Source organism: Aurantiacibacter hainanensis (genome assembly GCF_036321025.1).
In the GTDB taxonomy this organism is placed as follows: Bacteria; Pseudomonadota; Alphaproteobacteria; order Sphingomonadales; family Sphingomonadaceae; genus Alteraurantiacibacter; species Alteraurantiacibacter hainanensis.
In genome coordinates this window covers 1,115,491-1,172,317 of record NZ_JAZAPB010000002.1, presented here as the reverse complement: position 1 = coordinate 1,172,317, position 56,827 = coordinate 1,115,491, and the positions used below count along the sequence as shown (strand labels likewise).

Annotated in this window: 53 protein-coding genes and 1 riboswitch (2 of these 54 running past the window's edge); of the genes, 28 read left to right on the top strand and 25 right to left on the bottom strand. The window is 64.9% G+C overall.

What is annotated here, in order from left to right; all coding sequences use genetic code 11:
• The 8 genes from AAA989_RS13055 to dapA all read right to left on the bottom strand — a co-directional run.
• Window positions 1-1,558, bottom strand: partial view of a DUF4139 domain-containing protein gene (locus AAA989_RS13055; protein ID WP_338244253.1) — the 5' portion only. The gene continues 107 nt to the left of window position 1, outside the view; 1,558 of the gene's 1,665 nt are visible here — the first part of the coding sequence; the start codon lies at window positions 1,556-1,558; its stop codon lies off the left edge, out of view.
• An 11-nt stretch (window positions 1,559-1,569) separates the two neighbouring features.
• Entirely contained in the window at window positions 1,570-3,069 is a 1,500-nt protein-coding gene (locus AAA989_RS13050) for a DUF4139 domain-containing protein (RefSeq protein WP_338244251.1), read from the bottom strand.
• Between the two features lie 102 nt (window positions 3,070-3,171).
• Window positions 3,172-5,637 carry a response regulator gene (locus AAA989_RS13045; protein ID WP_338244249.1) on the bottom strand — a complete coding sequence of 822 codons (2,466 nt, stop codon included), beginning with the start codon at window positions 5,635-5,637 and terminating at the stop codon, window positions 3,172-3,174.
• Window positions 5,638-5,704: 67 nt separating this feature from the next.
• Entirely contained in the window at window positions 5,705-6,226 is a 522-nt protein-coding gene (locus tag AAA989_RS13040) for a DUF2062 domain-containing protein (protein WP_338244247.1), read from the bottom strand.
• Window positions 6,227-6,404: 178 nt separating this feature from the next.
• Entirely contained in the window at window positions 6,405-6,887 is a 483-nt protein-coding gene (gene smpB / locus AAA989_RS13035; protein ID WP_338244245.1) for an SsrA-binding protein SmpB, read from the bottom strand.
• A 61-nt stretch (window positions 6,888-6,948) separates the two neighbouring features.
• Entirely contained in the window at window positions 6,949-7,410 is a 462-nt protein-coding gene (locus AAA989_RS13030) for a hypothetical protein (RefSeq protein ID WP_338244243.1), read from the bottom strand.
• Window positions 7,411-7,524: 114 nt separating this feature from the next.
• Window positions 7,525-8,826: a hypothetical protein gene (locus AAA989_RS13025; protein ID WP_338244241.1), complete on the bottom strand. Its 1,302-nt coding sequence runs from the start codon at window positions 8,824-8,826 to the stop codon at window positions 7,525-7,527.
• On the bottom strand, window positions 8,823-9,707 hold the full coding sequence (gene dapA, locus AAA989_RS13020) for a 4-hydroxy-tetrahydrodipicolinate synthase (RefSeq protein WP_338244239.1): 885 nt from the start codon (window positions 9,705-9,707) through the stop codon (window positions 8,823-8,825). The genes AAA989_RS13025 and dapA overlap by 4 nt, the downstream gene beginning before the upstream one ends.
• 133 nt (window positions 9,708-9,840) lie before the next feature.
• On the opposite strand from dapA, the gene AAA989_RS13015 reads away from it, so the two are divergent.
• The 3 genes from AAA989_RS13015 to greB are packed head-to-tail and all read left to right on the top strand — an operon-like array spanning window position 9,841 to window position 13,201.
• Window positions 9,841-11,793: a lytic transglycosylase domain-containing protein gene (locus AAA989_RS13015; RefSeq protein ID WP_338244236.1), complete on the top strand. Its 1,953-nt coding sequence runs from the start codon at window positions 9,841-9,843 to the stop codon at window positions 11,791-11,793.
• A gap of 50 nt (window positions 11,794-11,843) precedes the next feature.
• Window positions 11,844-12,716 carry a hypothetical protein gene (locus AAA989_RS13010; RefSeq protein WP_338244234.1) on the top strand — a complete coding sequence of 291 codons (873 nt, stop codon included), beginning with the start codon at window positions 11,844-11,846 and terminating at the stop codon, window positions 12,714-12,716.
• Window positions 12,713-13,201, top strand: a complete 489-nt coding sequence (gene greB / locus AAA989_RS13005; RefSeq protein WP_338244232.1) for a transcription elongation factor GreB — start codon at window positions 12,713-12,715, stop codon at window positions 13,199-13,201. The genes AAA989_RS13010 and greB overlap by 4 nt, the downstream gene beginning before the upstream one ends.
• 95 nt (window positions 13,202-13,296) lie before the next feature.
• On the opposite strand, the gene AAA989_RS13000 is transcribed toward greB, so the two are convergent.
• The gene (locus AAA989_RS13000) at window positions 13,297-15,036 is read right to left on the bottom strand and encodes a flotillin family protein (protein WP_338244230.1); all 1,740 of its coding nucleotides are present in this window, start codon (window positions 15,034-15,036) and stop codon (window positions 13,297-13,299) included.
• 26 nt (window positions 15,037-15,062) lie between these two features.
• Window positions 15,063-15,725: an OB-fold-containig protein gene (locus tag AAA989_RS12995; RefSeq protein WP_338244228.1), complete on the bottom strand. Its 663-nt coding sequence runs from the start codon at window positions 15,723-15,725 to the stop codon at window positions 15,063-15,065.
• Window positions 15,726-15,901: 176 nt separating this feature from the next.
• Between AAA989_RS12995 and AAA989_RS12990 the strand changes: the two genes are divergently transcribed.
• Entirely contained in the window at window positions 15,902-16,387 is a 486-nt protein-coding gene (locus tag AAA989_RS12990) for a hypothetical protein (RefSeq protein WP_338244227.1), read from the top strand.
• Between the two features lie 63 nt (window positions 16,388-16,450).
• Here AAA989_RS12990 and AAA989_RS12985 read toward each other — a convergent pair whose 3' ends face one another.
• On the bottom strand, window positions 16,451-17,137 hold the full coding sequence (locus tag AAA989_RS12985) for an outer membrane protein (RefSeq protein WP_338244225.1): 687 nt from the start codon (window positions 17,135-17,137) through the stop codon (window positions 16,451-16,453).
• 368 nt (window positions 17,138-17,505) lie between these two features.
• On the opposite strand from AAA989_RS12985, the gene rlmN reads away from it, so the two are divergent.
• A complete protein-coding gene (rlmN, locus tag AAA989_RS12980) occupies window positions 17,506-18,750 on the top strand; it encodes a dual-specificity RNA methyltransferase RlmN (RefSeq protein ID WP_338244223.1) in 1,245 nt (414 codons plus the stop codon).
• Here the strand turns inward: rlmN and AAA989_RS12975 are convergent.
• Both AAA989_RS12975 and AAA989_RS12970 read right to left on the bottom strand, forming a co-directional pair.
• A complete protein-coding gene (locus tag AAA989_RS12975; protein ID WP_338244221.1) occupies window positions 18,738-19,790 on the bottom strand; it encodes a DUF418 domain-containing protein in 1,053 nt (350 codons plus the stop codon). The genes rlmN and AAA989_RS12975 overlap by 13 nt on opposite strands.
• A 57-nt stretch (window positions 19,791-19,847) precedes the next feature.
• Entirely contained in the window at window positions 19,848-19,970 is a 123-nt protein-coding gene (locus AAA989_RS12970; protein WP_338244219.1) for a hypothetical protein, read from the bottom strand.
• Window positions 19,971-20,038: 68 nt separating this feature from the next.
• Here AAA989_RS12970 and AAA989_RS12965 point away from each other — a divergent pair, with 68 nt between their 5' ends.
• Both AAA989_RS12965 and AAA989_RS12960 read left to right on the top strand, forming a co-directional pair.
• The gene (locus tag AAA989_RS12965; protein WP_338244218.1) at window positions 20,039-20,632 is read left to right on the top strand and encodes a class I SAM-dependent methyltransferase; all 594 of its coding nucleotides are present in this window, start codon (window positions 20,039-20,041) and stop codon (window positions 20,630-20,632) included.
• A 194-nt stretch (window positions 20,633-20,826) separates the two neighbouring features.
• Complete coding sequence (locus AAA989_RS12960) at window positions 20,827-21,315, top strand: glycine zipper 2TM domain-containing protein (protein ID WP_338244215.1); 489 nt, start codon at window positions 20,827-20,829, stop codon at window positions 21,313-21,315.
• Window positions 21,316-21,389: 74 nt separating this feature from the next.
• Here the strand turns inward: AAA989_RS12960 and AAA989_RS12955 are convergent, their stop codons facing one another.
• Window positions 21,390-22,616, bottom strand: coding sequence for an APC family permease (locus AAA989_RS12955; protein ID WP_338244214.1), 1,227 nt, complete (start codon window positions 22,614-22,616; stop codon window positions 21,390-21,392).
• A 121-nt stretch (window positions 22,617-22,737) separates the two neighbouring features.
• On the opposite strand from AAA989_RS12955, the gene AAA989_RS12950 reads away from it, so the two are divergent.
• Window positions 22,738-23,253, top strand: a complete 516-nt coding sequence (locus AAA989_RS12950) for a CinA family protein (protein WP_338244212.1) — start codon at window positions 22,738-22,740, stop codon at window positions 23,251-23,253.
• Window positions 23,250-25,307, top strand: a complete 2,058-nt coding sequence (locus AAA989_RS12945; protein WP_338244210.1) for an NAD(+) synthase — start codon at window positions 23,250-23,252, stop codon at window positions 25,305-25,307. The genes AAA989_RS12950 and AAA989_RS12945 overlap by 4 nt, the downstream gene beginning before the upstream one ends.
• Window positions 25,308-25,354: 47 nt before the next feature.
• Here AAA989_RS12945 and AAA989_RS12940 read toward each other — a convergent pair whose 3' ends face one another.
• Complete coding sequence (locus AAA989_RS12940; RefSeq protein WP_338244209.1) at window positions 25,355-26,602, bottom strand: PQQ-dependent sugar dehydrogenase; 1,248 nt, start codon at window positions 26,600-26,602, stop codon at window positions 25,355-25,357.
• A 98-nt stretch (window positions 26,603-26,700) separates the two neighbouring features.
• Here AAA989_RS12940 and AAA989_RS12935 point away from each other — a divergent pair, with 98 nt between their 5' ends.
• The 3 genes from AAA989_RS12935 to AAA989_RS12925 are packed head-to-tail and all read left to right on the top strand — an operon-like array spanning window position 26,701 to window position 28,873.
• Window positions 26,701-27,459 (top strand): SDR family oxidoreductase, encoded by a 759-nt coding sequence (locus AAA989_RS12935; RefSeq protein WP_338244207.1) that lies wholly within the window; start codon window positions 26,701-26,703, stop codon window positions 27,457-27,459.
• Window positions 27,459-28,133 (top strand): cytochrome b/b6 domain-containing protein, encoded by a 675-nt coding sequence (locus tag AAA989_RS12930; RefSeq protein WP_338244206.1) that lies wholly within the window; start codon window positions 27,459-27,461, stop codon window positions 28,131-28,133. Before AAA989_RS12935 ends, AAA989_RS12930 begins: the two co-directional genes overlap by 1 nt.
• Window positions 28,133-28,873 carry a molybdopterin-binding protein gene (locus AAA989_RS12925; RefSeq protein ID WP_434781455.1) on the top strand — a complete coding sequence of 247 codons (741 nt, stop codon included), beginning with the start codon at window positions 28,133-28,135 and terminating at the stop codon, window positions 28,871-28,873. The genes AAA989_RS12930 and AAA989_RS12925 overlap by 1 nt, the downstream gene beginning before the upstream one ends.
• Here the strand turns inward: AAA989_RS12925 and AAA989_RS12920 are convergent, their stop codons facing one another.
• Window positions 28,874-29,314, bottom strand: a complete 441-nt coding sequence (locus AAA989_RS12920; RefSeq protein WP_338244202.1) for a DUF1801 domain-containing protein — start codon at window positions 29,312-29,314, stop codon at window positions 28,874-28,876.
• Window positions 29,315-29,403: 89 nt separating this feature from the next.
• Between AAA989_RS12920 and AAA989_RS12915 the strand changes: the two genes are divergently transcribed.
• The 7 genes from AAA989_RS12915 to AAA989_RS12885 all read left to right on the top strand — a co-directional run bounded on the left by AAA989_RS12915 (window position 29,404) and on the right by AAA989_RS12885 (window position 37,888).
• Entirely contained in the window at window positions 29,404-30,717 is a 1,314-nt protein-coding gene (locus AAA989_RS12915) for a class I SAM-dependent methyltransferase (RefSeq protein WP_338244200.1), read from the top strand.
• Between the two features lie 22 nt (window positions 30,718-30,739).
• Window positions 30,740-31,975: a PQQ-dependent sugar dehydrogenase gene (locus AAA989_RS12910; RefSeq protein WP_338244198.1), complete on the top strand. Its 1,236-nt coding sequence runs from the start codon at window positions 30,740-30,742 to the stop codon at window positions 31,973-31,975.
• Between the two features lie 39 nt (window positions 31,976-32,014).
• Window positions 32,015-33,262 (top strand): class I SAM-dependent methyltransferase, encoded by a 1,248-nt coding sequence (locus AAA989_RS12905; protein ID WP_338244196.1) that lies wholly within the window; start codon window positions 32,015-32,017, stop codon window positions 33,260-33,262.
• 3 nt (window positions 33,263-33,265) lie between these two features.
• Window positions 33,266-34,621: an MATE family efflux transporter gene (locus tag AAA989_RS12900; protein WP_338244194.1), complete on the top strand. Its 1,356-nt coding sequence runs from the start codon at window positions 33,266-33,268 to the stop codon at window positions 34,619-34,621.
• 71 nt (window positions 34,622-34,692) lie between these two features.
• Window positions 34,693-35,175, top strand: a complete 483-nt coding sequence (locus AAA989_RS12895; protein WP_338244192.1) for a hypothetical protein — start codon at window positions 34,693-34,695, stop codon at window positions 35,173-35,175.
• Window positions 35,176-35,253: 78 nt separating this feature from the next.
• Complete coding sequence (locus tag AAA989_RS12890) at window positions 35,254-36,471, top strand: argininosuccinate synthase (RefSeq protein WP_338244190.1); 1,218 nt, start codon at window positions 35,254-35,256, stop codon at window positions 36,469-36,471.
• Between the two features lie 826 nt (window positions 36,472-37,297).
• Window positions 37,298-37,888 (top strand): septal ring lytic transglycosylase RlpA family protein, encoded by a 591-nt coding sequence (locus AAA989_RS12885; protein ID WP_338244187.1) that lies wholly within the window; start codon window positions 37,298-37,300, stop codon window positions 37,886-37,888.
• 19 nt (window positions 37,889-37,907) lie between these two features.
• Here the strand turns inward: AAA989_RS12885 and AAA989_RS12880 are convergent, their stop codons facing one another.
• Together AAA989_RS12880 and AAA989_RS12875 are read right to left on the bottom strand one after the other, a co-directional pair.
• Window positions 37,908-38,549, bottom strand: a complete 642-nt coding sequence (locus AAA989_RS12880; protein WP_338244186.1) for a TIGR02466 family protein — start codon at window positions 38,547-38,549, stop codon at window positions 37,908-37,910.
• Between the two features lie 186 nt (window positions 38,550-38,735).
• Complete coding sequence (locus tag AAA989_RS12875) at window positions 38,736-39,503, bottom strand: hypothetical protein (protein ID WP_338244184.1); 768 nt, start codon at window positions 39,501-39,503, stop codon at window positions 38,736-38,738.
• Between the two features lie 162 nt (window positions 39,504-39,665).
• On the opposite strand from AAA989_RS12875, the gene AAA989_RS12870 reads away from it, so the two are divergent.
• Entirely contained in the window at window positions 39,666-39,920 is a 255-nt protein-coding gene (locus AAA989_RS12870; protein WP_338244182.1) for a hypothetical protein, read from the top strand.
• An 83-nt stretch (window positions 39,921-40,003) separates the two neighbouring features.
• On the opposite strand, the gene AAA989_RS12865 is transcribed toward AAA989_RS12870, so the two are convergent.
• The 3 genes from AAA989_RS12865 to uvrA all read right to left on the bottom strand — a co-directional run bounded on the left by AAA989_RS12865 (window position 40,004) and on the right by uvrA (window position 44,595).
• Window positions 40,004-40,477, bottom strand: coding sequence for a hypothetical protein (locus AAA989_RS12865; protein WP_338244180.1), 474 nt, complete (start codon window positions 40,475-40,477; stop codon window positions 40,004-40,006).
• A 1-nt stretch (window position 40,478) separates the two neighbouring features.
• Entirely contained in the window at window positions 40,479-41,579 is a 1,101-nt protein-coding gene (locus tag AAA989_RS12860) for a hypothetical protein (RefSeq protein ID WP_338244178.1), read from the bottom strand.
• Window positions 41,580-41,670: 91 nt separating this feature from the next.
• A complete protein-coding gene (gene uvrA / locus AAA989_RS12855) occupies window positions 41,671-44,595 on the bottom strand; it encodes an excinuclease ABC subunit UvrA (protein ID WP_338244176.1) in 2,925 nt (974 codons plus the stop codon).
• A 326-nt stretch (window positions 44,596-44,921) separates the two neighbouring features.
• Here uvrA and AAA989_RS12850 point away from each other — a divergent pair, with 326 nt between their 5' ends.
• The 5 genes from AAA989_RS12850 to AAA989_RS12830 all read left to right on the top strand — a co-directional run bounded on the left by AAA989_RS12850 (window position 44,922) and on the right by AAA989_RS12830 (window position 50,129).
• Entirely contained in the window at window positions 44,922-45,278 is a 357-nt protein-coding gene (locus tag AAA989_RS12850) for a UrcA family protein (protein WP_338244174.1), read from the top strand.
• Window positions 45,279-45,437: 159 nt separating this feature from the next.
• A complete protein-coding gene (thpR, locus tag AAA989_RS12845) occupies window positions 45,438-45,971 on the top strand; it encodes an RNA 2',3'-cyclic phosphodiesterase (protein WP_338244171.1) in 534 nt (177 codons plus the stop codon).
• 302 nt (window positions 45,972-46,273) lie between these two features.
• Window positions 46,274-47,062 carry a lysozyme gene (locus tag AAA989_RS12840; protein ID WP_338244169.1) on the top strand — a complete coding sequence of 263 codons (789 nt, stop codon included), beginning with the start codon at window positions 46,274-46,276 and terminating at the stop codon, window positions 47,060-47,062.
• Between the two features lie 59 nt (window positions 47,063-47,121).
• On the top strand, window positions 47,122-47,787 hold the full coding sequence (locus AAA989_RS12835; RefSeq protein WP_338244167.1) for a hypothetical protein: 666 nt from the start codon (window positions 47,122-47,124) through the stop codon (window positions 47,785-47,787).
• A 122-nt stretch (window positions 47,788-47,909) separates the two neighbouring features.
• A complete protein-coding gene (locus AAA989_RS12830) occupies window positions 47,910-50,129 on the top strand; it encodes a M3 family metallopeptidase (protein WP_338244166.1) in 2,220 nt (739 codons plus the stop codon).
• On the opposite strand, the gene AAA989_RS12825 is transcribed toward AAA989_RS12830, so the two are convergent.
• The 4 genes from AAA989_RS12825 to AAA989_RS12810 are packed head-to-tail and all read right to left on the bottom strand — an operon-like array spanning window position 50,126 to window position 54,523.
• The gene (locus tag AAA989_RS12825; RefSeq protein WP_338244164.1) at window positions 50,126-50,854 is read right to left on the bottom strand and encodes an ABC transporter ATP-binding protein; all 729 of its coding nucleotides are present in this window, start codon (window positions 50,852-50,854) and stop codon (window positions 50,126-50,128) included. The genes AAA989_RS12830 and AAA989_RS12825 overlap by 4 nt on opposite strands.
• Window positions 50,854-51,813, bottom strand: a complete 960-nt coding sequence (locus AAA989_RS12820) for a FecCD family ABC transporter permease (RefSeq protein ID WP_338244162.1) — start codon at window positions 51,811-51,813, stop codon at window positions 50,854-50,856. The genes AAA989_RS12825 and AAA989_RS12820 overlap by 1 nt, the downstream gene beginning before the upstream one ends.
• Window positions 51,810-52,616, bottom strand: coding sequence for an ABC transporter substrate-binding protein (locus AAA989_RS12815; RefSeq protein ID WP_338244160.1), 807 nt, complete (start codon window positions 52,614-52,616; stop codon window positions 51,810-51,812). Before AAA989_RS12815 ends, AAA989_RS12820 begins: the two co-directional genes overlap by 4 nt.
• Window positions 52,613-54,523: a TonB-dependent receptor plug domain-containing protein gene (locus AAA989_RS12810; RefSeq protein ID WP_338244158.1), complete on the bottom strand. Its 1,911-nt coding sequence runs from the start codon at window positions 54,521-54,523 to the stop codon at window positions 52,613-52,615. Before AAA989_RS12810 ends, AAA989_RS12815 begins: the two co-directional genes overlap by 4 nt.
• Before the next feature lie 94 nt (window positions 54,524-54,617).
• Window positions 54,618-54,802, bottom strand: a riboswitch (cobalamin riboswitch).
• Between the two features lie 114 nt (window positions 54,803-54,916).
• Here AAA989_RS12810 and AAA989_RS12805 point away from each other — a divergent pair.
• The 3 genes from AAA989_RS12805 to mdh form a co-directional block, all read left to right on the top strand.
• Complete coding sequence (locus AAA989_RS12805) at window positions 54,917-55,954, top strand: cell wall hydrolase (protein WP_338244156.1); 1,038 nt, start codon at window positions 54,917-54,919, stop codon at window positions 55,952-55,954.
• Window positions 55,955-56,138: 184 nt separating this feature from the next.
• On the top strand, window positions 56,139-56,390 hold the full coding sequence (locus AAA989_RS12800) for a hypothetical protein (protein ID WP_338244154.1): 252 nt from the start codon (window positions 56,139-56,141) through the stop codon (window positions 56,388-56,390).
• Between the two features lie 269 nt (window positions 56,391-56,659).
• Window positions 56,660-56,827: the beginning of a malate dehydrogenase gene (mdh, locus tag AAA989_RS12795; protein ID WP_338244152.1), read on the top strand. The gene runs 795 nt beyond the window's last position; only the first 168 of its 963 coding nucleotides appear in the window; its start codon is at window positions 56,660-56,662; the stop codon falls past the right edge of the window.

Sequence of the window (56,827 nt, the reverse complement as noted above, 5' to 3'; positions counted from 1 at the left end):
GAAAGCGCCATTGCGACGGCGCGCCGAGTTCCAGGCGGACGGAGACGGGGAATGGATTGGCGTTGGAAAGCTCCGCCTGCATCCGGGTCCAGGCCTTGCCTCTTTCGCGCGGATCCTGTCCGCCAGGCGCGTTGCAGCCGACGAAGACCTGTGCGCTGGAGCCGATCTGGAGTTCGACGTCCTGTCCCGATGCGTAATCGCGCAGCGATTCCTCGGCCACCAGCAGCTCGCCGCCCGGCCCTCTTTCGAACACGGTCACCGAGCCGGTCGGCAGGGCGACTCCCAGTCCGTGATCGGCATCGTTCACCGTTTCCAGCACCATGCCAGCGGGCACCGTCCGGGTGTCCCCCCACATGTGCGGCAGGCAGGAACCTTCGTAGACGAGCTCGCCTTCGACACCCTCCTCGCGCAGGAAGGCCACCTGCTTCAGCCCCTGCGCGTTCACGTCCACCGGCACGGGCACGCGGTAGAGCTTGAGGTCGCCCAGATCCTCTTCCCCAGCAACGACAGGGGCCGGAGGCGGCGGCGGGGGAGGCGGAGGTGCCATGGCCATCGATTCGCGGGCTACCCTCGATCCGGTCACCACGATCGCCTGATCGGCCATCATGTCCATTTCGTAATCGTCATAGACGGGTATCGGCGACCCGGCGGCCGTGCTGCCGATGGGGTAGCAGGTGATCCGCAACGGCCTGGCTCGCGGAGGCGAGGCCAGCTGTTCCAGGTCGCTGACGATGTTGAGCGTGCCCGCAACGGCCATCAGTTCGGCATCGGCAAAGCTCTGGCCGTTATCGTTCAGGATCGTCAGCCAGCTGGTGAGATCGAAGCGAACGTCGTCGCTGTCGCGCCCTTCGTGCATGGTGGCGACATAGCTGGCTTCCCAGTCGAAGCCCCAGGCGAGATAGGACAGGGTGACGGTGTACGTGCCGCCGCTTTCGTCGCGGGTATCGATGGAGAAGATCGGCCTGGCGGACAGTCCGTCGGGTACTTCGTCGAAGGTCAGCCTTTCCGGCAGGCCGGAACATCGCACCGCCTCGTATCCGTCCTGCGTCTGCAGTACCAGGCCGCCATCGGCACGTGTGCGCACGACGGCCTGCTCGCTCTCCGCATCTCCCGTCGCGGGATTGGTCCGGGTGATGGTGACGCGGTTGCCCAGCGTGCCGTCCACCAGCGCCGCCGGGCCGAGCAGGTCGGCGTTGCGGTTTTTCTCGATCGTTCCGCCGGGCAGGCCGGTGACAATGGCCGAAACGGCCACCATGCCTTCGGCCACGCCCTCGAACCGTATGCGGGATTCTCCCGGCGGCAGGGTGACGGTGCGGGTTTCCGAGATCATCGCGAAGCCGCGTGGCCAGTTGGCGTTCATCGCCCCGCCGAAGCGACGATTGGGATCGCGGTAGACGGTGACGGCGAGGCTCTCTGGCTCCGATGCCTCCACCACGGCGCGGTCCTGCGCGGCAGCGGGCAGCGACGAACCGAGCAGACCGCCCAGCAACGTCATCGCCAGGAGGCAGAGACGACGCGCCTCGCTCCGTTCGCGATGACGACGGAAGGGAACGGCCACCGCCCTTCCCCTCAGAACCGCGTCTCATAGGTTACGGTCACCACCCGCTCTCCGTTGGCGGGCACCGTCACGCGGTAGAGCCGGCGGTCGTAGGTTTCCTGCTCGCCGGGAATGGTCTCGTCCACGATGCGGTAATCGAGCGCGTTCCAGCCCCGGTTGAGACCGCGCTGGGTGAGTTCCACCACTACCGGCTCCGGCTTTGCGTTAGTGAGGGTGTAGCGCATGGTCGTGCGGTAATAGGTCACCGCGCGATCAACCTCGATGGTGCGTGCCAGTTCGCCATCCTCATAGACGCGGTAGCGCGCGCTGTTCTCGTATTCCCCCGCGGTGATCCGCTCGCGGCTGATCAGTTCGGCTTGGGTGAAGATGTCGAAGGCATCGCCCGTCCGCAGCGACAGGGTGCTGCCCATGGGCGTATGGCCGATGCCGTTCTCGCCGATGAATTGCGGATTGCCCTGCGCGTCGCGCTGGTAGAAGCGCACCGTGCCCGCGGGCAGCGCATCGCCCAGTCCGCCATCGCGGCTGGAATTGAAGCTGATGGCCGTGGCGACGGGGCTCGGGTCCTCCTGGTTGGTCAGCCAGCTGACCTCGGCGGAATAGATCCGACGCGCCGGCACCGCCTGCACGTCGAGGAAACTCACCTGCTTCGTCTGCGCGTTAGCGATCGTGGTGCGCCCCTCGATGGGGTAGAGGTAGAAATCGCCCAGCCGCTCTCTATCGGCCGTTTCCGTGCCCGGCTGCACGAGGTCGCGGCGGGGCGCGGTGTAGCTGCCGTTGTAGCCGCCCATGTTGGGGTTGCCCGCCACCAGCAGCGTATCGGCCTGGTGGAACGTGGTGCCGGTGTTGTTGGTCAGCGTCACCCAGCCCTGCATGTCCACGGTGCCTTGCGCCTCGTCGAACAGGGCGACGTAGTCGGCGGTCCAGCCAAGACCGGGGGTGAGATAGCGGATCGAGGCATCGCGCGTGCCGCTGCGACTGGATTCGAGCATGACCGACAGCGTCGGCCGGGCGCGCAGGTTGGGCGGCACCTCGTCGAATACCACGCGCACCGGCAGGCCGTCATCGCGCAGCACCTCGATCCGGTCGCCGATGCGCACGACGACGCCGCCGGCGGTCGAGAGCACCTCGGCCCGCTCGCGCGTCTCGGTGCCGGTGGCGGGGTTGGTGCGGATCAGGGTGACGGTGCGGCCGATGGCCTTTTCCATCAGCTTCGACGGCGTGAGCAGGTCGAAATCGAAGTTCTGTTCGACGATGGCGGTATCGGGCGCGTTGAAGCTGAGCGTGGCGGGGCGGATCTGCGCGGATACGTCGGGAAATTCGATACGGCTGGTGCCGCGCCGGATATCCAGCCGCCGCACGTCCTGCACAAGGGACTGGCCGTTCTGATAGATCGTGACGGCAACGTCGCCCTGCGCGGTTTCCGCATCCGGCAAGCCGGTCTGCTGCGCCATGGCGGGCAGCGCCAGCGCTCCCGTGGCCAGCAGCGTCGCGGCAATTCTTGCAATAGTCATGATAGGCTTCCCTCCCCCCAACGGCGGTGAACCGGGTGTTCCAATGTTATAAAGTATCACGACCTGTATCGGTGATGAATGTCCCCCAACCTGTCTGGCAGGTTAAATGCCCTTGCGTGGATTCGCCAGCACTTCGCCAACCTTGTCAGCAATTTGCCTCACGCTGAACGGCTTGGGAATGAAATGCATCGCCTCGATATCGATCTCGCTGCGTAGCTGGCTTTCGGCATAGCCGGACATGAAAAGCACCGGCAGGTCGGCGTGGATCTTGCGGATCTCGCGGGCCATGGCCGGTCCGTCCATGCTGGGCATCACCACGTCGGACACCACGAGGTCGAACTCGTGCTTTCCGCTCTTCACGATCTCCAGCCCCTCGTCCCCGTCGCTGGCGGTGACGATGGTGTAGCCCTGCCGCGCGAGCGCGCGTTCGGCCACGGCGCGGACCATGTCCTCGTCCTCCACCAGCAGGATGCAGCCGCCGCCCGACCATTCGCGGCCCTTCTCCTCAACCTCGGCGCGGGCCAGTTCCCCTTCGCTCACCTCGTGCACCGGCAGGTAGATGGTGAAGCGCGCGCCCTTCACGCTGCCGTCCGGCGCCTTGGCGTTGCCCGCGAAGATGAAGCCGCCCGACTGCTTGATGATGCCGTAGACGGTGGAGAGGCCGAGGCCGGTGCCCTTGCCCTGTTCCTTGGTGGTGAAGAACGGTTCGAAGATCTTGCCCAGCACGCTGGCCGGAATGCCGCCGCCGGTGTCCTCTGCCAGCAGCACGGTATAGGCGCCCGCGGGGATGATCTCGCTGCCCATGCGGCGGATATCCTTGGCCTCCACCCGGCGGGTGGCGAAAGTCAGCGTGCCCGAGGCGCCCTCCCCGCCGCCGTGCGACTGGATCGCGTCGCGCGCGTTGACGGCGAGGTTGATGATGACCTGTTCCAGCTGCCGCGGGTCGGCGCGGACGGGGCCGAGGTTGCGGTCGTGCCGCACCTTCAGGGTGATCTTGGCGCCCAGCAGCCGCTTCAGCAGCTGGCTGACCTCGCTCAGCACGTCGGGCAACTGCAGCACTTCGGGCTGAAGGGTCTGCTGGCGGCTGAAGGCCAGCAACTGGCGCGTGAGGCTGGCGGCCCGGTTCGAATTGGCCTTGATCTGCTGGATGTCGTCGTAGTCGCTGTCGCCCGGCGTGTGCCGCAGCAGCATGAGGTCGCAATAGCCGATGATGGCGGTCAGCACGTTGTTGAAGTCGTGCGCCACGCCGCCCGCCAGCTGGCCCACGGCCTGCATCTTGGTGGCCTGCGCGACCTGTCGCTTCAGCCGCGCTTCCTCCGTCGTGTCGGCCAGGCTGAGAAGCACGGCCGCTTCCCCCAGCCCGCGCACACCGGCGAGGCCCAGGCTGACGGGTTCGTCCGGCTCTCCGCGCAGCCGCACGGCGATATCGCCGCTGGAGGCCGGCCCCTGGCCGTGGCGACGAACGGCATCGGACATGGCCGTCTTGTCGCGCGGCACAACCAGGTCGGACGGATAGGGCGGCAGGTCCGCGCCAATGCCGGCGGCCCGGCGAAAGGCGGGGTTGGCGAACAGGAACTTGCCGTCGCGGTTGGTCGTGGCGAGGCCCAGCGGTAGCTGCTCCAGCAGGCTTTCCAGCTGCGCGGCCTGACCCTTGCTCTCACCGCCCCAGCCGCCAAGGCCGATACCACTGTCGAGCAGCAGCATGATCGACGGCGCTTCCGCCGCCGCCTTGCCGGGCACCAGCTCCGTGGCGGCGAGGTCGGGGTCGACCAGCGGCACCTGCACCAGCGTCTGCGGCGATCCCTTCTGGCCCTCGCGGGCGAAGAAGATCCGCTCGCGATCATCGGACCGCAGCAGGCGGACGAATTCCTGGCCCGACATGCTGGCGTTCTCGTCCCCGAGCGCGCGCCGTGCCAGGGCGGGATTGGCAGCGCGAACCATGCCGTCGGGAGATACGAGCGCGACCGCAATTCCCGCCGCGCCCAGCACGCGGCCGAACACGCCGGTGATGTAGCTGCCGATCCCGGCCAGCGGATTGCTGCGCGCGACGGGCGTGAACCGCCAGACGAGAAAGTCGTCGCTGCCGCCTGCGCGCACGGCGTCGGCCTGCCAGGCCTTGTCCTCGTCGGCGATGGTCACCGCTTCGCCGCCCTGCCCGTCGCGCCAGGCGGCACGGGCCAGGCGCGTAAGCTTTTCGGCGCTGGCGCCATCCACCGGCAGGCGGGGCGGCGCATTGCTGGATCCGAACCACAGTTCGAAGGTCGCGTTGGCGCAGACGAGCCGGTTGGCGCGGTCGGTGATGGCCACGGCCTGATCGGCCCGCTCGATCGCCGCCACGGTTACGGACCAGTCGGGCAGTTCGGGCTCCACCCGGTTTTCCGAGCCGGCGCGCGTGCGCCCTGCGGCAAAGGCGATCAGGCCCAGCACCACCAGCCCGCCGGCATAGGCGAGCGTGGCGGTGGAACTATCGGTGGCAAATTGCACAAGCGCTATGCTGGCGAGCACGGCGGCTGCCACGGCAATTCCATCGATCAGTCGAGGGGATTCCTGCGCTCTTACGATCTTCATCGGCGGGGCTTTAGCATCGGGCGAACACGCGCCCTAGATGGCAAATCGGGCAAATGCCCGAAACATTTCACTCTGCCGGCTGCGGCGTCTTGATCTTGGCCGGACGGCGCAGCCACCTGCGCGCGACCACGAATCGCCAGAAGAAACTGGCGACGAGGTAGCCGACGGCAGCGCCGACCACCGCAAGCACCACGAACCCGAAGGCGGCGACCCCGGCAATCTCGGCCCACTGGGCAAATTCCTGGAACCAGGTGCTCTGCACGTGCTCGGTGGCGGCACCCGTGGTGGCCGCGTCTATCTTGAGCACGAACTGGCCAAGCCGGTGCGCTGCCACGGCCCAGAAGGCGACTGTGAAGGGGTTGGTGATCAGCGTGGTGACGGCTGCCAGCGGAAGGTTGGCCCGCATCGGCAGGGCCAGCAGCACGGCAATGAAGGTCTGCCCCAGCGGAATGATGAAGGCGGCGAACACGCCCAGTGCAATGCCCCGCGGCACGCTGCGGCGGTTGAATCGCCAGAGTTCGGATCGCATGATGGTACCGGCGACCGGCGCGAGCCAGCGATTCTGCGCCATCTCGTCGCGCTTCGGCATTCTCGGCATCTGTGCCGCGAGCCACCGTTTCGCTTTCTCCATCATGGAATGCGGAATACTCCTTTGCGTCGCCTTTCATAGATGGTTTTAGCCGAAGCGAAGACAACCATCGCTTAACGGCAAAATGAAATATTCTGGATGGCCCGGTCCGTGCGATCGAGCGGGCACGCCGCGCGTGTCAGGATCGCTCCCGCAGCAGCCTGGCCTTGTCGCGTTTCCAGTCGCGATCCTTGATCGTCTGGCGCTTGTCGTGCGCCTGCTTGCCCTTGGCCAGCGCCAGTTCCACTTTGGCCCGACCCCGGCCGTTGAAGTAGACCGAAAGCGGCACCAGCGTCATGCCCTTGCGCTCCACGGCACCGAACAGGCGGTTGATCTCACGCTGGTGGAGCAGCAGCTTGCGCGGGCGCTTGGGCTCGTGATTGTTGCGGTTGCCGTGGCTGAATTCGGGAATGTTGGCATTGATCAGCCAGACCTGCCCGTCCTTCACCTCGGCATAGCTTTCCGCGATGGAGCCCTCCCCGCCGCGCAGCGCCTTCACCTCGGTACCCTGGAGCGCGAGGCCCGCCTCGAAGGTTTCCTCGATATGATAGTTGAACCGCGCCTTGCGATTCTCGGCGACGACCTTCTGCTTGTCGAACGTGGCGGGTTTGGGGCGAGCCATAAGGTGGCGGCATGTAGGCCGTGATGACCGGGATTGCAAAGGGCCACAGCGCGCACGCGCTTCAGAAATGCGCCTTGTCGCTCCGCTCGAGACAGGTGCCGAGAAACTTCAGGCTGCACGCGATGATCTCGCGTTCCGGCAGGCCGTTGGTAATCGCGTCTTCCCAGTGCCTGCCGCAATCGTTGGCGACCGCAAGGAACGTGGAGCCAAAGCGCAGCGCGCCGGTCGGCCCGACCACGCATAGTGCAATCGCCGCGCCGGTTTCGCGCAAGGCATGACGGGCGATCGGCAGGGCCAGCTGGGACGCATCGAGCGGGCTCTTCGGTCCATCGCCGACGATCCTTGCGATCGCCTCCTCGCAATTCAGGATAAAGGCGCCCGCGAACTGGCTGCGGCGGCGTTCGACCGAGGCGAGCTTGCCGGCAATCGAGCCGCCGAGGAAGCATTCCGCGCAGGCCACCTTCATGTCCAGGTTGTAGGCCCGCTCCATAACCTCCTGGGCGAGCATGGCCGGGTCATGCATTCCAGGGTCCAGAAGACTTGGTTCGTGCAACATCCCTCGCATCGCTCCTCAGGTGAACGACGCATCAGGCGGGACCTAGTTCCCTGATTACAAAGGGAAGTCGTCCTTCATATGTTAGCGCAAGTCCCGTGGCAGCGGCGGGTTGCCTAGAATATCGCTGAATCGCTGCCAGCGCGTGGCCATGTCCGCATCGCCCGCCTCTACCGCCGCACCGACGATTTCCTGTCCCAGGCCGTAATTTATCACGTAGCTGCGATAGGTATCCATGAAGCGAAGGCTCTGCTCGGCACGCTCACGGCTCAGAAGACGGTAGCGCATGGAAGCCTCGATCGTCTCCTCGCGGGTCATGGTGCCGTCGAGATAGCCGGCCGCAATCGTGTAGTACGCGCCAGAGAGGTCGTCCAAGGCTTCGCGCAGTTCGTAATACTGCTCGATATCGCTGGCATCGATCCCCGCCAGCGGGGCGAGCACGTCACGCTCGTATTCCATCTGGCTGTCGCCCGGAAAGGCCAGTTTCACACCGTATTCGGCGCTTCCTTCGGCAATGATCGCAAGGGGGGAATAGAGCGGCAGCAGGGTGAATTCGATCTGGCCCAGTGCGTTCACCCGGTCGCGCTCGATCAAGGTCGAATAGACGTGGTGTCCCGGATAGGCTTCGTGACAGCCGACATCCACCGCGCGGTCCAGCCGCGTGGGAAGGTCGGTGTTCACCTCGATCACCGAATGGTAGTCGCCCTGGTAGTAGTTGTACCCGCCCCACGGCTTGTCGGTGACCAGGGAAAGGTCGAAGCTTTCCCCTTCGGGCAACGCGATATGCGGAATGGTTCGGCGGCGGCATTCGTCCACCGCGGCATCGATCACCGCGCGGAGGCGATCGTTGGGAATGACGAAACGATCCTGGTAGGCATTGAGGCGCTCGTTCAGCGGACCGTCCGCCGGATCGCCCGGCACGAGTTCCTCGATCCGCGCCAGCACGGGATCGAGCGGGGAAAGGTCGATCAGTTCGGGGCGCACGCCGAACAGACCTTCGGCTTCGTCCTGGAAGGGGATCTTCTCGCCGCGCAGCATCCTCAGCCGCACCTTGGCCGAGTTGAGCATGGCGCGCAGGTAACGCACCCTCTCGGCCTCCACGGTGCCGGGTTCGGTTTCGACCAGCCGCAGCGTGGCATCCAGCGCCGTGACGCGCGCCTGCAATTCGGCAAGCGTCGTCTGCCCGTCGCGCGCCGCTGCCCGCTCGGCCAGTTCGGGCGGTCCGTAGTAGGCATCGACATAGCCGGGGTCTTTCTCCCCGATGGCCAGTTGCAGGGCGAGGTAGTCGCGCGCCAGCACGTCGAGCGCAGGCGGCTGGATGCCGGGCACGGTGGAACAGGAGCTGAGCGCGAGCGCGCTGGCAGCGGCGAGGAAGAGGCGGTTCACGCGGACACTCCGGCCAGCTCCATCGCCTCGTCCACAGCCTTCTTCGCCGCTACGGAGCACGGCGCGATGGGGAGGCGGGTGTCGGGCGCGAACCAGTCGAACAGCTTGCTCAGCGCATACTTGGCCGGTGCGGGCGAGGCGTCGGCGAACATCGCCCGGTGCAGCGGATACAGCCGCTCGTTCAGTTCGCGCGCGGTGGCGAAATCGCCCCTGGCGGCAGCGGCGTGGAAGTCGGCGCACAGCTTTGGCGCGACGTTGGCGGTCACCGAGATGCAGCCAACCTGCCCCAGCGCGTAGCCTGCCAGCACCAGCGGATCGTCGCCCGACAGCTGGCAGAAATCCGGCCCTGCACCCATGCGGTGAGTGACCACGCGGGAAAGGTCGCCGCTCGCGTCCTTGATCGCCACGATCTTCTCGGGAAAGCGCCGGTGCAGTTCGATCACCGTTTCGGGCGCGATGTCGGTCACCGTACGCCCGGGCACGTTGTAGAGCACGATGGGCAGTTCGGCCCGCTCCGCCAGGTAGCTGAAGTGGGCCAGCAGCCCTTCCTGGCTGGGACGGTTGTAATAGGGCGCCACCAGCAGCAGCGCGTCTGCGCCTGCCGCCTGGGCTTCCCTGATATGCCACAGCGCGGTTTGCGTATCGTTCGACCCTGCACCGGCGATCACCGGCACGCGGCCCTTCGCCACGTCTGCGCAGACCGCGATGACCTTGTGATGCTCGTCGTTGTCCAGCGTGGCGCTTTCGCCGGTCGTGCCGCATGGCACCAGTCCGGTCGATCCGCTTTCGATCTGCCAGTCGATGAATCGGCGATAGGCCTGCTCGTCGAAATGCTCGCCTGCAAAGGGCGTTGCCAGCGCCGGTATCGATCCTGAGAACATTTTTCGCCTCTCATGCGTTGGTGTGACACGATAAACCGAGGGAAATCCGCGAGAAAACCGCATGGTTTCCCGATAGCCTTACCCGTTCGGAGGGATTATGTATTCAGCGCCTGATAAGGATGCGCCCCATATAATGTCCAGCATGGTTCGATTGCCCTTTATAGCCCTCGTCGCGGCCCTCGCCGCTCCTGCCCTCACCTCCACCGGCGCGCTGGCGCAGGATGCGAGCGAATGGGACCGCAACCGCGCCCAGCTCGTCGCCCAGCAGCCCGGGCCGATGGCGGCCGAGATCGCCCGCTGGGAGCGCCTGTGGGAAGACCGGCAGGCCCAGCGGCCTTTCAACGAATACGCCAGCTTCCTGCTCGCCAATCCCGGTTTCCCCGACGAGACGACGCTGCGCGCCCGCGCCGAACAGCGCCTGCGCGAGGAGTTCGTCGAACCCGGCCAGGTCCTGCGCTTCTTCGAGAACCAGGAACCCGTCACCAACTACGCCAAGGCGCACTATGCCCTGGCGCTGATGGGCCAGGATCGCGCCGCTTCCGAGCGCTGGGCGCTGGATGCCTGGCGCGGCGGCGAGATGAGCCCCACGGCAGAGGCCGCGCTCTTCTCGATGTACGGCAGCGACCTGACCCAGGCCGATCACGACGCACGGATGAATGCGCTGCTGTGGCAGCGTGACGCCGAAGGCGCGGCCCGGCAGCTGGACCGCGTATCGCCGAACAAGCGCCGCATATTCGCCGCACGCCTTGCCATCCTGCAGGGCGGCGACGGGGCGACCGATGCTGCCGGCGCAATGGCCGATCCCGGCTATCTCTACAACCGCAGCCGCGAGCTGCGCCAGGAAGGCCGCGCCTCGCAGGCCGTGCGCAATATCGTCGACGGGCCGGAGCTTGCCTCCATCCCCTTCGACCAGACCGCCTGGATCACCGAACTGCTGGAAGTCGCCCGTGTCGCCAACACACGCGATTCCGTCAAAGTGGCGGAGCGCGCGATCGAGGCGTTCGAGCCGGGCTATGACATCTCCGGCGGCGAATATCGCCTGCGCGACGACTACACCTCGCTGATGTGGCTGGGTGGCACCAATGCCCTGTGGCAGCTGGGCGACGGCGCCAGCGCCGCACCGCTGTTCTACCAGTACGGCGCAGCGGCACGCACGCCGCAGACCCGCTCCAAGGGATTCTTCTGGGCAGCCGAGGCCTATCGCCAGGCCGGCAACGTTGCCGAGGCGGAGCGGCACTACGAATTGGCCGCCCAGTATGCCGACAAGTTCTATGGCTTGCTGGCTCTCGACCGCCTGGGCCGCGACGTTCCCTCTTTCGATGCGGATCCCGATGGCGAGCCGACCCTGGCCGAACGTCAGGAATTCCTCGCCGCGCCCATCACGCGCGCGGTGGCCGAAGTGGCCCGCGATGCACCGTGGAGCACCGGCATCCGGTTCTACCGCTCCATCGCCGACCAGGCCGAAACCGTTGGCGAGCACGTGCTGGTCGCAGACCTTGCGCGCGAAATCGGGCGCCGCGACCTGGCCGTGAACCTGGCGGACGCCGCCATGGCCGACGGGCACGAGGGCTTCACCCGCATCGGCTATCCCACGCTGGATACGCCGGCAGGCACCAACTGGACGATGATCCACGCCATCGCGCGGCAGGAGAGCCAGTTTGCCGAAAACGCGATCAGCCACGCCGGCGCGCGCGGCCTGATGCAGTTCATGCCCGCAACCGCGCGCGAGGAAGCGCGCCGGGCACGTGTGGAATTTTCCGCCAGCCGTCTGATCGACGACCCCGACTACGCGATGCAGCTGGGTTCGAACCACATCGAACGGCTGATTTCCTACTACGATGGCAGCTATCCGCTGGCCATCGCCGCCTACAACGCCGGACCGGGGAACGTGAACCGCTGGCTGCGCGAGAACGGCGATCCGCGAACCGGTCAGGTGGACTGGCTGCGCTGGATCGAGGAAATCGGATATTTCGAGACGAAGAACTACGTCCAGCGCGTGATCGAGAACGCTGCGGTCTACGAGCATCTCTATCCCGACCGCGCCAGTGCGGTGCGCCCGCGCCACGTGGGGGATTTCCTTCGCTAGACGCGCAGGCGGCCTTGCGGCTCAGCCCCGCAAGGCCCTAACGCCGGGTCATGAGGCAAAGGCTCGTCTATATCGCCGGGGCAGGACACAGCGGCTCCACGCTGCTGGAAATGTTCGTCAGCGGTGCGCCCGCTCATGTCGGGCTTGGCGAGGTCTTCCAGCTGGTCGACTGGCGCAACCCCATCATCGACAACCTCGACGGCCACAGGTGCTCGTGTGGAGAGCCTGTGGCGCAGTGTCCGTACTGGTCGCCGGTCATCGCCGCCCTGCGCGACATTCCGCGTGACGACGAGGCCGTGCGCTACCGCGCAATAGGCGATGGCTTCCGGCAGCACTTCGGCGACGATGCAGTGATGCTCGACAGTTCCAAGACGGCCGAGGGCCTTGGCGCAGCAGTCGCCAGCGAAGCCTTCGACATCCGCGTGCTTCACCTGGCGCGCGACGTGCGCAGCTGGCTGGTTTCGCAGCAGAAGTCCTACGTCCGCAACGGCGTTGCGACCTGGAGCGCCAATCGCAGGCGAGACGGATTCGTGAAAGGCACGGCAAAGTTCGTCGCGCGCATGCCCCTGGTGGATGCCCGGCGCTGGCAATCGGCCAACAGCGCGGTAGAAAGGATCGTGGCCGAAACCGCCCTCCCCTCGCTGCCGGTGAGTTACGAGCGGCTCTGCTTCGATACCGATGCCGTCAGGCGAGAGATCGAGAGCTTTCTCGGCACCGAAATCGCAAGCTACGGCGACGGTGCGGCGCGCGCCGACAACCATTCCATATTCGGCAACCGCATGCGGTTCGAGCCGGAGAAGCTGCGCGAAATCCGTTACGACAACGGCTGGATGCGCGACAATACGTGGCTGCTGCCGTGGACGATGCTGCCATCGTTGCGCCGCCAGAATGCGCGCCTGCAACGGCGGGGGAGCGAGCGATGAGCACCGACAGGACCAATCCGATCACGCCCGCGGGCCTCTCCGCCTTGAAAGCACGCTACGACCACCTGCTGGGCACTGAACGGCCGGAAATCGTGGAAATCGTCAACTGGGCCGCCGGCAACGGCGACCGGTCGGAGAACGGCGACTACATCTACGGCCGCAAGCGCATGCGCGAGATCGACCGTGAACTGGCGTTCCTCGCCAAGGTGATGAAGCACGCGAAGGTGGTCGACCCGTCGCAGCAGCCAGACCGCACCCGCGTATTCTTCGGCGCGACCGTGATCATCGCCGACGAGGATGACGAGGAGCGCACCGTGACCATCGTCGGTGACAAGGAGCAGGACGCGAGCGAAGGCCGCATCGGCTGGTCCAGCCCCATCGCGCGGGCACTTCGCGGGGCGCAGGTGGGTGATCTTCGCACCGTTCGCCTGCCCGGCGGCGAGAAGGAATGGGAAGTCATGGCGATCACCTATCCCGCTGCGTGATCTTTTTTCACCCAGGGCCGTAGCTCAGCCCGAAAAGTAAAGGGGCGCGCACGGCCAGGCCATGCGCGCCCCTGATTGTCTCCGGCAAACCCGGACTATTCTGCGGCTTGCGCCTCATCGTCCTCGCCCTCGTCGTTCCCGGTATCGAACAGCGAGGGGGTGCCGTCTTCGTCGGACAGTTCAGGCATCACGTCGGCATGGCCGTTGGCCGCGCCTTCGACCAGCTTGCCGAGCGAACTGCCGTCGAGTCCGAGCTCCTTCATCAACCCGTCGAGCACCGGGGCCTGCGCCCGGTAGGCGAGCGCGGCGGCCACGGCATCGTTTGCCAGGTTGCCGCTGCCACCACCGGCGCCCGAGCCGTTCGTCGTTCCCGGCGCGCCGGACCTCTGAGTGAGGCCGTCGACCTGGACGATCTTGATCGAGTCGATCGCCTCCATGGGCTTCGCGCTTTCGCGGATGACTTCCGGCAGCACTTTCAGCAGGGCCAGCTTGGTCTGCAGGCTGATCTGCTCCATCGACAGGATGTTCGCGGCTTCGTTCACGGCGCGCTGGCCGGCGGCTTCCACCTCGAACTTCACGCGGTCGGCTTCGGCACGCAGCTTGGTGGCGTCGGCCTCACCCTTGGCCGCCATGCGTGCGGCTTCGGCGCGGTTGGTCGCCGCGTCCTTGTCGGCTTCGGCATCGACGCGGATCTTGATCGCGTCGCGCTCGGCCTGCTTGGCGGCCTCGATCAGTTCGATCTTCTTCTGACGCTCGGCGATCTCGCTCTCGCGGGCCGTAGCCACCTGTTCCTCGGCGGCGACCGCCTTGGCACGCGCGGCGTCGGCTTCCGCCTTGGCCTGGCTTTCCTCGCGGGACTTGTTCTGCACCGCGATCTGCTGTTCCTGGCGGGCGATTTCGAGCGCGCGCACCTGGTCGATGCGGGCCTCTTCCACCAGCCTGTCGGCCTCGATCTGCTGCGCGTCGACAAGCTTCTTCGCCTCGATCCGAGCGGCGTCGGCCTCCCGCTGGCGTTCTGCCTGCTGGCTGGCGATCTCGGACATCTGCGCGGCGCGACGCACCTCGACCTCACGCTCCTGCTCCAGGCGCGCGTACTCGGTGTCGCGGCTGATCTCGAAGCTCTTCTGCGCCGCCTCGAGGTTCTTCGTCTCCATCTGCACGCGAGTGTCCTGCTCGATGTCGTTGCGCAGCTTCTTGCGCGCCTCGATCTGCTCGGTCAGCTTGGTGAGACCCTCCGCGTCGAAGGCGTTGTTGGCGTTGAAGTGCTCGATGCTGGTCTGGTCGAGACCGGTCAGCGAGACCGATTCAAGCTCCAGGCCGTTCATGGCGAGGTCGTTGGACGAGACCTGCTGCACCTTCTGCACGAAGTCGGCACGCTGTTCGTGCAGTTCGTTCATGGTCATGCCCGCCGCGACGGAGCGCAGCGCGTCGACGAACTTGCCCTCGACAAGGTCCTTCAGCATTTCCGGCTGCATCGTGCGCTGGCCCAGCGTCTGCGCGGCCATGGCGATGGCTTCGCTGTCGGGCTTCACGCGAACGTAGAACTCCGCCTTCACGTCGATGCGCAGGCGGTCGAGCGTGATGAGCGCCTCGCCATCGCGGCGCACCACGCTGAGGACCAGCGTGTTCATGTTGACGGGCATCGTTTCATGGAAGATCGGGAACACCAGCGCGCCCCCGTTCATCACCACCTTCTCGCCGCCCACGCCGGTTCGCACGAAGGCAATTTCCTTCGATGCGCGGCGATACATCTTCAGCAGGAAGATGATGATGACGAAGACGACAATCGCCCCTCCCAGCAGGGTGACGAAGCCGAGATCCAGTAAACCTTCCATTTCTTCTCCTATCGTTCTCTATGTTCTCAGGACATCGGCGCCAGCTTGCGCTCGGCCAGGGGCACTCCGAAGAAGACCTGCCCCTCGCGGCGCACGAGCAATACCTCGTCCCCCTCGTGAATGGTGCTCGCATCCTCATGTGGCTCGAGCATTACGTAATGCGCGTGGCCGTATCGGTCGCGCACCTTCGTTCGTGCCGGAGAGCCTCGCTCGGCCCTTCCGGTGGTGATGGTTCCGCGCCGCCCGACAAGGCTGGATAGCCCCACGGCGCTGGTTTCGTCCTGCGGCAGCAGGCGGCCAAGCGGACGTGTGATCAACGCCGTTGCGGGCAGGCTTGCCCCTCCCGAAAACAGCGCGGCCAGCCACGGATAGAGCGGCGATCCGGCAAGATCGGCGGCAAACATCTGGATGCCCATGCCGATCACGGTGAACAGCAGCAGGAAGACCATCAGCCATACCATCAGCGGCACGCGGCCCAGGCCCAGCAAGGTCAGCAGCGCGCCGCCAATTCCGGCGGACGGCGCCTCCACGGCGTCGGCATCGAAATCGGCCGCATCGAGGTCAATCTCGAGTTCGGCGTCGCCGCCGAAATCGAAATCGCCGAGGCCGATCAATTGCAGAACCAGGGCAAGCACCATCAGCCCGAAAGCGATGGCAAATGGCAAGTTGTAATCGGCAAGCAGGCTCATCGTAACGCGCACCTCCCGGCGCAGCGCCGAGGGCGTCCTTTCCTTGTTCGGGCCAATTTTTCCGGTGTCCCATCCCGCCTTGTTCATATGCCGGAAAGGTAGGCAAAATGCCAGAAAAACACGACGAAGCGAGTTCGATTTTGACTGCGGCGACAGGTGGATTAAGGGAGGGTGCCATGCGCTCCCTTCTACCCATTTTGCTGCTCGTCCTCGCCGCGCCCCTGGCCGCGAAGGACAGCCTGGGCGTCTACGGCCAGTGGGGCGCGTTCCGCGATGCCGAGGTTCCCCGTTGCTATGCCATCGCCGCGGCGGAGGAGAGCCGCAACCGCCGCGATTTCCGGCCCTATGCCAGCGTGGGCACCTGGCCGCGCCGACAGGTGCGCGGGCAGATCCACTTTCGCCTGAGCCGCGAACTGTCCTCGAGGCCGCGCGTGCGCCTCGCCATCGGTGGCCAGCGGTTCGATCTGGCGGCAGGCGGCAGTGATGCCTGGGCCGCCGATGCAGCGGGGGACGCAGCCATTCTGGGCGCGATACGCTCCGCCAGTCGCATGAGCATCACCGCGACCGACGCATCCGGCAATCGCTTCACGGATCGCTATTCGCTGGAAGGCGCGGCAACGGCGATGGATGCGGCGCAGGTAGGCTGCGCACAGCTGCGCTAGGCACGAAAAAAGGGCCGGAAGGATTGCTCCTCCCGGCCCCCTGGTGTCGTCGGGTTTCAGATCTTAGAAACGATAACCGAAACCGATGGCGACCTGGTGACGATCGAGGTCGGCATCGAAGCGGTCGCTTTCGCCGGTGTCGTCGTCGAAGAAGTCGTCATCGTTGAAGTCGAATTCGCCTTCCGAGTAGTTGGAATAGCGGTATTCCAGCTTCACGAAGGTGTTCTCGCTCATGGCGTATTCGGCACCCGCGCCTACGCGCCAGCCGTCGAGGTCGAGATCGGTCTCGAGAGCGGTGGTGCCATCGTCCGCCAGCAGATTGTAGCGGGCGTTGGTGTAGCCACCCTTCACATAAAGCAGGGTGTTCGGGTTGGCGAGAACGCCGGCACGCGCACCGACATAGATGTCGCGTCCGGTCTCGAATTCGCCGGCGATACCGAGGTTCTCCAGGTCGCCGTCGACCACCTCGGTCTTGGCGTTGGAATCGGTCAGCTCCGCTTCGGCACCCAGCACCAGGCCGCCAACGGCGACATCGTAGCCGAGGCCCACGCCGTACATGAAGCCGTCGATCGACTCGTCGTCCTCGTCGTTGAGGTCGTTGTCGACGTCGGAACCGGCCTTGCTGATGTCATAACCGGCGATGCCTTCGATACGGGGGCCGGTGAAGGCGGAATTGTCCTGCGCTGCGGCCGGAACGGCGAGAGCCGTGGCCGATGCCGAGGCGAGAATGAGTGCGATACCCTTTTTCATTTAAGTCTCCATTCTTTTATCCTGCACGGTTTTCATCCGCGCATGGACAGCCAGAATGGTGCGGTGGGGCATCCAGTTTCATGAACGCTGCACAACAACGAAACTGTTGTTTTTTAGCAACAAATTTGCTCGACAAGGCGTTGTTGCTGATCGACAAACGGCAGGAACCAATTGCGAGAACGCGTTGCTTGCGCAGTCCGATCACGGTCCGGCGCAATCCTCGCCCGTATCGACGCCATATTGGAAGGTTTCAGCGGTTCGTCGCCGGTGATGCTCTTCTTGCCGACTTCGCGTTTCTCCGCTCGCCGCGCGGTCTGATCGGCGCCCGCTTCCCAAATGCCGCACTTGCTCCTATATGCGCGGCTCCCATGGCCGATACGACCTTGATGAGCATTCCCGGGCAAGTGGACCCGGTCCCCGTCGCGCGTGACATCACGCCGCGCGATGACGGGCGCGTGGACCTGATCGGCCTGCCGAAGAAGGACATCACCGCCCTCTTCGAAGGTGCCGGACTGGACAAGCGCCAGGCCAAGCTGCGCGGCAAGCAGGTGTTTCACTGGATCTACCACCGCGGCGTGACCGATTTCGAGGCGATGACCGACATCGCCAAGACCATGCGCCCGTGGCTGACGGAGCATTTCGTGATCGGCCGTCCTGACGTCGTGGAGGCGCAGCATTCCACCGACGGCACGCGCAAGTGGCTGTTGAAGACCACTGACGGGCACGAGTTCGAGATGGTTTTCATTCCGGACGCCGACCGGGGCACGCTGTGCGTGTCCAGCCAGGTGGGCTGCACCCTCAACTGTCGCTTCTGCCACACCGGCACGATGCGCCTGGTACGCAACCTGACCCCCGGTGAGATCGTCGGCCAGGTGATGCTGGCGCGCGATTCCCTTGGCGAATGGCCCAAGGGTCGGATGGACGAGCTCGGCGAGGAAAGCGAAAGCGCCTATACCGCCGATGGCCGCCTGCTCACCAACATCGTGATGATGGGCATGGGTGAACCGCTCTACAATTTCGACAACGTGCGCGATGCGCTGCAACTGGTGATGGATGGCGACGGACTGGCCCTGTCAAAGCGCCGCATCACGCTTTCCACCAGCGGCGTGGTGCCCGCCATGGCGCGCTGCGGCGAGGAGATCGGCGTCAACCTGGCCGTCTCGCTGCATGCCGTTTCCAAGGAAGTGCGCGACGAGATCGTGCCGATCAACAAGAAGTACGGGCTGGAGGAACTGTTGCAGGCCTGCGCCGACTATCCCGGTGCCAGCAACGCGCGGCGCATCACGTTCGAATACGTGATGCTGAAGGACAAGAACGACAGCGACGAGGACGCTCGCGAGCTCGTCCGCCTGCTGAAGGCCTACAAGCTGCCTGCGAAGGTGAACCTGATCCCGTTCAACCCCTGGCCCGGCGCTGTCTACGAATGCTCGACGCCGGAACGGATCAAGCGCTTTTCCGATATCGTGTTCGAAGGCGGCATTTCCGCCCCCGTGCGCACGCCGCGCGGCCGCGATATCGATGCCGCCTGCGGCCAGCTGAAGACCTCGGCCGAGAAGAAGAGCCGCGCCGAGCGCGACCGCGAGGAAGCGGAAGCGGCGGCTCAGGCGGGCTGAGCACGCATGGCAGGGCGCTCGCCATAGGTGAGCGTGCGCCACAGCCATTCCATCGGCCCGAAGCGATAGCGACCCAGCCACCAGTGGCTGATGCCAATCTGCAAGGCGAAGAAGCCGAAGCACAGGGCCAGGACCGCCTTCGGCTCGATCTGCCCGCTCAGGGCCAGACCGCCGTGGAAACCGTAAAGTATCGCGCCGATAAAGACCCCCTGCACGAGATAGTTGGTCAGCGCCATGCGCCCGACGGGAGCAAACATCGCGGCGATCTTTCCGAACCGGGCCGAGTGGTACAGCAGGATCATCCCCGTCACATAGCCAAGGTCCAGGATGGGCACGCCGACGACGTGCAGCGTATCGGCAACCCACGGCGGAGCCACCTCGCCATCTTCCAGCATGACCCGCAGGGTTTCCATCGCCAGACCCAAAGGCAGGGCGATGATGCATATCCGGCGCATCTGCGGCAGGAGCTCTCCCGAGCGCTGGATCCAGCCGCGCCGCGCCACATAGGCTCCGACGAGAAATCGCCCCAGAGCATAGAGAATCCACGCGACGATGAGGCCGTTGGCGATCCAGTCGTAATAAACCAGAGATGCAGTCACCTCGACCCAGTCGAAATAGGATCCGTTGATGTAGGCATCCTGCCGGACAGCGATGGCAGCCTCTCCGAAGGCCAGCTTGTCGGCCGGCTCGACGATGCCGAGCCAATCCGTCACGTGCTGGATGATCGGCTTGCCAAGCAATGCGAGTCCAAGGCCCCAGATCAGCATCGCCCTTGCCGAAAGCCCGCGAAGGGCGAACAGGATGAACCCGGTGATGGCGTACAGGTTGAGGATGTCCCACGGCCAGATCAGCAAAAGGTTGATAAGGCCGAAGCATAGAAGCACGGCCAGACGGCGCTGATAGATCCGCGCAAACTGCGCCCCGCGTGACTCCAGCCGCTGCATCTGGACCCAGAAACCGAGGCCGAAGAGGAAGGCGAAAAGGGTGTTTGCCTTGTCCGAAACGAAGACTTCTGTGAAGGCTATCGCTGCCGCGTTCACCGGGTCGGAAAGGAAGCCTTCGGTCTGGTCCGGCAGAGACGTGTTCTCGCCGAAGGATCAGAACACGAAATTGGCGATCAGCACGCCCAGCAGCGCAAATCCCCGCAGTACGTCGAGCTCACCCATGCGTTCGCTGGACGTGACCGGTGCAGCGCCGCTCGCTTCAATCGACATATTCAAATACCCCCAGGCGGAATTGCTACCCCTACTTGCACACCCTTGGAAGGGCGCGTTAGCATCCGACTGAAATGGCTGACGAAGCGACTCTCGACTTCTACAATCGTGAAGCTCCCAGCTACACGATGAGCTTCGCGCAAGGCCCGTCGCGACATCTCGACCCCTTCCTCGACCGACTCGAGCCCCGTGCCCACATCCTGGAACTGGGCTGTGGCGGCGGCAGGGATGCCGAACGCATGTTAGAGCGCGGCTTCAGTGTCGACATGACGGATGGCTCGTCCGGCATGGCGAAGAAGGCACATGAGCGGACCGGGCAGGAGGTTCGCCTGCTGCGCTTCGAGGAACTCGCGGCGGTCGAAGCCTACGACGCGGTCTGGGCGCATGCCTCGCTCCACCACCAGCCTCTGGCCGGACTTGGCGAAGTGCTGGCACGCATTCATCGCGCCACCCGACCCGGCGGAAAGTTCTTCGCCAATTACAAGCTGGGCGACGGCGACGATCGCGACAGGTTCGGACGGTTGTACAATTTCTCGCCGCGCCAGCACCTGCTCGATCTCTACGGCGAAGCCGGCTGGCACGTGGACAAGGTGGAGGATTACCGCGCCGGCGGCCTCGACAAGGTAGAGCGCGACTGGATCGCGATCACGGCTCGGAAACCGGACTAGTCGGCGAGGAAATTGCCGGGCCGGGAAAGGCCGAAGTCAAGTATGCCGCGCGATATTGAGTGCGTTCCAACCACGTTCCGCCTCCATTCGTCGCAATCTGCAAATCTGCATTTTCCGTTCAGCTTCGGTATCACTTGCATGAACGAAAAGAGGTTCTGACACCAGAGCGATGTCGAATCGGAAAGGTAAACGCCATGAACAAGACACTTCTCGCAATTGCCGCAGCCTCGCTGGCCATCCCCGCCGCGCCTGCAATGGCGCAGGGCGGGCCGCCGCCCTGGGCTCCTGCGCACGGCTATCGCGATAACGATCGCCACGACCGTTACGACCGCCATGATCGCTATGACCGCTATGACCGCTACGACGTTCGCTATGACGATGACCGTTACGAGCGTCGCCGCTACCGTGACGATCGCCGTCACCGCGTTTACGACGACCGCGGTCGCTACTACGAGCCGCGCCGCGTGCGCCGTGGAGACCGCGTGTGGCAGGGCCGTGATGGCCGCTACTACTGCGAACGCGACAACGGCACGACCGGCCTGATCATCGGTGCCGCCGGTGGCGCACTCGTCGGTCGCACGATCGACACCCGCGGCGACCGCACCGTCGGCACGCTGCTTGGTGCCGCCCTTGGTGCCGTGCTTGGCCGCGAAATCGACCGTGGCGAGGCGCGCTGCCGCTAAGCGTAAGCGCCACCTCTCCTGAGTCCCCGCAAGGCGCCGCCGCTCTCGTCCCCGGAGCGGCGGCGCTCTTCGTTTCAGCCACCCATACCGGTCGTCCACAGGATCACCTGCCCGGCGATCGTAAGCACGCAGAAGGCGAGGCCCATGATCGGCACCGCCTTCCAGAGGTTGGGCACATCGTCCGGCTGGCTGCGATTCTTGAGCCGCCAGAGCGCGGCATTGACCATCGCGAAGACGATCAGGATGGCGAGGCTGGTTCCGCTGGCCAGGGTTCCCAGCGGAATGAACAGCGCCAGGGCCAGCACGATGCCGGTCGTGATCAAGGTCGCAATGACGGGCGTGTCGGTCTTTTCGTGAACCCGCCCCATCCAGCGCGGCATTCCGCTGCGGTGGTCGCGGCCCATGTCCATGAGCAACCGGCTGGCGGCGACGACCTGCGTCAGCGCGCCGTTGACGATGACCAGCAGGCTGGCGATCACCAGCACCATCTGCAGCGTGCCCGGCGTCTGCACGGCGGCGTAGACAAGCGGCGCATCGGCCTGCGCGATGGCCGCGATATCGTCCTGCCCTCCCAGCGCCGCGGCGATGGCGATGTAGAATGCGAAGACGATGAGGATCGTGATAACGATTCCGCGTGGAAGATTCTTCCTCGGTTCATCGAGTTCTTCCGCAGTCTGCGCCATGTCGCCGAACCCGATGAAGGAATAGATGGCCAGGAAGGCCCCGGCGAGGATGCCCGTCCACGCCCCTGCTCCGGCAAAGGCGTCCCCGCTCGCCAGCCTGGCGGGCCAGGCCATCAGGCCGTCGCGCGTCAGCCAGAGTATGGCAAGCAAGGTGACAAGGCCGAGCGAGGTGGTGATCGTCATGAACCAGGCGCTCTGCTTCATGCCTGCTATCGAGATGCCGCCGACCAGCCCCACGATGCCGAGAGTGGCGATCCAGTGCGGAACTTCGATGAAACTGGCGAGATAGCTGACGAAGCCTGTGGCAATCGTGGCACCCGAAACGATGTTCGCCACGATCAGCATGATCCCGGCTGCCGAAGGGAGCTTGTGCCGGCTGCCGAAGGCCTCCTCGACATAGTCGATTGCGCCGCCTGCGGTAGGAATGCGCGCCCCGATCTCGGCGAAGGACAATGCGGTGAAAACCGCCACCAGTCCGGCGACGGCGTAGGCCAGGGGCGCTCCCGGGCCAGCCTTGCCCATGACTTCGCCGATCACCACGAAAATTCCTGCGCCCAGGATCGTACCGGCCCCGTAGAACACGAGATTGCCAAGTCCCATCGACCGCTCGAGCGCCATGAATTCTCCCCGCTGCGTCTGCGGGATCAATGGCTTGCCAAGGGCGGTGTTCCATGAATCCCGATGGAACGGTTGAGATCGCCGGTGCATTCTTTGCGCGTCAGCAGTCAGGAGAACACGGATGTCCGAAACGCTCGGCCCCGCCTTGCCGCACGAGTTGCAGGACAGGGCGCGGCGCGTACTCGCTAAGGCGCGCGATGCCGGTTGCCCAATAACCACGGCGGAGAGTTGCACCGGCGGACTGCTCGCCGCCCTGCTGACCGATATTCCGGGCTGCAGCCACATGTTCGAACGCGGGTTCGTCGTCTATTCGGACGATGCGAAATGCGATCTCCTGGGTCTGGACCGCGCCATGGTCGACGATTGCGGTGCCGTCAGCCGGGAAGTGGCGATCGCCATGGCGCACGGCGCGCTTGCTCGGGTGCCTGACGGGCTGGCCGTGTCGATCACCGGATTCGCCGGTCCTCCCGGCGAGGACGACGATGGCGAAGAAGGGCTTGTCCATTTCGGTTGTTGCCGCAAGGGTGGCGAGATGACCCACAGGGAATGTCACTTCGGCAAGCAGGGGCGCGAGGGCGTACGCATCGCCGCACTCGAAACCGCGCTCGAACTCATCGAACGGGAAATCGAAGCATGAATGCCGAATCGCATCCCTTCTACGACATGCATACCCACGGGTTCGTGCGGATCGGCACCAGTACCCCGAAGGTCCGCACGGCGGACGTGGCCTTCAACGCTAAGGGGATCGTCGAGCAGGCGCGCATTGCGCATGAACAGCATGTCGACCTGTTGCTGTATCCTGAGCTCTGCCTGTCGTCCTATGCGCTGGACGACCTGCATATCCAGGCGGCCCTGCTCGACAGCGTGGAAGCGCATGTCGAGGAAATCAGGGAAGCCAGCAAGGACCTGACGCCTGTTCTGGTGATCGGCGCGCCGCTGCGCCGCAACGGTCGCATCTACAACTGCGCCCTGGTGATCGCGCACGGAGAGATCCTGGGCGCAGTGCCGAAAAGCTACCTGCCCAATTACCGCGAGTTCTACGAAAAGCGCTGGTTCGCGCGCGGAAACAACTGCCGCGACCTCTGGATACCGCTCAACGGGGAGGAAGTGCCCTTCGGCGTGGACTTGATCTTCGCGGCGCAGAATCTGCCCGGATTCACCTTCGGCATCGAGATCTGCGAGGATTTCTGGGGCCCCATACAGCCCGGCACCCTGGCCGCGCTGGCAGGCGCGACGATCCTGCTGAACCTTTCAGCCAGCAACATCACCATCGGCAAATCGGACGAGCGGCACCTGCTCTGCCGCGCCAGTTCCAGCCGCGCGGTGTGCGCCTATGCCTATTCCGCAAGCGGTTTCGGCGAAAGCACGACCGACCTCAGCTGGGACGGCCAGGGCATGGTCTACGAACTGGGTGACCTGCTGGTGGAAAGCGTCCGCTTCGAACTCGAACCGGAACTGTGCGTGACCGACGTGGATACGCGGCGGATCCTCAACGATCGCATGCGAATGGGCACCTTCAACGACGCGGCCGAGGATGCCGGTCGCCCGGAGGACACCTTCCGCACGATCGGGTTCGAGCACGTCCACGAGCCCGGCGACATAGGATTGCGACGTCCCATCCGTCGCTTCCCCTTCGTGCCAAACCGGCAGGACAAGCTGGATCATGATGCCTACGAGGCGTTCAACATCCAGGTCGATGCCCTGATGCGCCGGATGCTGGCGACGAGGTCGGAGAGCCTGGTGATCGGCATATCCGGCGGTCTCGATTCCACCCATGCCCTGATCGTGGCGGCGAAGGCCTGCGACATGCTGGGCCTGCCGCGCTCCACCATCCGCGCCTATACCATGCCCGGTTTCGCCACCTCGGACGAAACGAAGTCGAACGCCTGGAAGCTGATGGAAGCCTTCGGCACCACGGCGGAGGAAATCGATATCAGGCCAGCCGCCCGGCAGATGCTGGAGGACATGGGGCACCCCTTCGCCGAAGGAGAGCCGCACTACGACGTCACGTTCGAGAACGTGCAGGCGGGCCTTCGCACCGATTACCTGTTCCGCCTGGCCGGCCATCACAAGGGCTTCGTGATCGGCACGGGTGACCTTTCGGAGTTGGCGCTGGGCTGGTGCACTTACGGCGTTGGCGACCAGATGAGCCACTACGCGGTCAACGCCGGCGTGCCCAAGACCCTGATCCAGTACCTTATCCGCTGGGCGATAAGCACCGGGCAGTTCGACCCCGCCTGCGACGCGGTGCTGGATGCCGTGCTGGACACCGAAATCAGCCCCGAACTGGTTCCGGCTGACGGCGATGGGCAGATCCAGAGCACCGAGAGCATCATCGGCCCCTACGAGCTCAACGATTTCTTCCTCCACCACATCATCCGCTGGGGGCAGTCACCGAGCCACGTCGCCTTCCTGTGCTGGCATGCCTGGCGCGATATCGAGGAAGGGCTGTGGCCACATGCCTTTCCCGCCGAACTCAAGAACGCCTACGACCTGGCGACCATCCGCAAGTGGCTGGAGAACTTCGTGCGCCGGTTCTTCCAGTTCAGCCAGTTCAAGCGCAGCGCCCTGCCCAACGGTCCGAAAGTCAGCGCGGGCGGCGCGCTTTCTCCGCGCGGAGACTGGCGCGCGCCAAGCGATGCGGTCGCCGACGTCTGGCTGGCCGACCTCGCCGACAACCTGCCCGACTGAGAGCAGCCTTGAGCCGCTATGGCGTGTGGTGAACGGTTGACCCGTCCCTATTCGCCCTCGCCCGCCGTTACGCGCAGCACCGCCCCTTCCACCTGATCGGTGAGGAGATAGAGGCTGCCGTCCGGCGCCTGCTGCACGTCGCGCCACCGCTGGCCCAGCTCCTTCAGCAAGCGCTCCGGCTCGCCGATCGGCATCCCTACCTGATCGGTATCGTACCGCAGCAGGCCCTGGGTGAAGCTGGCCAGCAGCAGGTCTCCGTCCCAGCCGGGCATGTCCTCGCCCTGATAGAAGGTGAGGTTGCCGGGATTGAAGCTGGGCGGGCCGTAGACCAGCACGGGATCGATGAAACCGTCCGCATTGCGGATGCGTTCGGCCTGCGTGCCGTCGTAGTGCATGCCCTGGGTCACCGTGATCCAGCCGTAGTTGCCGCCGCGAAGGATGCGGTTCACCTCGTCCCCGCCGCGCGGACCGAACTCGCTTTCCCAGATCTCGCCGGTGTCTGGATTGTAGGCAAGGCCCAGAGGATTGCGATGGCCGGTGGACCAGACGAGCGGCTCGTGACCTTCAAGTCCGATCCATGGATTGCCTTCGGGGACGCCGCCTTCATCGGTCATGCGGAAGATCTTGCCGTAGTGGGAAGCGGTGTCCTGCACCCGTTCGCCGTAGTTGCGATCTCCGCTGGTGACGAACAGGTATCCGTCCGGGTCGAAGAGGATGCGCCCGCCGTAGGAGCCGAAGGCGGGCCCCTGACCGCAGCACCGTTCCGGCAGCGGCTGCGCGCCGTACCAGCTGTCGGCGACGAAGATGTCCTCCACCTGGGTCAGTTCGTGCGAGCCGGCTTCCCAGCGCCCCCGCATCACCGCCAGCGTGGACTGGTTCTCGTTGTCCGGATCGACCTTGGAATAGGCCATGTAGACCAAGCGGTTGCTGGCGAAATCGGGATGCAGCGCGATCCCTTTCAGCCCGGCGATGCCGAAGGTGTACATGTCCGGCAGGCCGCCGATCGGTGTGGGATCGAGCGTGCCGTCGGGCCCGATGTAGCGCAGGCGCCCCACCCGCTCGGTCACCAGCATGCCGCCATCGGGGAGGAAGGCGATGCCCCACGGACGCTCCAGCTGAGCGACGCGCTCTACGTGGATCAGGCCATGTTCGGTGTGGATATCCCACGGCCCCTGGCCCAGTTCGGTGCCCTGGAACGGCGGCGGGCCTGGAGGGGGACCGTCCTGCGCCGCGACAGTTACCGTCATGCAAGCCGTCGCCGCGAGGGCGGCGGCAAAGCCAAAGCGCAGATACATTCCATTCTCCCGTACCAAAAGCCCGGTTGTCTCCCCGGCACTGCGCACTATCGTATGATCATGCGAGCGTTCTCACAATTGACTTTGTCCATTTTTCCGTGACGCGCAAGACCGTCCTCGTAACTGGTGGCGCAAAACGCGTGGGCGCGGCTATCTGTCGCCGCTTTGCCGAGGCAGGGTGGCACGTGGTGATCCACTGCAACAGTTCGCTGGAGGAAGCGCGCACGCTTGCCGGCCAGTTGGCGAGCGCCGAGGTGGTGCAGTGCGACCTGGCCGATCCGCAGAACGGCAGCGAGATGGTGCGCAAGTTGGCGAAAAAGCTGGACGACTGGCGCTGCCTGATCAATTCCGCATCGGTATTCGAAGCGGACGATGTAACCGGCCTTGATCCCGAAACGAACCGCAGGGCAATGACAGTCAACGCTGCCTCCCCCGCCCTTCTGGCCCAGACCTTCCTCGCTCATGCGACCAGCAAGGCGGGACGCCGCGTAATCCAGATAACGGACCAGAAACTGGCCAACCTGAACCCCGATTTCTTTAGCTACACGATGAGCAAGTCCGCCGCGGACGTCTCGGCGCGCATGCTGGCGATGGCTCATCAGGGAGACGACCGCGTCTACACGCTGGCACCGGGCGCGATCCTGGCCAGCCACGATCAGACCAGATCGGAAGCGCAGCGTTCGCACCGCCTCAACCTGTTGCGCCGTCATACGCAGCCCGAGGAAGTGGCCGACGGCGCGCTGTTCCTGGCGGAGGGTCCGCTGGCGAGCGGTCAGGCGCTGTATATCGATTCCGGCCAGCACCTGCTGTCGCAACCGCGCGATGTGATCTATCTTGAACGGGAAGGGGATTCCTGATGGCCAAGCCGAAAAAGCGGCACGCGCTGTCCACGCGCATCTGGCACTGGATCACCGTGGTAAGCGTGATCGTGCTGTTCATGAGTGGACTGAACATCTCCAACGCCCATCGCCGGCTGTACTGGGGATCGGACGGCTTCATGCCCGAACAGGCATGGCTGGAAGTGCCGCGCTTTCCCGGCTGGGCGACCATTCCCGACTATTACTCGCTGGCCGCAGCGCGAGACTGGCACGTGGTCTTCAGCCTGGTCTTCGGCTTCTCGCTGCTCGCCTTCATGATCCTGGCCTTCGCCAACGGTCACATGAAGCGCGACATCTTCGCCCGGAAGCGCGAATGGAGGCCTGCCAATATCCTGCACGACATTCGCGAGCACCTGAAATTCAATTTCGAGCACGGCGAAGGCAAGTACAACATCCTGCAGAAGATCTCCTATTCCGCCGTGATCCTGGTGCTGATCCCGCTGATGATCTTCACCGGCATGGTGATGAGCCCGGGCATGGAAGCCGCCTGGCCATGGCTGACAGACCTGTTCGGAGGGCGGCAGAGCGCCCGGTCGCTGCACTTCCTGGCGGCCTGGGGACTGTTCGCGTTCTTCGTGGTGCATGTCCTGCTGGTGCTGGCGTCCGGGCCCATCAAACAGGTGCGCGACATGATTACCGGAGGGAAAGAATGATGGAGCGTCGCAATTTCCTCGTCGCGGGCTTCGGCGCGTTCCTGGCCGGATGCAACGAGATCGGCAATTCCGCCTGGTTCGGAAACCTGGTGGAAGGCGCGCAGGGCTGGCACCGCGGTCTCCACCGCGCGCTGGGTGTCGGCCGCATCCCGATGGCCCCCGAATACACGCGCGCAGACCTCTCCCCCTATTTCCGCGGCAACGGCAGCCTGACGGTCGATACCGACGCCTATCGCGCCGCCGAGGCGGAAGGTTTCGCCAACTGGCGGCTGGCGGTCGGGGGCCTGGTCGACAACCCCGGCGAGCTTTCGATGGATGACATCCGTGCCCTGCCCCAGCGCACGCAGATCACACGTCACGACTGCGTGGAGGGATGGAGCGCGATCGGCGAATGGACCGGGCCGCAGCTCTCCCGGATCCTTGATGCAGCCGGCGTGCGACCGGAAGCGAATTTCATCGTTTTCCGATGTGCCGACAACCTCAATGGGGCGGACTATTACGAAAGCTGCGACATGGACGATGCCCTGCACCCGCAGACCATCATCGCCCATCAGCTCAACGGCGAGGCCCTGCCCGTTCGCAACGGCGCACCACTGCGCCTGCGGATCGAGCGGCAACTGGGATACAAGCACGCCAAGTACCTGACCGGCATCGAGGCCGTCGCCAGCCTCGACGATATCGGTGAAGGCAATGGCGGCTACTGGGAAGACCGAGGCTACCAGTGGTATGCCGGGATCTGATCAGGCTGGCGGGTAAACCTCGTTCATCGCCTGCCAGTTGACACGGATCAGTTCCTCCAGAACGTCCATGTCCACGTCGGCCAGCTTGTTGACGTAGAGGCAGCTTGCGCCCTTCGAATACTTCCCAAGTCGATCCAGCAGTTCGGCGTTCTTCGCCTTCGTCTTCTCGTCGCAATACTGGGCCATCAGGTAGAGCGAGTGCTTGGCCTTGCGCGGGCTGAAGCCCGTGCGGCACATGTCGCCCTCATGCCCGCTTTCGTACTTGTAGTGGTACTGGCCGTATCCGATGATCGAGGGGCCCCACATCACCGGATCTTCACCCGTTACCCTGCGAAAAAGGGCATCGAGAACGTGAGCTTCCTCGCGCTTGCGTTCGTGATTGACGCTGGCGATGAAGTCCGCAACCTTGGCATCCGTGGGCAGGGTCTTGTTCTCGCTCATGGGCTGACTGTCTATCGCAGAATTGACAGTTGGCCAATCGCCCCGCACACCCGCTAGCCTTAGAAACAAAAGCGGGGGACTGATCGCCTATGTGGCTGCTCGACAAGATGCTGACAAAACTGATCCGCGCGGGGAAGCTCGTGATCACGGACTACGACGGCAAGGTTTACGAGTACGGACCGGGAGGCGACGTCAACGGCGAATACGGCGAACCGATCAAGGTGCGCCTGACCGACAAGAAGGCCAGCAGCCATATCGCGCGCTATCCGCAGGTCGGCGCGGGCGAGGCCTACATGTGGGGCTGGCTGGAAGTGGAGCCGCCGCACGACATCCGCGACATGGTGCTCTACGTCACCGGCCAGGCGAAGGTGCACGGCGACCGCGCGCTGCAACCGCAGGGCACGCTGAAGCGGCTGGCGCAGAAGACTGCGGCGAAGATCGACAGCGTCAACCTGAAGACCAAGGCGCGCAAGAACGCCGAGCACACCTACAACCTGACACGGCGGCTGTACGAGCTCTTCCTCGACGAGGACCGGCAGTACACCATGGGCTACTACCGCGACACGTCGAACTCGCTGGAGAAGGCGCAACTCGACAAGAAGGCTCACATCGCCGCCAAGATGTACATGCAGCAGGCGCGCGAAATGGACCGACCCCTGCGCGTGCTCGACATCGGCTGCGGCTGGGGTGGCCTCGCGCTCTACCTGAACAAGCATTACGGCGCTGAAGTGCTGGGCGTCGCCCTCGCGCCGGACCAGATCGCCTTCTGCAAGGAGCGGGCGAAGGAAGCCGGCGTATCCGACAAGGTGAAGTTCGCGCTGATGGACTACCGCGACGTGCAAGGAACGTTCGACCGCATCAGCTCGGTCGGCCTGCTCGAACACGTGGGCACGCCGCACTACCCGCAGTTCATGAAGAAGACGCACGAACTGCTGGCGCCCAAGGGCGTGATGTTCAGCCACTGCTGCGGACGCGCAGGCCCTCCCGGTTTTACCGACGCATGGACGCGCAAGTACATCTTCCCCGGCGGCTACATCCCCGCCCTCTCGGAACTGGTGACGGAGAGCGAGAAGGCCGGCTGGCAGGTGACGGACGTGGAAGCCATGCGTTTCCACTACAGCCACACGCTGGAGGAATGGTACAACCGCACCACCATGCACCGCGAGGAACTGGTCGAACTGTACGACGAGGAATTCTTCCGCATGTGGCAGTTCTACCTCGCGGGGGCGGAACAGAGCTTCCGCCACGGAACGCTGGTGAACTGGCAGATCCAGTACGTGAAGGAGCGCGACGCCATCCCGATGACGGGCGACTACGTCTACGAGGAAAGCGCGCGCTTGCGAGGCCTGGAAGAGCCGCCGCAATGGCATCTCGATCCGGCACTGAAGGAAGCTGCGGAGTAACACCGGCAAGGGAGCACGGGGGATGAAAAGAGGATTGCTGGCAGCAGGCTGCCTGCTGGTTTCGGCGGGCACATCGGCGCAGCAGCCTCTCCCGCCCGGCATCGCCACGCCCGACCTTCCCGCAACCCCGCAGGTCTACGACACGGCAGAGCAGCACGGCATCGAAGTGACCGTGCTGGCCCGCGATTTCGCGCGGCCCTTTGCGATCGAATTCCTGCCCGGCGGCGACATGCTGATCGTGGAACGCGGCGTGGGCCTGCGCCTGTTGCGCGGTGCGACGGGAGACAGCCCGCTGCTGGAGGAGGGCCACGTCGAAGGCGTGCCCGTCGATTCCCCCGAAGTGTTCAGCTACGGCGTCATTGATATCGCGCTCCATCCCGACTTTGCCGAGAACGGCTGGATCTACTTCACCTACAATGGTTTCGCGCCGCTGCCAGAAGGCACCAGCCCCTTGCAGCGCCCCGGCTATTTCAAGGTGCTGCGCGGCACCTGGAACGATGGATCGGTCAACGAAGTGGAGACGATCCTGGAGACGCCCAACCAGGCCTATGCAGGCGGCACCCGCGTGCATGTCGCCGATGATGGCAAGGTGTGGGTGGCGACGACGGGCCCCTACGACGGAACGGCCCAGGACCTGTCCGACATCTACGGCAAGGTCCTGCGCGTGAACGAGGATGGCTCGATCCCGGCCGACAATCCATTCGTGGAGACGGAAGGGGTTCACCCGGCGATCTACAGCTATGGCCACCGGGACCAGCACGGCCTGACGGTCCACCCCGAAACGGGTCGTGCATGGACGGTGGAACATGGCCCCAACGGCGGTGACGAGGCGAACCTGATCGAGCCGGGCGGCAACTACGGCTGGCCCGATTACTCCTTCGGGCGCGAGTACGACGGCAGCGATGCGACGCCCCTGCCCTTCGGTCCGGACACGGTAGAGCCGAGGCTGGTCTGGCTACCTTCGATCGCGCCTTCCGGCTTGCTGTTCTATACCGGCGATGCCTTTCCGGCCTGGCAGGGCAACCTGTTCATCGGCAGCGCCCGGTGGGGGGAGATCAACCACACCGGCAGCCTCCAGCGGGTCGTCTTCAACGAAGACTTCGGGGAGCTGCGCCGCGAAGCCTTGCTGGCCGACCTGCACCACCGAATTCGCGACGTCGCGCAGGGGCCGGATGGCAACATCTACGTCCTCAGCGACGGGCCGACGAACGCGGTGATGCGGATCGCTCCGGCCCGGCTCGAAACATCGCCCGACTGACCCTGGAGGGCGTACGCTAACGGCAGCGCAGGAGGAACCATGAGCCAGAAACTCGTAGACCGACTGATCGGCAAGGCGATCGAACACGGCACGCTGAAGCTGACGCTGCACGATGGCCGCAGCTCGACCTATGGCACGCCCCACCCAGACTATCCCGACGTCGAGATCCGCCTGGCGGACAGCAAGGTGATCCGCGACATCGCGCTGGATACCAAGCTGGGCGTGGGCGAGGCCTACATGGACGGGCGCATCATCATCGAACGCGGCGGGATCATGGAACTGATCGAACTCGCGCGCCGCAATCGCCCGTGGGAAGCCAAGGGCCGCTTCGGCCAGATGGCCCTGCACCGCCGTATCCTCAAGCGGCTGGCCTACGTGAAGGACAGCGTGAACAACCCTTTCCGCTCCAGAGACAACGTGGCGCATCACTATGATATCGGCAACGATCTCTACAAGCTGATGCTGGATCAGGAGCACATGCAGTATTCCTGCGGGTACTGGCCCCGGGAAGACATGACCCTGGGCGAGGCGCAGGAGGCAAAGCTGGCCCACATTGCCGCCAAGCTGATGCTGGAGCCGGGCAATCACGTGCTGGACATCGGCTGCGGCTGGGGCGGCATGGCGATCTTCCTTGCCAGACGCGCAGACGTGAAGGTCACCGGCATAACGCTGAGCCAGGAGCAGTTCGCCCTTGCCCGCGAGCGTGCCGAGGCGGCGGGCGTTGCCGACAAGGTGAGGTTCGAACTGATCGACTACCGCGACCTGGCCACTCGCGGCGACACCTTCGATCGTATCGTTTCGGTCGGGATGTTCGAACACGTGGGCGTGCCGCAGTACGAAACCTTCTATCGCGACTGTGCCCGGATGCTGACGGGCGACGGCGTGATGCTTCTGCACACCATCGGTCGTTTCGGCAGCCCGGTGGCGGCAGAGGCCTTCACCCGCAAGTACATCTTCCCCGGCGGCTACATCCCCTCTCTGAGCCAGATGATGGAGGCCAGCCAGAAGGTGAGGCTGATGGCCACCGACGTGGAAGTGCTGCGGGTGCACTACGCGAAGACGCTGCGCGAATGGTATGCTCGCTGCATGGAACACCGCGAAACCATCGTGGACATGTTCGACGAGCGCTTCTTCCGCATGTGGACCTTCTACCTGGCCGCCGCGGTCTCCACTTTCGAATGGGGCGGCCTCTGCAACTTCCAGGTGCAGTACTGCCGCAATCGCTACACGCTGCCCCTGACCCGCGAATACATGGAACAAGCGGAACGCGATTTGCTTTCCAGCTAAGTCTTGACCGCCCCCGCCCCCCTCACCCGCCGTGCGATCTTCGCGCAGGCATGGCCGATCATGCTCGGCCAGGCATCGGTCCCGCTCGTCGGCATCGTCGATACGGCCGTGATCGGGCGCACGGGCGATGCCACGGCGCTGGCGGGCGTGGCTCTTGGCGCGACGATCATCACGCTGGTGTTCTGGACTTTCGGCTTCCTGCGCATGGGCATGACTGGCCTGACCGCCCAGGCGCAGGGTTCTGGCGACCGTGCCGAGGTGGAGGCTCTGCTGCTGCGCGCGCTCGCAATCGGCCTTGGCCTTGGTCTGGTGCTGCTGGCGATCAGCTGGCCCATACGCGAGGCGGCCCTGGCGGTGATGAGCGGTACGCCTGCCGTCGATGGCGAGGCCGGCGGATACATGCAGGGCCGCTTCATCGGCGCTCCTGCTGCATTGGCCGTCTATGCCATCAATGGCTGGCTGCTGGGCCTGGGCCGCACGCGAGAGGCGCTGGCGCTGCAGATCGTGATGAACCTTGCGAACATCGCGCTCGATATCTGGTTCGTCTGGGGCATGGGCTTTGGCGCCTATGGCGTGGGCCTTGGCACGGCCTGCGCGGAAGGGATCGCGCTGACGCTAGGCCTGGTGATCGTGGGCCGGGTGGCAGGGGCGAACGTCCTCGCCGTGATCGCGCGCACGCCGCGCAGCCTGCTGACGGACAGGACGCGGCTGGCCAGGCTCTTTGCCGTCAACCGCGACATCATGATCCGCACCATCGCGCTTCTCATTCTGTTCACTTGGTTTGCCAATGCCGGTGCCCGGCTGGGCGCTGAGACGCTGGCGGCCAATCACGTGCTGCTGCAATTCGTCAGCTTCGCCGCGTTCATCCTCGACGCCTTCGCCTTTACGGCGGAAGAGCGCGTGGGCAGCGCCTATGGCAATGGCGACCGGGCCCGTTTCATGCGCGCCATTCGACTGACAACCGAATTTTCGCTGGCAAGCGGCGCGCTGCTCGCCCTCGCCTTCCTGCTGCTTGGCGGACCGCTGATCGATTTTCTCACCACGGACGAAGCGGTTCGCGAAGTCGCGCGTCGCTATCTGCCGTTCGCCGCGCTGGTGCCGCTCGTGGGAATGCCCAGCTGGATGCTCGACGGCGTGTTCATCGGCACCACGCGCGGCAAGGCCCTGCGCAATGCCGGGGTAGCCGCGACCTTGCTCTACATCGCACTCGACCTTCTCCTCCGACCCTTCGACAACTGGGGCGTATGGATAGCCATGACGGCCAGCTACGTCTTGCGCGCAGGCGGCCTGGCGTTGTATTTCCCTCGGCTCATCAAGGATGTAGACGCCATGCAGCAGGATGCCAGCCGACCCACATGATTGCCAATTTCTCCTCTCGCCTTTGCGCCCGTCTGCTTGCCGCACTGCTCTTCGCGCTCTCCGCAGGCGGCATGGCGACACCCGCGCAGGCGGACGTCGAAGTGTCGTTTCATTCCTTCAACGGCTCGGTCCTGTGGGGACGATATCCGCACACTTTCGTGGTGTTCGACGGCACGCTGGACGATGGGACCCGGGTGGACGAGAACTTCGGCTTTTCCGCCCGCTACACGGCCGATGCGATATCGTCCGGCCCGGCGGAGCACATGATCATCACCGAGACCGATCGCACGATCGCGGAAACCAACCGGCACTTCACCATCACGGTGTCCGATCGCCAGTATCGTCGCCTACTGGCCGAGGTGATCGCCTGGCGCGACTATCCGGGCGATTTCTACGACCTCGATTCCAACAACTGCATCCATTTCGTCGCCCGGATGGCGCAGCTGCTTGGGCTGGAGGCCGACGTGCCGGAGGATTACCTGCGCCGTCCCAAGGCCTGGCTCAACTATGTCACGCGCAAGAACCCGGAACTGAACGCCCGCCAGATTCCCTGAAGGTTGCCGCAGCCGATTGCGATAGGTGAGCCCTGCTGCTAACCGCCGCCGCGCAATTTCTGTAAACGGGAACCGTCGATGTCCGAAATCAAACGTGTCGTCCTTGCCTATTCGGGTGGGCTGGATACCAGCGTCATCGCCAAGTGGCTGGAGACCGAGCGCGGGCTCGAAGTCGTCACCTTCACCGCCGACCTGGGCCAGGGCGAGGAAATCGAGCCGGCCCGAACGAAAGCCCGCGCGATGGGCATTCCCGACAAGCACATCTTCATCGAGGATTTGCGTGAGGGATTCGTGCGCGACTTCGTGTTTCCGATGATGCGCGCCAATGCCCGCTACGAGGGCGATTACCTGCTCGGCACTTCCATCGCTCGTCCGCTGATCTCCAAGAGACTTGTCGAGATCGCGCACGAGACCGGCGCCGATGCCATCGCCCACGGCGCCACCGGCAAGGGCAACGACCAGGTCCGCTTCGAACTGTCGGCCTATGCGCTTGATCCCGACATCAAGGTGATCGCCCCGTGGCGCGAGTGGGACCTTACCAGCCGCACCGCGCTGATCGCCTGGGCGGAGGAGCACCAGATCGCCGTTCCCAAGGACAAGCGCGGCGAAAGCCCCTTCTCCACCGATGCCAACCTGCTGCACACCTCTTCCGAGGGCAAGGTGCTGGAGGATCCGTGGGAGGAGACGCCCGACTACGTCTATTCGCGCACCGATCATCCCGAAGACGCGCCCGACCAGCCCGAATACATCACCATCAACTTCGAAAAGGGCGATGGGACCGCGCTGAACGGAGAGGCGATGAGCCCGGCCACGCTGCTGACTGCGCTGAACGAACTTGGCCGCAAGCACGGCATCGGCCGCCTGGATCTCGTCGAGAACCGCTTCGTCGGGATGAAGTCGCGCGGCATGTATGAAACCCCCGGCGGCGAAATCTACGCCCGCGCCCACCGCGGGATAGAGCAGATCACCCTGGATCGCGGCGCAGCGCACCTGAAGGACGAGCTGATGCCGAAATATGCGGAGCTCATCTACAACGGCTTCTGGTTCAGCCCGGAGCGGGAGATGCTGCAGGCTGCGATCGACCTCAGCCAGGAAGCCGTGAACGGCACCGTCCGCCTGAAGCTCTACAAGGGCCAGGCTAGCGTGGTGGGGCGCAAGTCTCCCAATTCGCTCTATTCCGAGGCGCACGTCACCTTCGAGGACGATGCCGGCGCCTACGACCAGGCCGATGCTGCGGGCTTCATCAAGCTGAACGCCCTCCGACTCAGGCTGCTGGCCCAGCGCAACAAGCGGTAATTTCGCCCGCAGAATGTGTGGTTTTCATGCTGCACTGGCGAACAAACGCAATTTTGTTTCACGCATTGCGACCAGCCGTTGACTTATCCACCCTTGTCCACTGGCTTTACGCCCGAAAGTGGATAAGTCGACGCTTGCGCCCTTGCCCGACTCGGCCCCGCGGCGCATTCTCAATTCATCGAGAGCGGAAACGGATCGCCTACCTGGATCGCCTGCCGAGACAGGAAAGCGAAAACCGAAACGAACTCGACGCGACGGAAGAACTGTCGCGGTGGAGGAAGGACGGACCAACACCTTCGGGTGGCAATCCCTCCAACCATTGAAACCGCAAGAACTTTCGTCGGTGGCCGGAGTGATGAATCCCGGCGTCGATGGCATCAGCGGGCAGCTTGCTGCTTCGCGGGGCCGCTTGAGACGCAAGGTGACAGCCCCGGCTGCGGACAGGCCGCCAGACCTGTCAGGATCGGTCTTCGGATCCCCTGACGTGTCCAGGCACCGGTTCGGCACCGGCGCGAGCGCCGGGCGACATATCCTGATGGCCAAACCTTTCGAGGTGCGGAACAGATGGAGACACGCCAGGCGATAAGCGTTTCTTCGGAAACCCACCGCCGGTGAGAGTGGGGTCGGTAGGAATACCGACCCCATTTTTCTTGCCTACAGCAAGCGTCCCGGAGACAGCGAATCTCGGCGATTCGGTCCAGTCGTTCCTCACCGGCGTCACGGTTCGTCGCATTTTCGCCTCATTTGGCGACCGAACGCCCTCCCTCAGCGCCCGCTTCCCTCCCCGGTTTGGCGGCCTTAACGACCCTCGGCTATAGGCAGCGGCATGGACGGGAACAGACTTCCACGCGCCCTGATGCGCTGGCTGACACCGGCGGCAGCGCTCGCCATGCTCGGCGGCACCGGTGCCGTCCTGGCGCAGGACGGACAGCTCGCGGCGAATTCCTCCGCCCAGTCCTCCAGCCTGGCGCAGGAGCCGACGGCTCCCCTCCCCACGTTCCAGCCCAGCGAGGAAGCCGGCTTCGAAACCGCCTTCGCGCGGTTCGACCAACCGGTGGAGCCCGCACTGCCCGATCATGCCGTGGACATCACCTCGATCGAGCCAGCGCAGCCTTCCGCCACTCCGCTCGGCCCCGGCGTTGCCAGCTATTACGGCCGCCGCTTTCACGGTCGGCGCACCGCCAGCGGCGAGAGCTTCGACATGCATGACCTCACCGCCGCCCACAAGACGCTGCCTTTCGGCAGCCGGGTGCGCGTGACCAACACCCGCAACAGCGAGTCCGTGGTGGTGCGCATCAACGATCGCGGCCCCTTCGTGCGCGGACGGCACATCGACCTGTCACGCGCCGCAGCGGAGCGGATCGGCATCGTCGCTTCCGGCCACGGCCGGGTCGAGCTGGAACTGCTCGACAACTAGTCCCCCGCCCGGGCGCGGATTACAGCTTCAGCTCGCTGACATCCCTGAACGAACCGATCTTCCCTCGCACGAAGGTGTTGAAGGCGATCGAGTGGCGATCCTGCTTCGACTGGTTCGGCTCCACGTAGTGGTGGATCGCGCTGGAGAACAGCACCAGGTCGCCCTGTTTCGGCACCACGGCATTGCGCGTGGTATTGTAGATGTTGGTCTTGGCCTGATCCACGGCCAGTTCCAGCTGGCGATAGCCGTTGAACCGCTCGAAGATCATGTTGCCCGGCGGATCGGGCATGGGCGCGTAGTATAGCGAACCCGAGACCAGCGAGTTGGAATGGGTGTGCCCGTGCATCCCCACTCCCGGCGGATTGCGCAGCGCCCAGCTCTGCGTCACTTCCAGCCGCTGGGCGATCCCCATCACCTCGCGCGCGAAGGTCTGCAGCGCCTCGTCCACGGCCTTGGCGATGCTCTTCATTTCCGGCCTGTCGAACAGGTACAGGTTGTCGGAGATGTGGTTCACCTGGTTCTCGTGCATCTTGATCGACTGCACGAACTCGACCTGTTTCGGACTGATCGCGTCGGCGATGTTGGTGACGAAATAGGGCTCCGCGAACAGCGGCTTGACGGTGAATTCGCGCTGGCTGGCAGAGGTCTGTGCGGTGGCCATCTCGGGGCTCTTTCGTTGCGACGGGTTGGTATCGCGCGATACAACCTCAAGAACCGGAGCGATGCAAGCGCCGCCATGCGCTTTCCCGCAGTTCGCAAGCGTCAATCGACCGGGGACTCCACTCCCTCGACAGACGACATGACGCTCGACGAACGACATATGCGCCCGACCAACGACATGTGCGCATCAGCCCAGCGATTCACCGGGCGTGAGCCACCAGTCCTCCTCGCAGGCCTCGTAGGCGGCGAGCCGCTCCGGCTCCGCCCAGCGCCATTCGCGGTCGGACATGCCGCTTTCCTCCTGCGCGCCGGACGGCAGGGCGGCGTGCATGGCGGCGAGACGCGTGTGCAGCGGAACGACGGGCGCTTCCGCCCCTGACATCGCCTCCGCTTCGGCGGCCAATGTGGAACACATGGAACACTGTCCTGGCGCAAAATGCGGCGCCCCGTCCGCACCCGTGGCCAGCGCCTCCACCGCCGCATCGAAGTGCTCGTCCTCCAGCAGAGGAAGACCGCAGTGGTCGCAGGTCTCGCGCTGCTCCACCAGCCGGTCGAGCCGCGCCAGGTGGGCGAGCAGCAGGCGGGAATCGTAGCGGATGCGCGTGGCGACCTCCTCCCCGTGGTAGAAGACCTTTTCCTCCACCCCGTTCAGCGCGCGGTCGGCCAGCACCTGCTCGGCATGATCGCGCGCGATCACCTGCGCCGCATCCCAGCACTGGCGAAAGGCGGCACTGGCCCGCCGCGCGCGATAGGCCGTCTGCGGAGAGACCTGCACGGCCCGGCACGCGAGCCGGACATTGCCGTGATTGGCGAGAGCCTTGCAGAACGCGGCCTGTTTCGGCGGGGTGAGGATGTGCTGCGGCCCGGTGGTGGGCGGAGCGCCGTGCGGGCGCAGGGGGACGAGCGCGGTGGTGTCGGGAGCGGCGTGTGCGACTGCGGATTGCGGCGTAGTCATGAAAGGAGCCTCGATACGGTAACGGGGACCGCGCAGGGAGGCACAGCGCGTGGGCCGTAGGAAAGCGCGCTCTCCTTAGCAAAAGGCAAGTTCCCACCCGAAACGCCGCGCCGGTCGTTCAACCCCCTGCGCACGCCCGCGCCAGCCCGATCGGAAAAGCCCATGTTCACCCAGCTGAACCCGCCCCTGCCCGTGACGATCATCGACAAGGGCAAGGGCTACGCCGTCGCGGTGATCGACTACGGCCCCGAACACCATCTGATCTGGGTGACGGCCCTTGACGAAAACGGAGAAATCTGGTGCGCGCCCAACCCCAAGGTGCGGATGCAGGGAAATTGGACGATGGGGCGGGAGAGGCCGGAGGCTGGGTGTGGTGGGCCTGGGGGGGGTAAAGGCTTAGGGTTAACTACATCTTAGCCAAGCGAAGCTAGCGCCGTCGATACTTTCGAAACGTACAGTCGATATCATCCCGGACCCGACCAACAGCTTTGTCCAAAATCTTACAGCTGCAAAGCTTGCTCACTGAGCTCTCTACGGACAACTATAACATTCGCGAGTGCTTCAACACGTCCTCCAGCGCCAGCCGCGCCGTCCGCCTTTTCAACTTCGTCGCGCAAAACGCCAAGAGCAGCTAAATATCGCTCGGTGTCTTCCACACCCAATACCTCGCGGTCGGCCTCAGCAAGAGCGACATGTCGGAGATAAGCTTCTTCGAATGATGAGCGCAAACCGCTCGATTCTTCGCCATCGGCAAGTGCATTAAACAGTTTTGCGGTGATCTCGTCGAGTTGAGCAGCGCTCGACTTGAAATCTTCAATTTGCTGAAGTGAGTACGCACGACCCTCCGCCTCAACTGTTTGCTGATACTGCAAATACCAGCCGAACGAAGTGCCCAACATCCCCACCAAAGTGAGGACAAAAGCATTCTCACGAAGCCAGTCAAGTATCGGATAGCGAGTTGTCGCAGTAGTCATTTCAGTTTTCGATTGAGGAGTCGGTCGAAATTTCGGCGGCAGACTGAGCTTTCTGTGCGAGTTCACACGCCTTAATCCAGCGATCCGACCCCATCGCTTCAAGGATCGTTTTTACGCTGGACTGAACCTGTGCAGTACAATCGTCCACGGCGCCACCCAAAGTAGCTATGTGAACTTGTGCCTCCAATGCCTGCTCGTAGGGAACCCCGTTTGCGGCAAGAGGAAAGAGAGCTAGGCCGATCAGTGGGCTGAGCCCCAAAGCGCGCATCAAAATTTCGCCTGGCGAATTGATGTTTATCGACAAATCGCTGCGTTGAGCTTCAGTAAGAAAGGCCGCGTCGAGAAGTTCATAGATAGACGCGCCTGAAGCATTGGCAATCGCTGCTTCCAACGCACTCTGATCACTTACAAGATCGACAAACTCCATCCACGTAGAGGCGATCCGGTTGTCACGGGAGTTGTAATCCTCTTTGGCCACTCGATAGGTGGCGACCATGCCGCTATCGTGCACATAATTGCCGAGTATCTCCTCGTAAAACGTTGTCCGGCCTGCATTCCCCATATCGAAGAAAGCTACCGGAGTCTGAAGCATTTCGACGACTGCATAATCCAATGCCCGTTTCCGAACACCGCCCAACCATCTCACCCTTCTTCCGATATATGTATTGAAAGTCCGACCGTCCTGCCCGTCTACTTTTGAGATCGCGCCCGGACCGCTCGTAAGTTCGTATACTGAAACCAGCCCATCAGGACCGGGGGCCGGAACGAGAATAAAGTCGCCCTTCTTCGCTTTGGTTAGCAACCCTTCAACATAGGTAGCGGTACGCTTATCGCTGTCCGAGATACGTCGCTCGGTCTTGTCAGTTCTCTGCTCATTTTGGCGAGACCATCTATCGAGAGAGACAATTTCAAGAACTTCATTCCTATCCCAATTCTTTGGGTTGCCATCTAGGACTTCGAGACCCCGCACGTCGAGAAAAACTACTTTGGACTCTGCGAAAAAATTCATAAACTTGTAGGCTTCGCCTGGAAACAATTTCCAAAGCTTGTGATCCGGCGGAACTATTGTCGTCGCGAGATCGATATCTACTGCTTCTGCCAAGCTACTGCCCCTTCCAATCAATGGCTGGCACGCTGTACCAAAAAGCTAGTTTACGGCAAACTCATCCCTGACGAAAAAGGGAGAAGACTTTCTAAATGGCCGTCGCATAAGCGTCTAGCATTGGCTTAAGGTACTGCCCGGTATAGGACTTCGGCTCCTTCGCAACCTCCTCAGGCGTACCCTGCGCAACGATATCGCCGCCGCGCACGCCGCCGCCCGGGCCTAGGTCGAGGATGTGGTCCGCCGTCTTGATCACGTCGAGGTTGTGTTCGATCACCACCACGGAATTGCCCTGGTCCACCAGTCGGTGAAGCACTTCCAGCAGCTTTCGCACGTCCTCGAAATGCAGGCCGGTGGTCGGCTCGTCCAGGATATACAGCGTCTGGCCGGTGCTGCGTTTCGACAGCTCCTTGGCCAGTTTCACGCGCTGCGCCTCGCCGCCCGATAGCGTGGTGGCCTGCTGGCCTACCTTGACGTAGCCCAGCCCCACCTCGTTCAGCATGTGCATCTTGTCGCGGATGGGGGGCACGGCCTTGAAGAAGCCTTCCGCGTCCTCGATCGTCATGTCCAGCACGTCGGCGATGGACATGCCCTTGAACTTCACTTCCAGCGTCTCTCGGTTGTAGCGCTTGCCGTGGCATTCCTCGCAGGTGACGTAGACGTCGGGCAGGAAGTGCATCTCGATCTTGATCAGGCCGTCGCCCTGGCACGCCTCGCACCGGCCGCCCTTCACGTTGAAGCTGAAGCGGCCCGGCTTGTATCCGCGCGCCTGCGCCTCCGGCAGACCCGCGAACCAGTCGCGGATGTTGGTGAAGGCGCCGGTGTAGGTGGCCGGGTTGGAACGCGGGGTGCGGCCGATGGGCGACTGGTCGATCTCGATCACCTTGTCGCAGTATTCCAGCCCCGTCACCTTGTCGTGCGCGCCGGCCACCACGCGGGCATTGTTCAGCGTGCGCGCGGCAGAGGCATAGAGCGTGTCGATGGTGAAGCTGGACTTGCCCGACCCCGATACGCCGGTGATGCAGGTGAAGGTACCCAGCGGGATGGATGCGGTCACGTCGTTGAGGTTGTTCGCCCGCGCGCCGTGGACGGTGAGCTTGTGCCCGTTGCCCTTGCGGCGCTTCGTCGGCACCTCGATCTTGCGGCGGCCGGTCAGGTAATCGGCGGTGAGCGAGTTCTTGGCCTTCAGCACCTGTTTCAGCGTGCCCTGCGCCACCACTTCGCCGCCATGCACACCCGCGCCGGGGCCAAGGTCGACCACGTGGTCGGCCGTGCGGATGGCGTCCTCGTCGTGCTCCACCACGATCACCGTGTTGCCGAGGTCGCGCAGCCGCTTCAGGGTTTCCAGCAGCCGGTCGTTGTCGCGCTGGTGCAGGCCGATGCTCGGCTCGTCCAGCACGTAGAGCACGCCCGAAAGCCCGCTGCCGATCTGGCTGGCGAGGCGGATGCGCTGGCTCTCCCCGCCCGACAGCGTGCCGCTGGTACGGTCGAGGTTGAGGTAGTCGAGGCCGACGTTGTTGAGGAAGCCCAGCCGCTCGACGATCTCCTTCAGGATGGCGCGGGCGATCTGGTTCTGCGTGTCGGTGAGGTGATCGGGCAGCGCCTCGAACCACTTGAGCGCGTCGGCGACGGAGAAGCGGGTGGGCTGCGAGATGTCGGTCGTGCCGCCGGGGCCGGGAATCTTCACCGCCCGCGCCTTCTCGTTCAGGCGCGCGCCGCCGCAGGTTTCGCACGGCTGGCTGGTCTGGAACTTGGACAGCTCCTCCTGCATCCACGCGCTCTCGGTCTGCGCCATGCGGCGGTTGAGGTTGCCGATCACGCCCTCGAACGGCTTCTGGACGGTGTATTCCTTGCGCCCGTCCTTGAAGGTGAGCGGCACGCGCTTGCCCTTGGTGCCGTAGAGGATGACGTCGCGGTGCTCCTCCGACAGAGCGCTCCACGGCGTGGTGAGGTCGAAGCCGTACTCCGCCGCCAGCGAGCCCAGCACCTGCATGTAATAGGGCGACGGCGGGTTGCTCTTCGCCCAGGGCACGACGGCGCCCTTCTTCAGCGTCAGCTCCTCGTTGGGCACGACCAGACGCGGGTCGAACAGCTGCTTCTCGCCGATGCCGTCACACGTCGGGCACGCGCCCTGCGGGGCGTTGAACGAGAACAGGCGCGGCTCGATTTCCTCGATGGTGAAGCCGGAGACGGGGCAGGCGAACTTCTCTGAAAAGACGATGCGGTTGTCGGGCAGCCCGGCACCCTTCATTGCCCCGCCGCCCGCAGCCTCGCCCTCGCGCCCCGGCACGACGCCGTCGGCAAGGTCGACGTAGGCCAGCCCCTCGGCCAGCTTCAGCGCGGTTTCGAAGCTGTCGGCAAGACGCGTCTGCAACCCGTCCTTCACCGCCAGGCGATCGACCACGACCTCGATATCGTGCTTGAACTTCTTGTCGAGCGCGGGCGCTTCCTCGATCGCGTACATCTCGCCATCGATGCGCACGCGGGTGAAACCCGCCTTCTGCCACTCGGCCAGTTCCTTGCGGTATTCGCCCTTGCGGCCACGCACGACGGGGGCGAGCAGGTAGAGCCTCGTGCCCTCGGGCAGTTCCATCACCCGGTCGACCATGTTGGAGACGGTCTGCGCCTCGATCGGCAGGCCGGTGGCGGGCGAATAGGGCACGCCCACCCTCGCCCAGAGCAGACGCATGTAGTCGTAGATCTCGGTGACGGTCGCCACGGTGGAGCGCGGGTTGCGGCTGGTGGTCTTCTGCTCGATGGAAATGGCGGGAGACAGCCCGTCGATATGCTCTACGTCGGGCTTCTGCATCATCTCCAGAAACTGGCGCGCATAGGCGGAGAGGCTCTCCACGTACCGCCGCTGCCCTTCGGCATAGATGGTGTCGAAAGCCAGCGACGACTTGCCGCTGCCGGAAAGGCCGGTGATGACGATCAGGCTGTCGCGCGGGAGATCGATGTCGATCCCCTTGAGATTGTGTTCACGCGCGCCTTTTACGGAAATTGTGGTGAGAGCCATGGCGGGTCAAGTGGGGCCTGGGTGGACACAAGTCCAGTGGTACGGAAGGCCATGCCGAAACGCGGCCCGACGGACTTTACTTGTTCCCTAAATGTTCACAATGGTCAAGGGCGCAGCACGAGCGCCCGTCGATCCGCGAACCTTGCCGTCCCGATGCGGACTTATCTATCACTTCGACGCCGATATGGAGCAAGAATCTCACGTTTTCGACCATCGTAAGGAAACCATAAGCCAATCATCCGGTCCGCTCCGTAGCGCCGTAAGGCGGCAAGGAGGCACTTCTTCTCTCGTTCCGAACGGGACGTAACCCTTGCAGGGGAAATGCCATGACCAAGACCTTCACCTTCGCAGCAGCCGCCATTGCCGCTGCCATCGTTTCCTCACCCGCCGCGGCGGACGATCAGTTCCGCAGTGCGAACGTCACCTATGCCGATCTCGGCCTGACCCGCGACGCCGGCGTCGACAGCCTCGACACCCGCATCCGCATGGCGGTGAACCGCGTGTGCGCCACCAGTTCCTCTCCCGACCGTTCGGAAATGCGTTGGGAACGCAACTGTCGCCTTCGCACCATGGAGCAGGTCGTCGTGGCCCGCGACGAGGCGGTGCGCATTGCCCGTGGCGGTGCAGCCGCGCGACCCGAACTGGCCTCGCTCAGCATCGCCTTGCCGACCGCCGGGCGCTGAATTCCTTTCCGCCTGCGTCCGGTGTGCCAAACCGCCGGGCGAACCGGTGCCGGGTCCAACTGGTAAGAGGGAGACCCGGCACCCGATTTTTCGTCGTGCAGGCGCGCTGCTTGCGCCCCGTCACTGGACGCCCGCGCGTGCGATTGCCATTTGCAGGCCATGTCATCCCGCCGTCTCTTCGTCGCCCTCCCCCTGCCCGAACGGATTGCCGAAGGCCTTCTCGACATCCAGGAGGGCATTCCCGCTGCGCGCTGGCAGGATGCCGACAACCTGCACATCACCCTGCGCTTCGTCGGCGAGGTGGACCGGCACATGGCCGCCGACCTCGAGACCGCTCTGGAAAGCGTCACCTTCGCCCCCTTTCCGCTCACCATATCGGGCGTGGGCCATTTCGAGGGCAACAGGCGGGCAAAGGCCGTGTGGGCCCGCGTGGCGCCAAGCGCGCCGCTGGACGAATTGCAGATGCGGGTGGAAATGGCATGCCGCCGCGCCGGGCTGCGCGCCGAAACGCGCAAATTCGTGCCCCACGTCACCATCGCCCGGCTGAATTCGGGCACCGGACCGATCGGCGACTGGCTCCACGCCAACGGCGCACTACGTCTCGGACCGTGGCAGGTGGAGGGTTTTTCGCTGTACGAAAGCGACCTTACGCCCAATGGCGCGATATATTCGGAAATTACGAAATTTCCGTGACCTGGGCTGTCTTGTTGGATTGTTTCCGAGGCGCTTGCCGAAACGCAATGCGTCAAGAACCATGCCACGAGCCGGGGGCAACATCGGATGAGATGTGGACCATAAGGGGCCACCAGCCGTTGATTGGGTGAAACGATACACGGTGGAAGCCGCCACGCTGCTCTCGGCAGCATCCGGAGGCCCGCCAGACCCGACAGCAGGATTTTATGTCGAACGCGACACAACCAGTAGCCCCTATCGAAACCGAAGCCATAGCCAAACGATCCGATCCCCGCGACGGTTCGACCCATCCTCCCAGCCCTGTGCGCACCGAGCGCAGCAAGGCCAGCAAGGAAATCGAACCCGCCGTTAGCTGGATGCGCGGCCAGATGGTGCGCGAATTCGTGCGACGCCTTCGCCGCAAGCACCGCGGAGAAACCGGACAGAGCCTTCGCGGCCGGATGCGCAAGCGCAAGACAGCCCTCGCCATGTCCGCCGCCGTGATGGGTTTCAGTACCGGCGCAGTGGATATTTCCAAGCACGACCCGGCCTACAAGATCACCATGAAGCAGATGGACCCGACCAAGGAGCGCGTCCATGCCGGCATGCTGAAAGTCAGTGACACGATGAAGGAAGCGCTGGCCGAAGAGGAAGGCGTGCGACTGACCGTCTATCGCGACGTAGCCGGTTATCCGACCGTAGGCGTCGGCCACCTTCTGACACCCGAAGACGGGCTGTCGGTAGGCGACCGCATCACCTACGACCAGGCTATCGAATTCCTCGAACAGGACCTGAAAAAGGCCGAGGAAGGCGTCAAGCGCCTGGTTGGCGACCTGCCGATCTTCCAGCACGAGTTCGATGCGCTTGTCGACCTCGTCTACAATGTCGGCGAAGGCAACGTGTCCCCCGATCAGAGCCCGCGACTGAACGATGCCATCGTGCAATCCGACTACGACGGGATCGCGAGAGAGCTCGAATACACGACCGCCGCCGGCAAGGTCGCGCGCGGGCTGGAGTATCGCAGCGAACGCAGGCAATCGATCTTCATGGAAGCATCCTACGAAGACCCGCGTGCGCTGGAGGTGGACATCAACGGACAGGCACGCATCTGATCGCCGCCTACCGGCTTGCCGCCTTGCACAACCTATCATCACGCGACATGGGCGACACCATGACAAAGACACGGCCCAACAGCCTAGCAGGACCCGCCCCGGCCCGTATCGTTGCCGCGCTGGCGGGTCTTGTGCTGCTTGGCGGCTGTTCGGCCGAGACACCCGTTCCGCTCGACACCTCGGGCGAACTGGACCTGCCGGCACAGGCCGGGCCGGCCATAAGCGAGGCGGAACGCGACTGTCTGCTGGTGGTGTGGGAACAGCAGACCGAGCCCGACCGCAATTTCGATCGCGCCAACGACCTGGTCGAAGGCGGCCTGATCTCGTGCGCCACCGGCACCAGCGCCAGCCAGTACGAGGCCACGCTGGCCGCCCTGCGCAGCGCCGCATCGGGCAACGATCGCAACGCGGTGATGGGCGAACTCGACATTCCGCTGCTCTACATCGACGCGGAGGGCAACCGGCGCGATGTCGAGGAAGCCGACCTTGCCACCAGCGATTTCGACGAGATCTTCTCTCCCGACATGCTGGCGCTGATGCGCTCGCTCGACCTGCGCGAGATGACCGTCGTTCCGGACCAGGGCGGATTCTTCGAACTCGGCGCGATCTGGCTGACGCCGGGTGAGCCCGGCGGCAGGCCGCGCCTCGTCACCGTCAATCGCCAGGCCCTGGCCGAAGCGGCCGCAGCCGCCGCCGCTGCCGAGGAGGGGGAAACCTCCTCCTGACAGGCTCGTTCAGGCTCTTGGCAGCTTGAATCCTTAGGGCTAAGCGCCAAGTTTCACTTGCAACCACCTGTCCAGCCCCTCCCGGGCGGCCAAGATGAGCACGAAAAGGAAGAGACGCCCGAATGCGAAAGAGTAACCTTCTCGCCACGACCATGATCGCCGCGCTTGCTAGCGCGTGCACCACGATGGACAATGCCGACATGAACGCCGCCCCTGCCGCGCTGCCCGACACCGCGGAATACAACCCGGACATCCCCGAAGCGACCAGCATCTTCGCCGAGCTGTCACCCCTCTACATGCACGCCCCGCAGTTCGACCAGATCTCGGACGACGAATGGCAGGGCATCATCGAGGAAGCGATCGCCATCCAGCTGGCCGAGGTTGAGGCCATCGCCAACAACCCGAACGACCCCACGTTCGCCAACACCCTGGTGGCGATGGAAGAGTCGGGACAGGTCTTCGCCCGTGCCTACGGCGCGTTCAGCCAGATCGTTTCCGCCAACATCAACGACACCATCGCCACGACGGACGAGGAACTCGCTCCGCAGGTCGCGTCGATGTACGACAGCATCTACCTGAACCCGGAACTGTTCGCCCGCGTGAAGGCGGTCTACGACAACCGCGCCGCGATGGCGATGACGCCCGAAGACGCCATGCTGCTGGAGACGACCTACGACGAGTTCGTCCACCGCGGCGCGCTGCTGGGCGACGAGGCGCAGACCGAACTGCGCCAGATCAACGAGCGGCTTTCCTCGCTCTCGTCGCAGATCTCGCAGCGCATCACCACCGGCCAGAACAACGCCGCGATCTTCCTGGACGACCGTTCGGACCTCGCGGGTCTTTCCGATGCCGATATCGAAGCCGCCGCGGCAGCCGCTGCCGAGCGCGGGCGCGAGGGCGAATTCATGCTCTCCGTCAGCAACACCTCGGGTGTGCCGCAGCTGGCCCAGCTGGACAACCGCGATGTCCGCGAGATGCTGTTCAAGGCCAGCATCGACCGCAACCAGTCGGGCGAGGCGAGCACGCTGCCGCTGATCCGCGAAGTGATCGCGCTGCGCAACCGCCGCGCCCAGCTTTTCGGAGAGCCCTCGCACGCCAACTGGCAGATGTACGACCGGATGGTCTCCGACCCGCAGACCGCGATCAACTTCATGGCCGAGATGGTCCCCGCGCTGCGCGCCACGCAGGAACGCGAGGCCGCCGTGCTGCAGGAGCGGATCGAGCAGGACGGGCACGATTTCGAGCTCGCCCCGTGGGACTGGCAGTACTACGCCAGCAAGGTGCGGGCCGAGCGCTACGCCCTCGATAACGAGGAGATCAAGCAGTACTTCGTGGTCGACAATGTGCTGGAAGACGGCGTGTTCTACATGGCCGAACAGCTGTACGGCCTGACCTTCGAGGAACGCACCGACATCCCGACCTATCACCCTGACGTGAAGGTCTACACCGTCTTCCACGACGGCGAGGAACAGGCGCTGTTCTACTTCGATCCGTTCAGCCGCGATTCCAAGCGTGGCGGTGCGTGGATGAGCAACTTCATCGAGCAGAGCCACCTGCTCGGCCTGAAGCCGGTCATCACCAACACGCAGAACATCGCCCCGCCGGTCGCCGGCCAGCCCGCGCTTGCGACCTGGGACGACGTGACCACGATGTTCCACGAATTCGGCCACGCCCTGCACGGCATCTTCGCCGACCAGCAGTACCCGTCGCTGTCGGGCACCAACACCGCGCGCGACTGGGTGGAATTCCCGAGCCAGTTCCACGAGAACTTCGCCGCCGTGCCCGAAGTGCTGCAGCGCTATGCCCGCCACCACGAGACCGGCGAAGTGATCCCGGACGACCTGGTGGAGGCAATCGACCGGGCCAGCAAGTTCAACCAGGGCCACAGCTTCGGCGAGATCATCGCCGCCTCGCTGCTGGACATGGAATGGCACTCGCTCGACCCCAGCCAGCCGGCGCCGACCGACGTGATGGCGTTCGAGGCCGAGGCGCTGGAGCGGATCGGCCTGCGCAGCGACCTGGTGCCGCCGCGTTACCGCACCCCCTACTACCGCCACATCTTCGAGCATGGCTATGACGCAGGCTACTACGCCTACACCTGGACGGAGATGCTGCACCACGATGCCTACAGCTACGTGGTCAACAACGGCGGCATGAACCGCGAGATGGGCGACCACATCGTGGAGACGTTCCTGGGCCAGGGTCACTCCAAGACCTACGAACAGATGTTCCGCGACTTCACCGGCCGCGACCCGCAGGTCGAGCCGCTGCTCGAAGCGCGTGGTCTGATTCCCGAGGACGACAACATCGACGGTGTCGATGGTGCCGAGGGCGCGGTCTAACCCGAGGTAACGAGGGCGCGTTGGCCGGGCTCGCCCAGCCAGCGCGCCTCGACACCCCAGACATCGCGAATGATACCAAGCGACAGCGCCTCTTCGGGGGCGCTGTCTGCTTTCAGGCGTCCTTCGTTCAGCACCAGCACGCGGTCCGCATGGTTCATGGCCAGCGCCAGGTCGTGCAGCACCAGCACCACGCCCGCTCCGGCGTCGGCCTGAGCGCGCAGAACCTTGAGCAGGCTCAGCTGGTGCGCCAGGTCCAGCGCGGCGAGCGGCTCGTCGGCGAGGATCCAGCGCGGCTCTCCCGCCAGCACGCGGGCCAGCAGGGCGCGAGCCTTTTCCCCGCCCGACAGGGTGGAGACGGGCCGCGCGGCGAAATCCGACATGGCGGTGGCCGCCAGTGCGCTCGCCACGGCAAACTTGCCCCGATCGCGGTGCGGCAGGCGGCCCAGCGCGGCGAGATTGGCGACCGAGACGTCCCAGGCGACCTCCCCCAGTTGCGGGAGGTAGCCGATGGCCTTGGCCCGCTCGCGAGAAGGCACGCCGGCGAGCGGCTCTGCATCCAGCAGCACTTCCCCCTCGTCCGCGTCCAGCAGGCCTGCCAGCACGGACAGCAGGGTGGACTTGCCCGCGCCGTTGGGGCCGCAGATCGCGGTGATCGCGCCGGGCTGGAGGGCGGAGGTAACGCCTGCCAGCCGCCGGGCAATCGTCAGGTCGCGCACTTCCAGCATCAGGCCGCCCTCCGCATCCGCAGCAGCAGCATCAGGAAGAACGGCGCACCGATCAGACTGAGCGCGATGCCGAGGCGCAGTTCGGTCACCAGCGGCAGCACGCGCACAACCACGTCCGCCACCAGCACCAGCAGCGCGCCCGCCAGCGCGCTCGGCACGATGAGGCTGGATGGACGCTTGTCCGTCAGCGGACGCACGAGGTGGGGCACGATTAGTCCGACGAAGCCGATGATCCCCGCCACCGCGACGCCGCTGCCCACGGTGAGGCCCGTGCCCAGCACCAGCAGGGCCATCAACCGGGCGGGCTTTACGCCAAGGGAGCGCGCGGCAGGTTCGCCCAGCGTCATGGCGTCGAGATCGCGGCCCGCCAGCCACAGGAGGACGAGGCCTGCCAGCGTCAGCGGTGCGGCCAGCGTAACGTCGGCCCAGCTGCGGTCGGTCAGCGCGCCCATCAGCCAGGTGACGATGCTGCTCATGGCAAAGGCGTTGGGCGCAAGGCTGATCGCCAGAGAGGTGAGCGCGCCTGCAAGGCTGGCGATCATCATGCCCGCCAGCGTGAACAGGGCGATGCCGTTCGCCGGGTTGGCGGTGCGCCCGGCGATCAGGGCCAGCAGCGCCATGGCTCCGCCTGCTCCCACCAGGGCAAACAGCGGCAGCAGCACCGCGCTGGCCGCGCCGATGTAGAGCGCGACGACCGCCCCCAGCGCCGCGCCGGGGGCAATGCCGAACAGGCCGGGATCGGCCAGCGGATTGCGCAGGTATCCCTGCATCGCCGCACCCGCCGCGCCCAGCCCTGCGCCGATCACCACGGCCAGCACCGCGCGCGGCAGGCGCAGTTCGGCAAGGATTGCGGTGGCATTGGGCGTCGCGTCGGGATCGACCCACACCCGCCCGGCCAGCAGCGAGAGCGGTATGGCGACGAGCAGCAGGGCCGCGAAGATCAGCGTGGCGCGGGTCACTGCACCTGCCGCCTGATCTCAGCCAGCCGCGTCAGCGCGCGCGGGATCGTGGGGCCGCCGCAATAGAGCAGATTGGGGTCGAGTTCCTGGTGCGCCATGTCGGACGCGAAGCCCATCGCCGGGTGATCGAAGGCGCGCTCGTCTCCGGCAGTGATGACGACCCTTGGCGGATCGGCCAGCACTTCCTCCAACGGCAGGTATGCCCCCTGCCCCAGCCCCCTTGCGACCGAGAGACTGGCAAAGCCGCTCTGCATCATCAACGCGTGGGCGAGCGAGCCCTCGCCCCCCACGATACCGCCCTGCTGCCACAGCAGCGCCGTAGCCGGGTCGCCGCTCCATTCGTGTGCCTGCCAGCTGTCGGAGATTTTCCGCGCAAGCACCGCGGCTCTTTCGGGATTGCCGGTCGCCTCGCCCAGCGCCGCGACCTGATCGAGGCTGTCCTGCAGCGACCCGGCTATGCCCAATGTCTCCACCACGATACCCGCCTGCTCCAGCGCGCTGCGCGTGGCGGGCTGGATGAAAGCGTCGGCCACGACGATGTCGGGCGCGAGGGCCAGCACCTCCTCCGCCGTCCCCCCGGTGCTGGCAAAACGCGCTGCCTCATCGGCAAGCATGGAGCTGGCGTCAGGGTCGTGGCTGTAGTGCGATATGGCCAGCACCTGCCCCGGCGCGGCGATCTCGGCCAGGATGGCATCGGCACACGGGTTCAGGCTGACGATCGAAGGGCGTTCGGCCGCTGCGCTTCGTGGCCCCTGTCCGGAACAGGCGGCCAGCAGGAGGGCAAGGCCGCTAACCAGTCTCACAGCGCCACTCGCGCCCCGATATGGGCGCTGGTGCCCGCCGTGCCGTAGCCGGCGGCGGTCTGATACTGCTCGTCCCACAGGTTCTCGACACGGCCGAACAATTGCACCCGCTCGCTCGCGTCCCAGCTAGCACGCAGCGTCAGCGTTTCGTACCCGTCCAGCCGTACGGTGTTGAAAGCATCGTCGTAACTGTCCGAAACCACGCGCAGGTCTGCTGCCAGGGCAATCGCATCGACGGGCCTCCACTCGCCGGTGAACGTCGCCGCGTGGCGCGGGCGACGGGCCAGCGCCAGCCCGGTGTCGCGGTTTTCGGCATCGGTAAAGGCATAGAGCGCGCCCAGCGTCACGCCCTCAGCGGGGCTGCCCCAAAGTTCGGCCTCCAGCCCGCGTGCCCTCGTGCGGGTGATGTTGTCGTAGGTGCCGAAGGGACGGTTCGCGCAGATGCCCGTCGTTTCGCCAAAGCAGCTGACGAAGGCGATCTGGTTGTCGGTGTTGCGCTGGAACGCAGTGACCGCAGCGTAGACAGGCGCACGGCCGCGCATCCGGGCGCTGGCGAGGTTGCGCTCGCCAAAGGCGAGGCCGAGGTCGAAACTGGTGCTCTGCTCCGGCTCGAGCGAAAGGTTGCCGTACTCGGAATGAAGCTGGAACAGGCTCGGCGCCTTGAACCCTTCGCCCAGGCTCGCCCGCAGACGCCAGCCATCGGCGAGTTCGTAGCTCGCATCGGCGCCGAAGCTGACCGCGGTGCCGAAATCGGCGTGGTCGTCCACCCGCGCGCCGACGTAGCCGGAGATCGCGTTCCACTCGATTCCCGCTTGCGCGTAGGCACCGGAAATGCGCGTGTCCTCGCCCGCATCGAATAGGGTCTCGTAGCTGGTCCATTCGTTCTCGGCGCCGAAATGAACGAGCAGCGGGCCGATGGGTCGCCATTCGCCGCGCAGTTCCAGCCGGTCGGACCGGCCCTGGCTGGCGAATGTCTCTACGCCGTTGCCGTCCAGGTTGTCTCGCTCGGTTTCGGCAAAGCTGTAGGCAGCCGAAAGGAACAGCGCGCTGCTGTCCAGCACGGCCCCGGTGGCTCCGGTCAGCTGGCGCGTGTGCTGCACGTCGCCGGTATCGGCCAGGGTGAAATCGGGGGCGGGAAAACCGTCGATCTCCAGGTCGCCCTCGGCGTAGCGGGCGCGGGCGAAGACCTCCAGCCGATCGTCGAAGTAATAGCGCGCATGGCCGTTCAGCGCCCATTGCTCGAACCCGTCGGCTTCGGTCCCCGCCTCGGCGGCGGAAATGCCGTCGGTGCTGAACCAGGTGCCAGATAGCCCGAGAAATCCCGTGTCGGCATCGCTGAGGCCGCCCGAAATCGCGGCGCTCGCCGTGTCGCGCGCGCCGTATTCGGCACTACCGCGCAGCCCGCTTGCCGCGCGGGTGGAGGCAACGATCACGCCGCCTATGGCGTCGGAGCCCCAGATCGTGGAATTGGAGCCGCGCAGCACTTCCAGCTTGTCGAGGTCCAGCGCCAGCAGCGTGCCGAAGTCGAAGCCTCCCGCGGGCGATGCGGTGTCGGCCACGCGCACGCCGTCCAGCACGGCAAGCACCTGCTCCGCCTCGCTGCCGCGCAGGCGGATGCCGGTGAACCCGCCCACGCCGCCATTGCGACTGGAAACGAGGCCGGGCACGCGCTCCAGCACGCGGGTAAGGTCCGCGCCCTGCACTGCCTCGATCTCGGCCTCGCCGATCACGGTGACGGCCTGCCCGGTATCCTCCAGCTCGATGCGGGTGCCCGTCGCGGTGACGGTGATCGTCTCTTCCGGAACGCGCCAGGTCGAAGTGGTGATGCTCCCGCCATCGTCCTCCTGCGCCCAGGCGGGCGCGGCGATGGCGGAGAACGAAGCGCAGTAAAACAGGTATTTGTACACGAAACCTCCAATCAAAAGCGAACTCGCCGCTCATGACGGAGGCAGCGCTGCGATAGCGCTCTTCCGCTGGCTGCCGGTACACCCCGCCTGACAGGCCGAACGACCGTCATCGGCAGGTCTCCTGGCTCCCGGATCGTCGCTTCCCGTCCGCCTTCCCGCCAGAGGCAGTGGCATGAGGACAGGTCGCTCCCCGGTCACAGTTGCGGGGGCAGCGCGGGCCTTTCACCCGCTTCCCTCTTAGGACCGCTCTCGCGGCCAACCCATGACGTCGCCTCCCCAATATGCCCGTGCGCTGGCCGTGGCAACGGTAAAGCCCCTGAATAGGGCGTCCCGCCGTGGGACGACGGCAACTGTGCTGATGCCTGCCCTCCCCCTCGCGGCTAGCGCGTAGGCGTGGATCAGACCGCCCGCCAGACCCCGCAACAGATGCTTGCCGAGCTTCGGCGCGCGCGCCGGTCGCGCCGGGCCATGGTGCTGCGGCGGCTGGGCGCGCTGGCGGCGCTGCTGGCCGTGCCTGCGCTGGCGGCGGAAACCGCCTTCGAACCGCAGATCGCGCAGGCATCGCAGGTGCCGGTGCAGCCGATGGGCTTCGAGACGCCGGGCGAAAGCTTTCCCGGCTCCGCCTTCTACTACCTCGAGGATGCGGCTTTCGAGCCGGAAGCCTTCACCACCGAAAGCGTCGCACAGGCGACGCTCGAGCCCGCATCCGCGCCGCAGCTGGCACCGGGCCCTGCCGCCGCAGCATTGGTGGCGATGGGCAGCGGCAACGACGTGGTTCGCGCGCAGGAATGCCTGGCGACGGCGATCTATTACGAAGCCGCCAGCGAATCGGAAGCCGGCCAACGCGCGGTGGCGCAAGTTGTCCTGAACCGGGTGGCGCACAGCGCTTGGCCCGATACCGTGTGCGGCGTGGTCTACCAGGGTTCGGCCCGGCGGACCGGATGCCAGTTCACCTTCACCTGCGATGGCTCGCTGGCCCGCCGTCCTTCGCGCGGCGGGTGGGAGCGCGCCAGCCGCATAGCCCGCTCGGCCCTGGCCGGATCGGTATACCAGCCGGTGGGTCTTTCGACGCATTACCATACGCTGGCCGTGCACCCCTACTGGGCACCCAGCCTGACGCGGACGACGGTGATCGGCGCGCACGTGTTCTATCGCTGGCCGGGCTCTGCCGGAGAGCGCGGCGCGTTCTCGTTCACCTACGGCGGCGGAGAGCCGCTACCGGGCCGCGCGGCCACGATTGCCAGCGGCCCCGATCCGGTGGCGCTGGCGACAGTGCCCTCGCCCGAGATCGTTCCGCCGGCGCAGGAGGCCGCGCTCGCCGTCTCGACAGCGACGCAGGAAGCGCCCGTCCACGCAACCGACCGCCTGCCGGCGGCGGGTCGCGTTCGGAGCGAATATGCCAATAGCGGGCAGTGGATAAAGCGACCCTGACCCGGCGCGCCCCTTAAGCGCCGACAACAATTCGGAAACCATCTGTTCCAACTCTTGCTTAGCCGGCTGGCGCTAGAACGGTGGACGTCGCAGCAAGCGGCCAAGAGCAAAACCGGATCAGTCGCCCATGCCCATTCGTTTCGCCGCCTCGCGATGCCGCGCCCAGTGCCGGATGCCGCGGGGTATGGCAGTCGGTCTGTACCTGCGTCCCGCCAACGACAATCGCGGCAAGAAAGTCAGCAACACGCATCTCGAAGCGGCCCTGCGTCACTTCGCGCAGCACGGCCTCGCCGCCGCCGATCACGCGCGCCAGCAGGCCATGGCGGCCGCCGATGCGGGCGACCGTCAGACCTTTGAATGGTGGGTGGAAATCTGCCGTGCGCTGGACCGGCGCATGGCGCACACGATCGCCGATCCCGCCAAGGTCGGCGGCTGATCGCCTCGACCCCACCAGACCAATCGCAAGTCCTTTTGTTTTCCGGCGCGTGGCCGGGGAACCAATGACGCCTGCCTGCGTCAGTGTTTGGAATGGTCGGACGGCCTTATTGCTATTGCAAACTGTTTGCAACAAACACTTGAATTGACTGTTGCATTGGCCTCCCCTGCCCCCTAGGGCGACCGCATCGATTCCGGGTGGCGAGTCCTGCGTGGGCGCTGGGCCGTCACCCCCGGCACGCTGACGCGCCCGAAAAGGATAGAGGCTCAATGGCTCGCAAGAAGATCGCTCTCATCGGCTCCGGCATGATCGGCGGCACCCTCGCCCATCTGGCGGCGAAGAAGGAAATGGGCGACATCGTCCTGTTCGACATCGCCGAAGGCATGCCGCAGGGCAAGGCGCTGGACCTGTCGCAGTGCGGCCCCATCGAGGGTTTC

Bases quoted from the DNA above. Each gene is read 5' to 3' on its own strand.
- AAA989_RS12925 (WP_434781455.1), top strand. From the start codon at position 28,133: ATGGAGCGTCGCAATTTCCTCGTCGCGGGCTTCGGCGCGTTCCTGGCC.
- AAA989_RS12920 (WP_338244202.1), bottom strand. From the start codon at position 29,314: ATGAGCGAGAACAAGACCCTGCCCACGGATGCCAAGGTTGCGGACTTC.
- thpR (WP_338244171.1), top strand. From the start codon at position 45,438: ATGTCATCCCGCCGTCTCTTCGTCGCCCTCCCCCTGCCCGAACGGATT.
- AAA989_RS12830 (WP_338244166.1), top strand. From the start codon at position 47,910: ATGCGAAAGAGTAACCTTCTCGCCACGACCATGATCGCCGCGCTTGCT.
- AAA989_RS12910 (WP_338244198.1), top strand. From the start codon at position 30,740: ATGAAAAGAGGATTGCTGGCAGCAGGCTGCCTGCTGGTTTCGGCGGGC.
- AAA989_RS12905 (WP_338244196.1), top strand. From the start codon at position 32,015: ATGAGCCAGAAACTCGTAGACCGACTGATCGGCAAGGCGATCGAACAC.
- AAA989_RS12960 (WP_338244215.1), top strand. From the start codon at position 20,827: ATGAACAAGACACTTCTCGCAATTGCCGCAGCCTCGCTGGCCATCCCC.
- AAA989_RS12985 (WP_338244225.1), bottom strand. From the start codon at position 17,137: ATGAAAAAGGGTATCGCACTCATTCTCGCCTCGGCATCGGCCACGGCT.
- AAA989_RS12835 (WP_338244167.1), top strand. From the start codon at position 47,122: ATGACAAAGACACGGCCCAACAGCCTAGCAGGACCCGCCCCGGCCCGT.
- AAA989_RS13010 (WP_338244234.1), top strand. From the start codon at position 11,844: ATGAGGCAAAGGCTCGTCTATATCGCCGGGGCAGGACACAGCGGCTCC.
- smpB (WP_338244245.1), bottom strand. From the start codon at position 6,887: ATGGCTCGCCCCAAACCCGCCACGTTCGACAAGCAGAAGGTCGTCGCC.
- AAA989_RS12950 (WP_338244212.1), top strand. From the start codon at position 22,738: ATGTCCGAAACGCTCGGCCCCGCCTTGCCGCACGAGTTGCAGGACAGG.
- dapA (WP_338244239.1), bottom strand. From the start codon at position 9,707: ATGTTCTCAGGATCGATACCGGCGCTGGCAACGCCCTTTGCAGGCGAG.
- AAA989_RS12850 (WP_338244174.1), top strand. From the start codon at position 44,922: ATGACCAAGACCTTCACCTTCGCAGCAGCCGCCATTGCCGCTGCCATC.
- greB (WP_338244232.1), top strand. From the start codon at position 12,713: ATGAGCACCGACAGGACCAATCCGATCACGCCCGCGGGCCTCTCCGCC.
- AAA989_RS12885 (WP_338244187.1), top strand. From the start codon at position 37,298: ATGGACGGGAACAGACTTCCACGCGCCCTGATGCGCTGGCTGACACCG.
- AAA989_RS12800 (WP_338244154.1), top strand. From the start codon at position 56,139: ATGGCAGTCGGTCTGTACCTGCGTCCCGCCAACGACAATCGCGGCAAG.
- AAA989_RS12870 (WP_338244182.1), top strand. From the start codon at position 39,666: ATGTTCACCCAGCTGAACCCGCCCCTGCCCGTGACGATCATCGACAAG.
- AAA989_RS12865 (WP_338244180.1), bottom strand. From the start codon at position 40,477: ATGACTACTGCGACAACTCGCTATCCGATACTTGACTGGCTTCGTGAG.
- AAA989_RS12890 (WP_338244190.1), top strand. From the start codon at position 35,254: ATGTCCGAAATCAAACGTGTCGTCCTTGCCTATTCGGGTGGGCTGGAT.
- AAA989_RS13050 (WP_338244251.1), bottom strand. From the start codon at position 3,069: ATGACTATTGCAAGAATTGCCGCGACGCTGCTGGCCACGGGAGCGCTG.
- AAA989_RS12945 (WP_338244210.1), top strand. From the start codon at position 23,250: ATGAATGCCGAATCGCATCCCTTCTACGACATGCATACCCACGGGTTC.
- AAA989_RS13000 (WP_338244230.1), bottom strand. From the start codon at position 15,036: ATGGAAGGTTTACTGGATCTCGGCTTCGTCACCCTGCTGGGAGGGGCG.
- AAA989_RS12990 (WP_338244227.1), top strand. From the start codon at position 15,902: ATGCGCTCCCTTCTACCCATTTTGCTGCTCGTCCTCGCCGCGCCCCTG.
- AAA989_RS12955 (WP_338244214.1), bottom strand. From the start codon at position 22,616: ATGGCGCTCGAGCGGTCGATGGGACTTGGCAATCTCGTGTTCTACGGG.
- uvrA (WP_338244176.1), bottom strand. From the start codon at position 44,595: ATGGCTCTCACCACAATTTCCGTAAAAGGCGCGCGTGAACACAATCTC.
- AAA989_RS12875 (WP_338244184.1), bottom strand. From the start codon at position 39,503: ATGACTACGCCGCAATCCGCAGTCGCACACGCCGCTCCCGACACCACC.
- AAA989_RS13040 (WP_338244247.1), bottom strand. From the start codon at position 6,226: ATGCCGAAGCGCGACGAGATGGCGCAGAATCGCTGGCTCGCGCCGGTC.
- AAA989_RS13015 (WP_338244236.1), top strand. From the start codon at position 9,841: ATGTCCAGCATGGTTCGATTGCCCTTTATAGCCCTCGTCGCGGCCCTC.
- AAA989_RS13030 (WP_338244243.1), bottom strand. From the start codon at position 7,410: ATGCATGACCCGGCCATGCTCGCCCAGGAGGTTATGGAGCGGGCCTAC.
- AAA989_RS12995 (WP_338244228.1), bottom strand. From the start codon at position 15,725: ATGAGCCTGCTTGCCGATTACAACTTGCCATTTGCCATCGCTTTCGGG.
- AAA989_RS12825 (WP_338244164.1), bottom strand. From the start codon at position 50,854: ATGCTGGAAGTGCGCGACCTGACGATTGCCCGGCGGCTGGCAGGCGTT.
- rlmN (WP_338244223.1), top strand. From the start codon at position 17,506: ATGGCCGATACGACCTTGATGAGCATTCCCGGGCAAGTGGACCCGGTC.
- AAA989_RS12895 (WP_338244192.1), top strand. From the start codon at position 34,693: ATGGCGACACCCGCGCAGGCGGACGTCGAAGTGTCGTTTCATTCCTTC.
- AAA989_RS12880 (WP_338244186.1), bottom strand. From the start codon at position 38,549: ATGGCCACCGCACAGACCTCTGCCAGCCAGCGCGAATTCACCGTCAAG.
- AAA989_RS12940 (WP_338244209.1), bottom strand. From the start codon at position 26,602: ATGTATCTGCGCTTTGGCTTTGCCGCCGCCCTCGCGGCGACGGCTTGC.
- AAA989_RS12915 (WP_338244200.1), top strand. From the start codon at position 29,404: ATGTGGCTGCTCGACAAGATGCTGACAAAACTGATCCGCGCGGGGAAG.
- AAA989_RS12965 (WP_338244218.1), top strand. From the start codon at position 20,039: ATGGCTGACGAAGCGACTCTCGACTTCTACAATCGTGAAGCTCCCAGC.
- AAA989_RS13045 (WP_338244249.1), bottom strand. From the start codon at position 5,637: ATGAAGATCGTAAGAGCGCAGGAATCCCCTCGACTGATCGATGGAATT.
- AAA989_RS12930 (WP_338244206.1), top strand. From the start codon at position 27,459: ATGGCCAAGCCGAAAAAGCGGCACGCGCTGTCCACGCGCATCTGGCAC.